The 46,701-nt window shown below is 65.8% G+C and carries 46 protein-coding genes (1 of these 46 only partly in view); 11 read left to right on the top strand and 35 right to left on the bottom strand.

The window, feature by feature from the left end; genetic code table 11:
• Positions 1-19 precede the first annotated feature (19 nt).
• The 10 genes from pdxJ to rpoE form a co-directional block, all read right to left on the bottom strand.
• Complete coding sequence (gene pdxJ, locus C722_RS0108790; RefSeq protein ID WP_017640154.1) at positions 20-760, bottom strand: pyridoxine 5'-phosphate synthase; 741 nt, start codon at positions 758-760, stop codon at positions 20-22.
• A gap of 3 nt (positions 761-763) precedes the next feature.
• A complete protein-coding gene (recO, locus tag C722_RS0108785) occupies positions 764-1,447 on the bottom strand; it encodes a DNA repair protein RecO (RefSeq protein ID WP_017640153.1) in 684 nt (227 codons plus the stop codon).
• A gap of 2 nt (positions 1,448-1,449) precedes the next feature.
• Complete coding sequence (era, locus tag C722_RS0108780; RefSeq protein ID WP_017640152.1) at positions 1,450-2,355, bottom strand: GTPase Era; 906 nt, start codon at positions 2,353-2,355, stop codon at positions 1,450-1,452.
• On the bottom strand, positions 2,348-3,037 hold the full coding sequence (gene rnc, locus C722_RS0108775) for a ribonuclease III (protein WP_026083739.1): 690 nt from the start codon (positions 3,035-3,037) through the stop codon (positions 2,348-2,350). Before rnc ends, era begins: the two co-directional genes overlap by 8 nt.
• Positions 3,034-3,429, bottom strand: a complete 396-nt coding sequence (locus C722_RS0108770) for a DUF4845 domain-containing protein (RefSeq protein ID WP_017640150.1) — start codon at positions 3,427-3,429, stop codon at positions 3,034-3,036. The genes rnc and C722_RS0108770 overlap by 4 nt, the downstream gene beginning before the upstream one ends.
• On the bottom strand, positions 3,426-4,280 hold the full coding sequence (lepB, locus tag C722_RS0108765) for a signal peptidase I (protein WP_017640149.1): 855 nt from the start codon (positions 4,278-4,280) through the stop codon (positions 3,426-3,428). The genes C722_RS0108770 and lepB overlap by 4 nt, the downstream gene beginning before the upstream one ends.
• Positions 4,281-4,285: 5 nt before the next feature.
• The gene (gene lepA / locus C722_RS0108760; protein ID WP_017640148.1) at positions 4,286-6,085 is read right to left on the bottom strand and encodes a translation elongation factor 4; all 1,800 of its coding nucleotides are present in this window, start codon (positions 6,083-6,085) and stop codon (positions 4,286-4,288) included.
• 147 nt (positions 6,086-6,232) lie between these two features.
• Positions 6,233-7,657: a DegQ family serine endoprotease gene (locus C722_RS0108755; protein WP_026083737.1), complete on the bottom strand. Its 1,425-nt coding sequence runs from the start codon at positions 7,655-7,657 to the stop codon at positions 6,233-6,235.
• Between the two features lie 222 nt (positions 7,658-7,879).
• Positions 7,880-8,407, bottom strand: coding sequence for a sigma-E factor negative regulatory protein (locus tag C722_RS0108750; RefSeq protein WP_017640146.1), 528 nt, complete (start codon positions 8,405-8,407; stop codon positions 7,880-7,882).
• A gap of 33 nt (positions 8,408-8,440) precedes the next feature.
• Positions 8,441-9,022 carry an RNA polymerase sigma factor RpoE gene (gene rpoE / locus C722_RS0108745; protein ID WP_026083736.1) on the bottom strand — a complete coding sequence of 194 codons (582 nt, stop codon included), beginning with the start codon at positions 9,020-9,022 and terminating at the stop codon, positions 8,441-8,443.
• 331 nt (positions 9,023-9,353) lie between these two features.
• On the opposite strand from rpoE, the gene nadB reads away from it, so the two are divergent.
• Positions 9,354-10,979, top strand: coding sequence for an L-aspartate oxidase (gene nadB, locus C722_RS0108740; RefSeq protein WP_017640143.1), 1,626 nt, complete (start codon positions 9,354-9,356; stop codon positions 10,977-10,979).
• Here the strand turns inward: nadB and C722_RS0108735 are convergent.
• Together C722_RS0108735 and C722_RS0108730 are read right to left on the bottom strand one after the other, a co-directional pair.
• Positions 10,936-11,388 carry a protein YgfX gene (locus C722_RS0108735; protein ID WP_017640142.1) on the bottom strand — a complete coding sequence of 151 codons (453 nt, stop codon included), beginning with the start codon at positions 11,386-11,388 and terminating at the stop codon, positions 10,936-10,938. The two genes, nadB and C722_RS0108735, sit on opposite strands and share 44 nt — an antisense overlap.
• Complete coding sequence (locus tag C722_RS0108730; protein ID WP_017640141.1) at positions 11,372-11,629, bottom strand: succinate dehydrogenase assembly factor 2; 258 nt, start codon at positions 11,627-11,629, stop codon at positions 11,372-11,374. Before C722_RS0108730 ends, C722_RS0108735 begins: the two co-directional genes overlap by 17 nt.
• 122 nt (positions 11,630-11,751) lie before the next feature.
• On the opposite strand from C722_RS0108730, the gene C722_RS0108725 reads away from it, so the two are divergent.
• Both C722_RS0108725 and C722_RS0108720 read left to right on the top strand, forming a co-directional pair.
• The gene (locus C722_RS0108725; RefSeq protein WP_017640140.1) at positions 11,752-12,669 is read left to right on the top strand and encodes a folate-binding protein YgfZ; all 918 of its coding nucleotides are present in this window, start codon (positions 11,752-11,754) and stop codon (positions 12,667-12,669) included.
• 40 nt (positions 12,670-12,709) lie between these two features.
• On the top strand, positions 12,710-13,546 hold the full coding sequence (locus C722_RS0108720) for an HDOD domain-containing protein (RefSeq protein WP_026083735.1): 837 nt from the start codon (positions 12,710-12,712) through the stop codon (positions 13,544-13,546).
• 175 nt (positions 13,547-13,721) lie between these two features.
• Here the strand turns inward: C722_RS0108720 and C722_RS0108715 are convergent, their stop codons facing one another.
• Positions 13,722-15,125, bottom strand: a complete 1,404-nt coding sequence (locus C722_RS0108715) for a sensor histidine kinase (RefSeq protein ID WP_017640138.1) — start codon at positions 15,123-15,125, stop codon at positions 13,722-13,724.
• Positions 15,118-15,789, bottom strand: a complete 672-nt coding sequence (locus tag C722_RS0108710) for a response regulator (RefSeq protein ID WP_017640137.1) — start codon at positions 15,787-15,789, stop codon at positions 15,118-15,120. Before C722_RS0108710 ends, C722_RS0108715 begins: the two co-directional genes overlap by 8 nt.
• 330 nt (positions 15,790-16,119) lie before the next feature.
• On the opposite strand from C722_RS0108710, the gene C722_RS0108705 reads away from it, so the two are divergent.
• From C722_RS0108705 to C722_RS0108695, 3 genes are read left to right on the top strand one after another with little or no spacing between them, the layout of a single operon-like run.
• The gene (locus C722_RS0108705) at positions 16,120-17,100 is read left to right on the top strand and encodes a tripartite tricarboxylate transporter substrate binding protein (protein WP_017640136.1); all 981 of its coding nucleotides are present in this window, start codon (positions 16,120-16,122) and stop codon (positions 17,098-17,100) included.
• Between the two features lie 49 nt (positions 17,101-17,149).
• Positions 17,150-17,608, top strand: a complete 459-nt coding sequence (locus tag C722_RS0108700) for a tripartite tricarboxylate transporter TctB family protein (RefSeq protein ID WP_017640135.1) — start codon at positions 17,150-17,152, stop codon at positions 17,606-17,608.
• 1 nt (position 17,609) lies between these two features.
• A complete protein-coding gene (locus tag C722_RS0108695) occupies positions 17,610-19,118 on the top strand; it encodes a tripartite tricarboxylate transporter permease (RefSeq protein ID WP_017640134.1) in 1,509 nt (502 codons plus the stop codon).
• Positions 19,119-19,173: 55 nt separating this feature from the next.
• Here C722_RS0108695 and C722_RS0108690 read toward each other — a convergent pair whose 3' ends face one another.
• From C722_RS0108690 to ppc, 7 genes are all read right to left on the bottom strand, one after another.
• A complete protein-coding gene (locus C722_RS0108690; RefSeq protein ID WP_017640133.1) occupies positions 19,174-19,956 on the bottom strand; it encodes a class I SAM-dependent methyltransferase in 783 nt (260 codons plus the stop codon).
• Positions 19,957-19,987: 31 nt separating this feature from the next.
• Positions 19,988-20,689 carry an extensin family protein gene (locus tag C722_RS0108685; RefSeq protein ID WP_017640132.1) on the bottom strand — a complete coding sequence of 234 codons (702 nt, stop codon included), beginning with the start codon at positions 20,687-20,689 and terminating at the stop codon, positions 19,988-19,990.
• A 107-nt stretch (positions 20,690-20,796) separates the two neighbouring features.
• A complete protein-coding gene (locus C722_RS0108680; RefSeq protein WP_017640131.1) occupies positions 20,797-21,654 on the bottom strand; it encodes a DUF72 domain-containing protein in 858 nt (285 codons plus the stop codon).
• Positions 21,654-22,013 carry a hypothetical protein gene (locus C722_RS0108675; protein ID WP_017640130.1) on the bottom strand — a complete coding sequence of 120 codons (360 nt, stop codon included), beginning with the start codon at positions 22,011-22,013 and terminating at the stop codon, positions 21,654-21,656. Before C722_RS0108675 ends, C722_RS0108680 begins: the two co-directional genes overlap by 1 nt.
• Before the next feature lie 137 nt (positions 22,014-22,150).
• Entirely contained in the window at positions 22,151-22,834 is a 684-nt protein-coding gene (tsaB, locus tag C722_RS0108670) for a tRNA (adenosine(37)-N6)-threonylcarbamoyltransferase complex dimerization subunit type 1 TsaB (RefSeq protein WP_017640129.1), read from the bottom strand.
• Positions 22,835-22,972: 138 nt separating this feature from the next.
• A complete protein-coding gene (gene adk / locus C722_RS0108665) occupies positions 22,973-23,620 on the bottom strand; it encodes an adenylate kinase (protein ID WP_017640128.1) in 648 nt (215 codons plus the stop codon).
• Between the two features lie 190 nt (positions 23,621-23,810).
• Positions 23,811-26,447 (bottom strand): phosphoenolpyruvate carboxylase, encoded by a 2,637-nt coding sequence (ppc, locus tag C722_RS0108660; RefSeq protein WP_017640127.1) that lies wholly within the window; start codon positions 26,445-26,447, stop codon positions 23,811-23,813.
• A gap of 163 nt (positions 26,448-26,610) precedes the next feature.
• Between ppc and C722_RS0108655 the strand changes: the two genes are divergently transcribed.
• The 3 genes from C722_RS0108655 (at position 26,611) to C722_RS0108645 (ending at position 28,464) form a co-directional block, all read left to right on the top strand.
• Positions 26,611-26,946: a hypothetical protein gene (locus C722_RS0108655; RefSeq protein WP_017640126.1), complete on the top strand. Its 336-nt coding sequence runs from the start codon at positions 26,611-26,613 to the stop codon at positions 26,944-26,946.
• Between the two features lie 267 nt (positions 26,947-27,213).
• Positions 27,214-27,645: a DUF4398 domain-containing protein gene (locus C722_RS0108650; protein WP_017640125.1), complete on the top strand. Its 432-nt coding sequence runs from the start codon at positions 27,214-27,216 to the stop codon at positions 27,643-27,645.
• A gap of 45 nt (positions 27,646-27,690) precedes the next feature.
• The gene (locus C722_RS0108645) at positions 27,691-28,464 is read left to right on the top strand and encodes an OmpA family protein (protein ID WP_017640124.1); all 774 of its coding nucleotides are present in this window, start codon (positions 27,691-27,693) and stop codon (positions 28,462-28,464) included.
• A gap of 58 nt (positions 28,465-28,522) precedes the next feature.
• Here C722_RS0108645 and C722_RS0108640 read toward each other — a convergent pair whose 3' ends face one another.
• The 5 genes from C722_RS0108640 to msbA all read right to left on the bottom strand — a co-directional run bounded on the left by C722_RS0108640 (position 28,523) and on the right by msbA (position 35,698).
• On the bottom strand, positions 28,523-30,013 hold the full coding sequence (locus C722_RS0108640) for a helicase HerA-like domain-containing protein (RefSeq protein ID WP_017640123.1): 1,491 nt from the start codon (positions 30,011-30,013) through the stop codon (positions 28,523-28,525).
• Between the two features lie 49 nt (positions 30,014-30,062).
• Positions 30,063-31,490 carry a bifunctional D-glycero-beta-D-manno-heptose-7-phosphate kinase/D-glycero-beta-D-manno-heptose 1-phosphate adenylyltransferase HldE gene (gene hldE / locus C722_RS0108635; protein ID WP_017640122.1) on the bottom strand — a complete coding sequence of 476 codons (1,428 nt, stop codon included), beginning with the start codon at positions 31,488-31,490 and terminating at the stop codon, positions 30,063-30,065.
• Positions 31,491-31,580: 90 nt separating this feature from the next.
• Positions 31,581-32,996 carry a PIG-L deacetylase family protein gene (locus C722_RS0108630; RefSeq protein ID WP_017640121.1) on the bottom strand — a complete coding sequence of 472 codons (1,416 nt, stop codon included), beginning with the start codon at positions 32,994-32,996 and terminating at the stop codon, positions 31,581-31,583.
• Between the two features lies 1 nt (position 32,997).
• The gene (locus C722_RS0108625; RefSeq protein ID WP_017640120.1) at positions 32,998-33,894 is read right to left on the bottom strand and encodes a GNAT family N-acetyltransferase; all 897 of its coding nucleotides are present in this window, start codon (positions 33,892-33,894) and stop codon (positions 32,998-33,000) included.
• A complete protein-coding gene (gene msbA, locus C722_RS0108620; protein WP_017640119.1) occupies positions 33,884-35,698 on the bottom strand; it encodes a lipid A export permease/ATP-binding protein MsbA in 1,815 nt (604 codons plus the stop codon). The genes C722_RS0108625 and msbA overlap by 11 nt, the downstream gene beginning before the upstream one ends.
• A gap of 104 nt (positions 35,699-35,802) precedes the next feature.
• Here msbA and C722_RS0108615 point away from each other — a divergent pair, with 104 nt between their 5' ends.
• On the top strand, positions 35,803-36,399 hold the full coding sequence (locus C722_RS0108615) for a serine acetyltransferase (protein WP_017640118.1): 597 nt from the start codon (positions 35,803-35,805) through the stop codon (positions 36,397-36,399).
• Here C722_RS0108615 and C722_RS0108610 read toward each other — a convergent pair.
• Both C722_RS0108610 and C722_RS0108605 read right to left on the bottom strand, forming a co-directional pair.
• Positions 36,374-37,213, bottom strand: a complete 840-nt coding sequence (locus tag C722_RS0108610; RefSeq protein ID WP_017640117.1) for a hypothetical protein — start codon at positions 37,211-37,213, stop codon at positions 36,374-36,376. The genes C722_RS0108615 and C722_RS0108610 overlap by 26 nt on opposite strands.
• A 22-nt stretch (positions 37,214-37,235) precedes the next feature.
• Entirely contained in the window at positions 37,236-38,285 is a 1,050-nt protein-coding gene (locus tag C722_RS0108605; RefSeq protein ID WP_017640116.1) for a hypothetical protein, read from the bottom strand.
• Between the two features lie 117 nt (positions 38,286-38,402).
• On the opposite strand from C722_RS0108605, the gene C722_RS0108600 reads away from it, so the two are divergent.
• The gene (locus tag C722_RS0108600; RefSeq protein WP_017640115.1) at positions 38,403-39,044 is read left to right on the top strand and encodes a lipopolysaccharide kinase InaA family protein; all 642 of its coding nucleotides are present in this window, start codon (positions 38,403-38,405) and stop codon (positions 39,042-39,044) included.
• A gap of 1 nt (position 39,045) precedes the next feature.
• Here C722_RS0108600 and C722_RS0108595 read toward each other — a convergent pair whose 3' ends face one another.
• From C722_RS0108595 to C722_RS0108565, 7 genes are all read right to left on the bottom strand, one after another.
• Positions 39,046-40,218 carry an O-antigen ligase gene (locus tag C722_RS0108595; RefSeq protein ID WP_017640114.1) on the bottom strand — a complete coding sequence of 391 codons (1,173 nt, stop codon included), beginning with the start codon at positions 40,216-40,218 and terminating at the stop codon, positions 39,046-39,048.
• Between the two features lie 5 nt (positions 40,219-40,223).
• Positions 40,224-40,985: a glycosyltransferase family 2 protein gene (locus C722_RS0108590; protein WP_017640113.1), complete on the bottom strand. Its 762-nt coding sequence runs from the start codon at positions 40,983-40,985 to the stop codon at positions 40,224-40,226.
• A gap of 50 nt (positions 40,986-41,035) precedes the next feature.
• Positions 41,036-41,995 carry a glycosyltransferase gene (locus C722_RS0108585; protein ID WP_017640112.1) on the bottom strand — a complete coding sequence of 320 codons (960 nt, stop codon included), beginning with the start codon at positions 41,993-41,995 and terminating at the stop codon, positions 41,036-41,038.
• Complete coding sequence (locus tag C722_RS0108580) at positions 41,992-43,125, bottom strand: glycosyltransferase (RefSeq protein ID WP_017640111.1); 1,134 nt, start codon at positions 43,123-43,125, stop codon at positions 41,992-41,994. Before C722_RS0108580 ends, C722_RS0108585 begins: the two co-directional genes overlap by 4 nt.
• Positions 43,122-44,864 carry a carbamoyltransferase gene (locus C722_RS0108575; RefSeq protein ID WP_017640110.1) on the bottom strand — a complete coding sequence of 581 codons (1,743 nt, stop codon included), beginning with the start codon at positions 44,862-44,864 and terminating at the stop codon, positions 43,122-43,124. Before C722_RS0108575 ends, C722_RS0108580 begins: the two co-directional genes overlap by 4 nt.
• A 187-nt stretch (positions 44,865-45,051) precedes the next feature.
• A complete protein-coding gene (locus C722_RS0108570; RefSeq protein ID WP_017640109.1) occupies positions 45,052-46,473 on the bottom strand; it encodes a lipopolysaccharide kinase InaA family protein in 1,422 nt (473 codons plus the stop codon).
• Positions 46,470-46,701, bottom strand: partial view of a lipopolysaccharide kinase InaA family protein gene (locus C722_RS0108565; RefSeq protein ID WP_017640108.1) — the 3' end only. 524 nt of this gene lie beyond the right edge of the window; 232 of the gene's 756 nt are visible here — the last part of the coding sequence; the start codon falls outside the window, past its right edge — the gene reads right to left on this strand; the stop codon is at positions 46,470-46,472. The genes C722_RS0108570 and C722_RS0108565 overlap by 4 nt, the downstream gene beginning before the upstream one ends.

Raw genomic sequence — 46,701 nt, 5'->3', positions numbered from 1 at the left:
TTTCAGAGCAGGTCAACAGTTATTTTACGACTGAGTTGCAGCGGATCAATTCGGCCATGTCCCTGACCGCCTGCTTGAAGCCGACGAAGACCGCCTGGGCGACGATGGCATGGCCAATGTTCAGCTCGTTGATACCTGGCAGCGCCGCGATGGGCTGGACATTGTGATAGTGCAGGCCATGACCGGCATTGACCACCAGCCCGAGGCCGGTGGCAAATTCCACCGCCCTGGTTAGGCGCTGCAGCTCATGGGCCTGCGCTTCCTGGGTCTCGGCTTCGGCATAGCGACCGGTGTGCAACTCGATCACCGGAGCACCGCTGTCCTTGGCCGCCTGGATCTGCTGCAGATCGGGATCTATAAAGAGGGATACTTCCGAAGCGGGCAGTGCAGCGATGGCGTCGCGGATACGCTGGACCTGCCCCACTACATCCAGGCCACCTTCGGTGGTCAGTTCTTCCCGGCGTTCAGGCACCAGGCAGACGTGCTCGGGACGGATCTCGCGAGCGAATGCCAGCATTTCAGCCGTCAGGGCCACTTCGAGATTCATGCGGGTCTGCAGGAGGTCACGCAGCAGGCGGACATCCCGCTCCTGGATATGGCGACGGTCCTCGCGCAGATGCAGGGTGATGCCATCCGCTCCCGCCTCCTCGGCGTCCAGCGCCGCCTTGACCGGATCGGGATAGCGGGTACCCCGCGCCTGACGCAGGGTGGCGACATGATCGATGTTGACGCCCAACAGAACACGACTGAAGTCTTTCATGGCTTATTCACTTGGCTTGGCGAACAATTCGCGACTCATGAGGGGTTTGCTGCCCAGGTGCGGCGCCAGGGCTTGGCGCATCAAGCGCTTGGCAGCGCGGACTACCGTGGGATCGTCCCATTCGCCACGCTCCAGTGCCAGGATTTCAGCACCGGCCAGACAACCCGGGCGCACCTCGTCGACGGGCTCGAAGCCCTGGTCCGGAATGAAGCGATAGAGGCGCTGGGCGTCAATGGCCTGGCCATCCAGGGTCAGGGACAGCGAGAAGCCATAGCCCAGCAGATCAAGCAGACGCCATTCGAAGGTGCGCAGCAGGGGTTCGACCGGACGACCCTGGACCAGGGCAGCGAGGGTCAGACCATAGAGCTCGAAGAGGGCGGGATAGGGATCTTCGGCGGGTAGCAGCCTGACCAGCAGCTCATTGAGATAGAAGCCACTGAATAGCGCCTGCCCCTGGAGTAGAAAAGGCGGCGCCAGGGCCGCCACCTTCTGCAGATTCTTCAGCTCCCCGCGCCCGCTGAGCTGGGCTTCGAGGGGAATGAAGGGCCTGGCCAGACTTCCGGAGCGGGAGCGGGCCGCGCGCAACACCGTGCGGACCCGGCCGAAGGCGCCGAACACATCCACCAGCGCACTACTTTCCCGATAGGGGCGCGCATGCAGGACGAACAGCGGCTCGGACGCCTGCATCGCTAGAGGTCGGAGTAACCTAGAGAGCGCAGGGCGCGCTCGTCATCGGACCAGCCGCCTTTGACCTTGACCCAGAGATTGAGCATGACCTTGGCGTCGAACAGGGTTTCCATGTCCTGGCGGGCTTCCTGGCCGATGCGCTTGATGCGCTCGCCAGCCTGACCGATGAGGATCTTCTTCTGGCCATCGCGCTCGACCAGGATCAGGCCATGGATGTGCAACACTCCGTTCTCGTACTTGAATTCCTCGATCTCGACGGCGACCTGATAGGGCAATTCCGCCCCCAACTGACGCATGATCTTTTCGCGAATCAACTCGGCCGCCAGGAAGCGACTGGATCTGTCGGTGATCTGGTCTTCGGGGAAGAAGTGGTCGCCTTCCGGCAGGCGCTCGGCCACTAGCTCTTCAAGGGCATCGAGATTATGGCCGTGCTGGGCGGAAACCGGAATGAGCGTCGCTTCCGGCAGTTGCTCCTGCAGCCATTGCAGGTGCGGCAGCATGTCAGCCTTGTCTTCCAAGCGATCCATCTTGTTGACGGCGAGCAGCACCGGGCACTTCACGAAGCGGACCCGCTCCAGCACCATCTGGTCTTCGTCGGTCCAGCGGGTACGGTCGACCACGAACACCACAACATCCACATCGCGCAGGGCGGTGACGGCCGTCTTGTTCATGAAGCGGTTGAGCGCCTTCTGATTTTCCTTGTGCAGACCAGGGGTATCCACATAGATGGTCTGCACCTCACCCTCGGTCTTGATGCCGAGCATGTTGTGCCGGGTCGTCTGCGGCTTGCGCGAGGTGATGGCCAGCTTCTGCCCGAGGATATGGTTGAGCAGCGTGGACTTGCCGACGTTGGGGCGACCCACGATGGCTACGTAGCCGCAGCGCGATGCCTTCAGCTCATCATTCATGACCATTCTCCACGCCCAAGGCGATCAAGGCCGCCGAGGCAGCTATCTGTTCGGCGATGCGGCGACTGACGCCCTGCCCCGTCGTTTTCTCATTGAGCATGGCGATCTCGCATTCGACGAAGAAGACCCGGCAATGGGGCTCTCCTTCGATGGCGACCACCTCGTAGCGCGGCAGGTCGCAGGCGCGTGCCTGGAGGAACTCCTGCAGCCGGGTCTTGGGATCCTTGTTGGTATCCACCGGCGTCAACTCGCGTAGTTGCGGCCCGAGCCAGGCCATGACCCGATCCTTAGCGGCGTCCATGCCGGCATCCAGATAGATGCCGCCAATCAGAGCTTCCATGGCATCGGCGAGGATGGATTCGCGGCGAAAGCCACCGCTCTTGAGTTCACCGGAGCCCAGGCGTAGGTAATCACCCAGTTCGAAACTGCGAGCCAGCAGCGCCAGGGTCTCGCCCTTCACCAGCTTGGCCCGCAGGCGGGACAGCTGACCTTCGCGGGCCTGGGGGAAGTGATCGTAGAGGGCTTCGCCGATGATGAAGTTGAGGATGGCGTCGCCGAGAAATTCCAGGCGTTCGTTGTTGCGACCGGCAAAGCTGCGGTGCGTGAGGGCGAGCAGCATCAGGTCCGGGTCCTTGAAGGTATAACCCAGCCGACGCTCGAGGTGATCTAGAGATAAAGTCACGGGAGATTTATACGGAAATCACGATTGAAACGAACGACCAGATCGATGTTGCGGATCAGGTGTTCACGTTTTTCATAGTCGAGGTGGATCTGCAGGTGATTGCCTTCGGCTTCGACGCGCATGGCCTTTTGCAGATCGAGATCACGGATGTCGTTTACCTGCATCCCCTTCCCCACATAGCTGTAGACGTCGGACACGCTACGAATCTGGTTATCGGGATTGTCGCCGATGGATTCGATGACCTTGGTCAGAGCATTGTAGTCCAGGTAATGGGGCGCGAGTTTCATGGCCGTACTGGCCAGGAAAGCGATGATGCAGAGTGCGAGCAGACCACCGAGAAACGACAGCCCCTGCTGACGCGACGGACGACCAGGCACTCTGCGTTCATTCATCTGATGATACCTACGCGAGACAGGGTGGGCATGCTCTGCAGCTTGGGCTCCGGCCAGCTCAGCCAGACGGCGAAGGCCTTGCCGACGATGTTGCGGTCGGGAACCATGCCGAGCAGGTCACGGGGAATACTGGGATCGTCCCAGTAGCGACTATCGTTGGAGTTGTCGCGGTTGTCACCCATCATGAAGTAGTGACCGGCAGGCACCTTCCACTCATGGTCGGGTTCCACGCGGTAGCGGGTCATCTCTTCGCGAATCAGGTGCTCGGCCTTGCCCAGTTGTTCCTTGAACAGCTTGACGCTGCCCAGCGAACCCGGCTCGTCGCCCACCAGCTCCTCGCTGACGCGCTGGCCGTTGACGTACAGCTGCTTGTCGCTGGTGTAGCGGATGGTATCCCCCGGCACACCGATGACGCGCTTGATGTAGTTGACGCTGGGATCGCTAGGATAGCGGAACACCATGACGTCACCACGCTGGGGATCGCCGATCGGGATGACCTTGAGATCGATCACCGGCAGGCGAATGCCATAGGCGAATTTGTTCACCAGGATGAAATCGCCCACTTCCAGGGTCGGCTTCATGGAGCCCGACGGAATCTGGAAGGGCTCAACCAGGAACGACCTCAGGATCAGCACGATGGCGAGGACGGGAAAGAAGGACTTTCCGTACTCGACCAGCGCCGGCTCCTTGTTCAACTGCTCCAGTACCGCCGGATCGGGCTCGCTGACCTGCTGCCCGTAGGTCTGGATCGCCTTGCGACGACGCGGTGCGAGCACCAGCAGGTCGATGAGGGCCAGGGCGCCGCAGACGGCGACCGCGAGAACCAGCAACAGAGGGAAGTTCAAAGACATGGGCTTCAGCTATCCACCTTGAGCACGGCCAGGAAGGCCTCCTGAGGAATCTCCACGCTACCGACTTGCTTCATGCGCTTCTTGCCCGCCTTCTGCTTTTCCAGCAGCTTGCGCTTACGGGAGACGTCACCGCCGTAGCACTTGGCCAGAACGTTCTTGCGCAGCGCCTTGACGGTGGTACGGGCGACGATCTGACCGCCAATCGCCGCCTGGATCGCCACGTCGAACATCTGCCTGGGAATCAATTCCTTCATCTTCTCGGTCAGGGCGCGACCCTTGTAGTGCGCCTTGTCACGATGGACGATCAGGGCCAGGGCGTCGACCTTCTCGCCGTTGATGAGGACATCGAGCTTGACCAGGCTGGCGGCTTCGAAGCGATCGAAGCTGTAGTCCAGCGAGGCATAGCCACGGCTCACCGACTTGAGGCGGTCGAAGAAGTCCAGCACCACCTCGTTCATCGGCAGGTCGTAGCTGACCTGCACCTGGCTGCTGAGGAACTGCATGTCGCGCTGGACGCCACGCTTCTCGATGCACAGGGTGATGACGTTGCCCAGGTGCTCCTGGGGCACCAGGATATTGGCGCGGACGATGGGCTCGCGCATCTCGGCGACGGAGGCCAGGTCCGGCAGCTTCGACGGGTTGTCGACATAGATGGTGCTGCCATCCTTGAGCACCACCTCGAAGACCACGGTCGGCGCGGTGGTGATGAGGTCGAGATCGTATTCGCGTTCCAGGCGCTCCTGGATGATCTCCATGTGCAGCATGCCGAGGAACCCGATGCGGAAGCCGAAGCCGAGGGCCTCGGAGCTTTCCGGCTCGTATTGCAGGGCCGCGTCGTTGAGGGTGAGCTTCTGCAGCGCTTCGCGGAAGTCCTCGAAGTCATCGGAGCTGACCGGGAACAGACCGGCGTAGACCTGCGGCTTGACCCGCTGGAAGCCCGGCAGCATGGCCACGTCGGGGGTGGCACTGAGGGTCAGGGTATCGCCGACCGGGGCACCGAGAATTTCCTTGATGCCGGCGATGATGAAGCCCACTTCACCGGCCTTCAGATCGGGCATTTCGGTGTGCTTGGGCGAGAAGACGCCGACGCTGTCGACCTGGTGCACCTTGCCGGTGGACTTGACCAGGATCTTGTCGCCCTTCTTGACCCGCCCGTGCTTGACGCGCACCAGCGAGACGACGCCCAGGTAGTTGTCGAACCAGGAATCGATGATCAGCGCCTGCAGGGGCGCGTCGATTTCCCCTTCGGGCGGCGGGATGACCTTGACCAGTTGCTCCAGCACCTCGGGTACGCCCATGCCGCTCTTGGCGCTGCAGGGCACGGCGTCGGTGGCGTCGATGCCGATGATGTGCTCGATCTCGGCCTTGACCTTGTCCGGCTCGGCCTGGGGCAGGTCCATCTTGTTCAGCACCGGCATGACCTCGAGGCCCTGCTCAATGGCGGTGTAGCAGTTGGCGACCGACTGGGCTTCCACGCCCTGGCCCGCATCCACCACCAGCAGCGCGCCTTCGCAGGCGGCCAGCGAACGGCTGACTTCGTAGGTGAAGTCGACGTGGCCGGGGGTATCGATGAAGTTGAGCTGGTAGGTCTTGCCGTCCTGAGCCTTGTAGTACAGCGTGACGCTGTGGGCCTTGATGGTGATGCCGCGCTCGCGCTCGAGATCCATGGAATCCAGGACCTGGGCCTCCATTTCTCGGTCGCTCAAACCACCACAGATCTGGATGAACCGATCCGCAAGCGTCGACTTGCCGTGATCGATGTGGGCGATGATGGAGAAATTGCGGATATGGCTCAGATCACTCACGAATCAGCACTCGAATAGCCAGCAGCGGAACATCCGCCGGGAAAATAGCGGGGGAGTTTACCTGAATGCGGCAAACAAGGGGACTCGCGCCGTTCGAGCGGACAAAAAGAAGGGGCAGTCACCTGCCCCCACTCCCCTACCCGGTCCTTACTTGCCTGGCAGCTTGAAGGTGATGAAGCTGGCGCGGCCCTCGCGCACCACGCGCATCGAGATGGAGCGACCCGCCGGCAGTGCCGAGGTGATCTTCTCGAAGGCCGTGGCGGATTCGATGGGCTGGTTGTTCAGATGGGTGATGACATCGCCCGGACGCAGACCGATGGCCGCGGCGGGACCGTCGCCACTGAGCTTGTTAATGACCACACCGCTCTGGATATCCATGGTCTTCTTCTGCTCGGCGGTCAGGTTGGCCACGGCGATCCCCAGGCGATTGCTGGCCCGATCGGAACCGCGTTCGCCACCGGACGTGGCCTGGTCGTCCTTGGGCATGTCGCCCACGGTGACGCTGAGGTTCTGCCGCTTGCCTTCGCGGATGACCTCCATGTCGGCCTTGGCGCCCGGCTTGAGGTTGCCGATCAGGTGCGGCAGGTCGGCGGATTCCTCGATCTTCTGGCCGTTGACCGAGAGGATGACGTCGCCGACCTTGATGCCGCTCTTGGCTGCCGGGCCGTCGTCCAGAATCTGGGCGACCAGGGCACCGGCCGGACGATCCAGGCCGAAGGACTCGGCGAGATCCTTGTCTACTTCCTGGATGACCACACCGAGCCAGCCACGGCTGACCTTGCCTTCGGTCTTCAGCTGATTGGCCACGTTCATGGCCACGTCGATCGGGATGGCGAAGGACAGCCCCATGAAGCCACCGGAGCGGGTGAAGATCTGCGAGTTGATCCCGACCACCTCACCCTTGAGGTTGAACAGCGGGCCACCGGAGTTGCCCGGATTGATGGCAACGTCGGTCTGGATGAAGGGCACGTAGCTTTCGTTGGGTAGGCTACGGCCCTTGGCGCTGACGATACCGGCGGTGACCGAATGATCGAAGCCGAAGGGCGAGCCGATGGCCAATACCCATTCGCCGACCTTCAATTGATCGGAGCTGCCCAGCTTGAGGGTGGGCAGATCTTTGGCATCGATCTTCAGCAGGGCCACGTCGGTACGGGGATCCGCGCCGATCAGCTTGGCCGTGTGATCGCTGCGATCGGAGAGACGCACCAGGATCTCGTCGGCATCGGCGACCACGTGGTTATTGGTCAGGATGTAGCCATCGGCAGAGATGATGAAGCCGGAACCCAGCGACTGGGCCTGCTCCTGCTTGCCACGGGGACTGCGCGGCATTTGCGGAATGCTGCGCTCGAAGAATTCACGGATGCCCGGCGGCAGACCTTCCAGGTCCGGCATGGTCATGGCGCCAGCGCCGCGACCTTCGGGAATTTTCTGTCGGGTGCTGATATTGACGACCGCGGGAGACGCTGCCTCGACCAGGCCGGTGAAATCCGGCAGATCGGCCCGAGCCATGGCCGTCAGTCCCATCAGCCAGAGCCCCATCAGGGCCGCCGTGTAATGCTTTAGATTGCGCATGCGCATGCAGCTCCACTCTATCCAATGACTTGAACACATCGCTGGCGACCAGCCCTTCCCGGATGGGAGGCATAGTCAGTGACGACTGGCAGCAGAAATAGCACGCCCTTGCTGAACGATAGCTTTCGAAGCTTTTTTGCGACCTGGTCGAAAATCCTTCAGGCAAAAAAAGGGCACCTGAAGCTTAACTCCAGGCGCCCTTTCTGCGGTGAGACCAGCGAATCAACGCTGGGCAGGAACATCCTGCTTTTCACCAACCGCCGGCTGATCAGCCTTGGCTTCGGCGTTGGCCTTGGTGCTTTCTTCGCTGAAGCTGGCCAGTACGGCCGGGCTACGCGCAGGTTGCGGCACGGTCAGCTGGCTCGGCGCCTGCTGGGCCAGACCCTGGGTAGAGACGTCAGACTGATTGTACATCCGCACACCCGCCAGTACGGCGAAGGTCACGGACGCGGCAACCGCGACACGACCCAGGCTCGACCAGCGACCCTTGCTGACCTGAGCAGCGACGGGCGCTGCCGGGGCTGCGGCGACCTCATCACGCTCCAGCGTGGTGGTAACGCCCTTGGCGATGTCCAGATTCGGCATCATGGGCTCGCCGCGAATCACGGCGCTGACCATGGCGTAGCGCGACCAGGTGGCGCGCAATTCCGGGTCCTTGCTGACCTCGGCGATGACACGCCGGGTTTCGAATTCGTCCGCTTCGTTATCCATAACAGCGGACAGGGATTCCAGCAGGGCTTCACGACTCATACGTATTACCTCTCTAAAAGCTGTCGCCGCTGTCTATGCATCACGCAGCAGGGGCTGCAATGCTTTGTCTATCGCTTCCCGAGCTCGGAAAATCCGAGACCGGACCGTTCCAACCGGACACTGCATGACATTAGCAATGTCTTCGTAGCTGAGGCCTTCGAACTCACGAAGGGTCAGCGCGGTACGCAGATCTTCCGGGAGTTGCTGGATGGTACGGTGCACGGTGGCCTCGATCTCATCCCGCAAGAGGGACCGCTCTGGGGACTCGATATCCTTTAGAGCATGGTCGCCTTCATAAAATTCCGCATCTTCGGCACTGACGTCGCTGTCCGGTGGACGACGACCCCGGGCAACCAGATGGTTTTTCGCCGTGTTGATGGCGATGCGATAAAGCCAGGTGTAGAAAGCGCTATCACCGCGGAAGTTCCCGAGCGCGCGATAGGCCTTGATAAAAGCCTCCTGAGCGACGTCCTGGGCTTCCTGGGTATCGTGGACGAAACGCACGATCAGACCGAGGATCTTGTGCTGATACTTGAGCACCAGCAGGTCGAAGGCACGCTTGTCACCACGCTGGACGCGCTCGACAAGTTGTTGATCCTGCTCCTGGGTGGGCAGGGCTTGCTTGCTGTCCTTGGCTTGCAGCTCTTTATCGTCCTTGCTTTCACTATCGACGCGCGCTGCTAGACTGGGCTGTTGCACGAAAGTTCTCCCCTCCACAGCAGTTGATGAGCGAGCACTAATATGGCTGCTGATCGCTCCTGGGTGTCACTGATTTAGCTTTGGCAGATGGCTCATTCTCGTCTGGGCATTCCCGCCGCACGGATGAGCAATTATCTGTACATAGACCCTGCTCCACGCCCGCGAGTTCCCTGCTCGATGCCGCGCGATGGCTATGCCGTCAGCCGCCTTGTTCCTATACTCGCCGTCTCGGTGAGAAGGAAACGTCATGGCGCGTCATCTGGAATTCGATGTCCTGGTAATCGGCAGCGGCGCCGCGGGCCTGACGCTCGCGCTCAATCTGCCGGCGACGCTGTCGATCGCGGTCTTGAGCAAAGGCGAATTGGCGCAAGGCTCGACCTATTGGGCCCAGGGTGGCGTCGCCGCCGTGCTGGACGAGGGCGATACCGTCGAGGCGCACGTGCAGGATACCCTAATCGCGGGCGCCGGACTGTGTGACGAAGGGGCCGTGCGCTTCACCGTCGAGCACAGTCGCGAGGCCATGCAGTGGCTGATCGACCAGGGCGTGCCCTTCACTCGCGAACAGGACACCGGCAAGGGCGGCCTGGGCTTTCACCTGACCCGTGAAGGCGGCCACAGCCACCGACGCATCATTCACGCCGCCGATGCCACCGGCATGGCCATCTTCGACACCCTGCTGCGCATCGCCGAAGGCCGCCCCAACATACAGCTGCTCAGCCAGCGCGTGGCGGTGGATCTGATCACCACGGAAAAGCTCGGCCGGCCGGGCGCCCGTTGCCTGGGCGCCTATGTGCTCGACCGGACCAGCGATCAGGTGGACACCCTGCACGCACGCTTCACGGTGCTGGCTACCGGCGGGGCCAGCAAGGCCTACCTCTATAGCACCAACCAGGACAGCGCCAGCGGCGACGGTATCGCCATGGCCTGGCGCGCCGGCTGCTCGGTGGCCAACCTGGAATTCAACCAGTTCCATCCCACCTGCCTCTATCACCCCCATGCGCGGAGCTTTCTGATCACCGAAGCCCTGCGTGGCGAGGGCGCGGTGTTGCGCCTGCCCGATGGCGAACGCTTCATGCCGCGCTTCGACCCCCGCGCCGATCTGGCACCGCGGGACGTGGTGGCCCGCGCCATCGACCATGAGATGAAGCGCCTGGGCGTCGACTGCGTCTTCCTCGATATCAGCCACAAGCCGGCGGACTTCGTGCAGGAGCACTTTCCCACGGTCCATCGGCGCTGCCTGGAGCTGGGTATCGACATTACCCGCGATCCGATCCCGGTGGTACCGGCGGCGCACTACACCTGTGGCGGCGTGCGGGTCGATGCGCATGGGCGCACGGATCTCGCCGGCCTCTACGCCATCGGCGAGACCAGCTGCACCGGTCTGCATGGGGCCAATCGCATGGCCAGCAATTCGTTGCTGGAGTGCTTCGTCTATGCCCGCTCGGCGGCGCTGGACATCCAGGCGCAGGAGGCCGAGATCGTCATGCCGCGCGACCTGCCCGACTGGGATGCCAGCCAGGTGACGGACTCGGACGAGGACGTGGTCATCGCCCACAACTGGGACGAACTGCGGCGCTTCATGTGGGACTACGTCGGCATCGTGCGCACCACCAAGCGCCTGGTACGCGCCCGCCATCGCATCCGGCTGCTGATGGACGAGATCGACGAGTTCTATAGCAACTATAGAGTCAGTCGCGACCTGATCGAGTTGCGCAACCTGGCGCAGGTGGCGGAGCTGATCATCGAGAGCGCCCTTGCCCGCCAGGAAAGTCGCGGCCTGCATTTCACCCTGGACTATCCGCAGCTCGCCAGCGACGCCGCCCGGGACACTATTCTGGTGCCGCGAACCGGCGCGGGGCGAAGCGAAGCCTGACCCGCAGGCGGCGATGGGCGTCCGCGGTCAGGCTGTCACGGGCGATGCAGAGACTGCGAGTGAGTCTTTCGCCAGGCAGGCGATAGCGCAGGACCACCAGCAGCGGCAATGCCAGGCTGTCCGGGCATAATTGCACAGCCTGCCAGCCACTGGCCGGCGACCAGAGCTGCCACCCCTCGGCGCCATGCCGCAGCCGCCGCGGAACCTCGGGATAGCGCTGCTGGAGCTGCCGCTGGCGCACACGCTGCCAGGACCAGAGCACCAGCAGCGTCAGGAGAGCTTTGAGCGTCCAGGGAATGGCCGTCAGCCAGGGGCTGATCCCTGCAGCGAACGCTGCTACGGCATGCAGCCGCAGGAGGCCCGCCGAGGCGCTCCAGCGGCATTCGAAGGGCTCAAGCCGGCTGGACACGGTCCAGGATCATGCGCACGATGATCTGCAGGTCGGCGTCTTCCGGTTCGCCGCGCTGCATGAACCAGTGGAACATGTCCTGATCCTCGCACTCGAGCAGCTTGCGATAGCGCGCCTGGTCTTCGCCAGTCAGGGAGGAATAGACCTCCTTGACGAAGGGCACCAACAACACATCCAGCTCCAGCATGCCGCGGCGGCTGTGCCAGTACAATCTATTGAGTTCGGTAGCTTCGGTACTCATGGGGACTCCTGCGACAATCGGCGCAGTATAAGCCTGAAGCGCCCCATCGCGCAGTGCGCCTGACATTCACCCTGGGCGCGCCTATGATGAGCGGCTTCACTCGACACGGAGCTGCAGCCGCAATGGCCAACTCGCCGTATTTCTGCCGCTTGACCCACGAAGGCGTCCTGGCCATCCGCGGGGTCGATGCGACCAAGTTTCTCCAGGGGCAGCTGACCTGCAACCTCAATTATCTCGCTGACGACCAGGCCGGTCTGGGCGGTCGCTGCACGCCCAAGGGCCGTCTGGTCTCCAGCTTCCGCATCGTCAAGCAGGCCGACGGCTATCTGTTGGCGATGGCCGCGGAACTGGTCGAGCCACTGCTGACCGATCTGAAGAAATATGCGGTCTTCTCCAAGTCGACGCTCGCGGATGAAAGCGCCCAATGGCAACGCCTCGGGCTCTCGGCTGCGGGCTTCGCCAGTGCCTATCCCGACATCGCGCTGGGTGACCAGGCCAATGCCGTGGCGCCGCTCGATGACGGCTTCGCCCTGCGGCTGGAGGATGGCCGGGTCGAGACCTGGCGCGCGGCGGACGCAGCGGTGCCGGCCTTGCCGGAGGTCGCGCTCGATGAGTGGCTGCTGGCCCAGGTGCGGGCCGGCGTGGGCCAGCTGTTCGGCGCGACCCGCGAGCTGTTCGTCCCACAGATGATCAACCTGCAGGCCCTGGATGGCGTGAGCTTTCGCAAGGGCTGCTATACCGGCCAGGAGATCGTCGCGCGCATGCAGTACCTGGGCAAGCTCAAGCGGCGTCTCTATCGCCTGGCCGGCAGCGACCAGCCCCCTGCCGTGGGTACCGAGCTGTTCTCGCCAGTCCATGGCAGCAGCGTGGGCGAGGTGGTACTGGCCGCGCCAAGCGCCGAGGGTTGCGAGTTCCTGGCCGTGCTGCAGGGCGATGCCGTGGCTGACGGGCGCATCGCGCTGGGCAGCTCGGACGGGCCAAACTGCCGTTTACTCGATTTGCCCTACTCTCTCGACAGCGATCGTGAAATAAAGCGCTGAAGGTTGGGATCGCCTTTTCCGCTCCTCACACAGGTATGTCATGACTCCTCTTGCTGAAAAAGTTGTTCAGGATCTTCTCCACGCGATAGACACGGACCGCGTGGTGCTGCCCACCCTTCCCGAGGTGGCCCTGAAGGTCAGAGAAGCGGCCGAAGACCCCAACGTGGGCGTCGCCGAGCTGAGTCGGGTGATCGCCATGGACGCAGCCCTGACGGCGCGCCTGATCAAGGTGGTCAACAGCCCGCTGCTGCGCACCAGCAAGGAGATCACCGACCTGCAGATGGCGGTCGGACGCCTGGGCATCAACTACACGGCGAATCTGGCCACGGGTCTGGCCATGCAGCAGATGTTCCAGGCCACCAGCGACGCCGTGGATCGCAAGATGCGCGAGGTCTGGAGCCAGGGCACCGAGATCGCCGCCATCAGCCATGCGCTGTGCAAGAGGTACACTCGCCTGATGGCCGACCGCGCCCTGCTCGCCGGTCTGGTGCACCAGATCGGCGTGCTGCCGATCCTGACCTATGCCGAAGAGCAGGAAGAATTGCTGGCCAACGCCATCACCCTCGATCAGGTGACCGCGCGCATCCATCCGCAGATCGGCGAACGCATCCTCAAGGTCTGGGATTTCCCGGCCGACATCGCCTGCGTACCTCGGGAGTACCTGGCGCTGGAGCGCCAGCCCGCCGCGGCCGACTATGCCGATATCGTGCAGGTCGCCTCGCAGCTGCACGCGCAGCGTCAGGGTCAGGGTCAGCAGGAGAGCTCGGTCCAGACGCTGCCCGCCGGCATCCGCCTGGGGCTGAACAATCAGCCGGACCCCGCTCAGGATCCGGCCTTCTGGGACGCGGTGGAACAGTCGCGCACCCTGCTCGGCTGAGTCTAGGCCTGTCTGAAAAGTCGCCGAGCGAAGGTCAGGGAAGGCAAAAATCCGTGAGGAAGCGGACCGGGCTCGCGAACGAGTTTACGAGTGGTAAATGAGCATTCCGGCCGGGCTGGCGATCCAGCGAATTTTTAACGCAGCATGGCCAAGCACAGGCACTCTTAGACAAGGCCTAGGCTTCCTCGGCGGGAAATTCGACCCTTACCCGTAGCCCGCCGAGCGCGCCGTCCAGCAACTGGATGCGGGCGCGATGGGCGGCGCAGATCTCACCGACGATGGCCAGCCCCAGGCCGGCACCACCGGACTGGGGATCCAGGCGCTGAAAGCGCTCGAAGACCTTGGCCCGCGCGCTGGCGGGAATGCCGGGACCGTCATCCTCGACCTCCAGCACCGCCGGGGCCAACACCCGCACCACGATGTTGCCACCTGACTGGCTGTGGGCCAGGGCGTTTTCCACCAGATTGCAGAGCAGCTCGTTGAGCAGCGTCGGCTCGCCGATCACCGGCGCCTTGGCGAACGGCTCGAAGGCCAGGGCGACGCCCCTGGCATGGGCCAGCGGGGCCAGCGCCATGGCCAGCTCCCTGGCCAGCTCGCTGAGTTCCAGGCGCTCGGCGCCCCCTTCGGCGATGGCTTGGGCACCACTCTCGATCCGTGCCAGCGACAGCAGCTGATTGGCCAGGCGCGCCAGGCGATCGGTGCTGGTGCGGGTTTCTTCCAGGGTGGCGTACCAGGCCTGGGGCTCGCGTTCGCGCAAGCCCAGTTCGACCCGCGCCTTGATCGCTGCCAGCGGGGTGCGCAATTCATGGGCGGCGTTGGCGATGAAGTCGGCCTGGCGCTCGAACAGTCGGCGCAGACGCAGGGTGAAGCCTTCCAGGGCATGCACCAGCGGCAGCAGTTCCTGGGGCGCGCGCACCTCGGGCAGCGGGCGCAGGTCGTCCACCCCACGCTCTTCCACGGCCTGGCGCAGGCGCTCCAGGGGACGCAGAGCGGCGCCCACCGCCATCCACACCAGCAGGATGGCACCCAGCCCCATCAGCCCCAGGCGGATCAGGGTGTCGGTGAGCAGGCTGCGGGCCACCTCTTCGCGGGCTTCGGCGGTCTCGGCGACACGAATCTCGGCCATGCCGGTGAGATCCGGCTGGCTGACCGGCTGGGCCAGGCTGACCACCCGCACGTCCTTGCCGCGATAGGTGCTGTTGTAGAAGCGCGCCAGGGCCGGATAGTCGCGGGTCAGGGCTGCGTCCGGTGGAGGTGGCGGGATCTCCTCGTAGCCGGAAATCAGTCGGCCACGGGTGTCCAGCACCTGGTAGAAGATGCGTCCGACGTTGTCGTAGGCGAAGTTGTCCAGGGCGATGTAGGGCACATCGGCACGCAGGGTGCCGTTGCTGGCGGACAGGCCCGCGGCGATGGTACGGGCCGAGGCCAGCAACGTCCGATCATAGGCCACGTCGGCCAGGCGCCGGCCATTGAGATAGGCGGCCAGGCTGCTGACCGCCAGGATCACCGCGAGCAGGATGACCATGCGCAGCAACAGGCGGCCACGCAGGCTGCCAGCGGCCTTCGCCACGTCAGCCATGCTGCTCTTCCAGCAGATAGCCCAGGCCGCGGAAGGTGACGATGCGCACCGCGCCGGCTTCCAGCTTCTTGCGCAGGCGATGCACATAGATCTCGATGGCTTCGGGACTGGCTTCCTCGTCCAGGCCGAAGACTTGCGAGGCGAGCTGCTCCTTGCTCATGACCCGGCCGGGGCGGGCGATGAGCGCAGCCAGTACGGCGTGCTCGCGGGAGGTGAGCGACAGTGCTTCCTCCGCCAAGGTGAAGCGCGAGGTATTGAGGTCATAGATCAGTGGACCGCAGCGTTGCTGGCGATCCCCGCCCAGCACGCTGCGGCGCAGCAGGGCCTTGACCCGGGCTTCCAGTTCGGTGAGCTCGAAGGGCTTGGCCAGGTAGTCGTCGGCACCGAGATTGAGGCCCTGCACCCGATCCTTGACCTCGCCGCGGGCGGTCAGCATCAGCACCGGCAGGCGATCACCGCGCTCGCGCAGGCGCGCCAGGACCTCGAAGCCGTCCATGCGCGGCAGGCCGACATCGAGGATAGCCAGGGCGTAGCTCTCACTCTGCAGGGCCAGATCCGCGGCTACGCCATCGTTGAGCAGATCGACGTTGAGCCCGGCATTCTTGAGCGCCTGGGCGACGCTTTCGGCCAGTGGCGGATGATCTTCGACCAATAGGATGCGCACGCTGACAGCTCCCGCTCAAAAGATTCGAGTTTACCGGATACCGGCCAGCTGGCCTGTAGCCGGAACCGCACTATTGCTGCCTTTCACGATTGAAAGGCTGTTGAAAGCTTGGCGGTCTAGAGTGAAAGGTAGCGGTCCCAGAACCGCATGATGCTTGCCCAAGCGCCACCCCTGGTTGGCCAACAACAATAACAAGCGGAACGACATCCATGCTCGCCCTCGCGCAGCTCCACGTGCTCACCCTTCTCTTCTGTGAACGATCGCCGCCCTGGCGAGCCTGAGCCGTGTCCGCCTGTCAGCTTCTGAAATAACAACAAAAGGAAGACGTCGATGAGCACCACCTTGCGCAACCTCACCCTGACCCTGGCCGCCTCCGTGCTGCTGTCCGCCCAGGCCGTGGCCGAACCCAAGCGTCCTGAATGCATCGCCCCGGCCTCCCCGGGTGGTGGCTTCGACCTGACCTGCAAGCTGGCCCAGAGTGGCCTAGTGGAAGCCAAGTTGCTGGACAAGCCCATGCGCGTGACCTACATGCCCGGCGGGGTAGGCGCGGTGGCCTACAACACCGTGGTGGCTCAGCGTCCGGCCGATGGCGACACCATCGTCGCCTTCTCCAGCGGTTCGCTGCTGAACCTGGCCCAGGGCAAGTTCGGTCGTTTCGACGAGAAGGCCGTACGCTGGCTGGCGGCGGTGGGGGCCAGCTATGGCGCCATCGCGGTCAAGGCCGATTCGCCCTACAAGACCCTGGGTGATCTGGTCGAGGCGCTGAAGAAGGACCCGAGCAAGGTGGTGATCGGCTCCGGTGGTACCGTGGGCAGCCAGGACTGGATGCAGACGGCCCTGATCGCCAAGGCCGCCGGTATCAATCCCAAGGAACTGCGCTACGTGGCCCTGGAAGGCGGCGGCGAGATCGCCACCGCGCTGCTGGGCGGCCACATCCAGGTCGGCAGCACCGACATCTCCGACTCCATGCCCCATGTCGAGGCCGGCAACATGCGCCTCCTGGCGGTCTTCGCCGAACAGCGTTTCGACGAACCGGCGATGAAGGACATCCCCACCGCGCGTGAGCAGGGCTACGACATCGTCTGGCCCGTGGTCCGCGGCTTCTATGTCGGCCCGAAGGTCACCGACGAGCAGTACAACTGGTGGAAAGCCAGCTTCGACAAGCTGCTGGCGTCCGACGACTTCGCCAAGCTGCGTGATCAGCGCGAACTCTTCCCCTTCGCCATGACCGGTGCCGAACTGGATGCCTATGTGCAGAAGGAAGTCGCGCGCTACCGCGGCATGGCCAAGGAATTCGGCCTGATCCAGTAACAGAGCCCCCGCCCCTGGCGCCCCTCCGGGCGCCTTCGAGGATGTCGACATGATCTTCCAACGCGCCTTCATGGCGGTCTGGCTGGTGGCCGGACTCGTCATGCTGTTCATCGCCCGGGATTACCAGGCGCCCTTCTCCTACGAGCCGGTCGGTCCGCGGGCCTATCCGATGCTGATGTTCGGGCTGATGAGCCTGGGCCTGGCCTATCTGATCATTCGTCCCACGCCGATCGGCGACGGTGAAGACCAGAAGCCGCTGGACGCTTCCTCGCTGCGCAAGGTGGTGGCCTGCTGCGTCATCCTGCTGGGCTATGCCCTGACCTTCCAGCCGCTGGGCTTCCCCTTGAGCGCCTTCCTGACCGCCACCCTGTGCGGCCTACTCTATGGCGGCCGCCTGATGCCTTGTGCCCTGGTCAGCCTGCTGCTCTCGGTAAGTCTCTATGTGCTGTTCGACCGGGTGATGGAAGTCCCCCTACCCCTTGGCGTGCTGGAATTCCTGGAAGGCTGACATGGAAACCTTGAATTTTCTGATGCAGGGCTTTGGCGTCGCCATGACGCCGACCAACCTGATCGTGGCGCTGATCGGCACCCTGATCGGTACCGTGGTGGGTTTGTTGCCGGGTCTCGGGCCGATCAACGGCATCGCCCTCTTGATCCCGGTGGCCTTCGCCCTGGGCCTGCCGCCGGAAACCTCGCTGATCCTGCTGGCGGCGGTCTATCTGGGCTGCGAATACGGCGGCCGGATCTCCTCGATCCTGCTGAACATCCCCGGTGAAGCCGCGACCATGATGACCTGTCTGGACGGCTATCCGCTGGCACGCCAGGGCATGGCGGGCGTAGCCCTGTCGCTGTCGGCCTGGAGCTCCTTCATTGGCGCCTTCATCGCCACCTGCGGCATGGTGCTGTTCTCGCCGCTGCTGGCCAAGTGGGCGATCGCCTTCGGTCCGGCGGAATACTTCGCGCTGATGGCCCTGGCCATCCTCAGCCTCTCCGGCATGGCCGCCGAAAAGCCGGTCAAGACCCTGGTCGCCGCACTGTTCGGCCTGGCCATCGCCTCTGTGGGCATCGACGCCAACAGCGGCGTCTATCGTTTCACCTTCGACAACGTGCACCTGGCCGACGGCATCGACTTCGTGATCCTGGTACTGGGCCTGTTCTCGGTGAGCGAACTGCTCCTGCTGCTGGAGCAGACCCACCACGGTCAGGTGGCGGTCAAGGCTACCGGGCGCATGCTGTTCAACGTGCGCGAAGCGCGCAGCGTGTTCATGGTCAACCTGCGCAGCTCGGTGAGCGGCTTCATCATCGGCGTGTTGCCGGGCGCCGGCGCGACCCTGGCCAGTGCCCTGGCCTACACCACCGAGAAGCGCATGGCCGGTGCCGATGGCAAGTTCGGCAAGGGTGACCTGCGTGGCCTGGCCGCACCGGAAACCGCCATCGGTGCGGCGGTGTGCGGCAACATGATTCCCATGCTGACCCTGGGCATCCCCGGTTCGGGCACCACCGCGGTGATGATCGGCGCCCTGACCCTGTACAACATCACCCCCGGCCCGCTGCTGTTCCAGAACGAGCCGAATCTGGTGTGGGGTCTGATCGCCTCGCTGTTCATCGCCAACGTAATGCTGCTGATCCTCAACGTGCCCATGGTGAAGATGTTCACCAAGATCCTCGAGGTGCCGAACTGGTCGCTGGCCCCAGCCATCGCCATCATCACCGGCATCGGCGTCTACGCGGTGCACGCCACCACCTTCGACCTGGTGTTGATGGTCTGCGTGGGCATCTTCGGCTACATCATGCGCAAGCTGGACTTCCCGCTCTCACCGCTGCTGCTGGGCTTCATCCTCGGCGAGCTGATGGAGACGAGTCTGAGACGCGCACTGTCGATCTCCAACGGCGAAGTGGGCATCCTCTGGCAGAGCGGCATCAGCCAGGCCATCTGGATCGTCTGCATCCTGATGGTGGCCCTGCCCTTCTACCGTGCCTGGCGCAAGCGTCGCGCGCCCAAGGCCGCGACCGTCTGAGGTCGGCGACACCCGCGCCCGCGGCCGGAGTCCTTCCGCCCGCGGGCTTTTTCATTCAGGAAGATTTGAAGCTCTTCTTCGGATAGATGTCGTAGCGGCTGGACTTGCCCTCCAGCACATAGCCCGGTTTCACCCCTTCGATGGCCGGCGCCTTGCGCGGGCGCTTGACCACCACCCGGTGACTGGCGCGGGCCAGGGCGGCGGCGAGCAAGGCCGGGGCGTCCAGGTCGTCGCCCACCAGCGGCCGGAACAGACGCATCTCCTTCTTCACCAAGGCGCTCTTGTCGCGGTGCGGGAACATGGGATCCAGATAGATCACCTCGGGCGTCTCGCCCTGCTCGCCCTGCAGGTAGGCGGTGGAGTCGGCCGGCACCAGGGTCATCAGGGCGGCAATGCCGGCCGCTTCAGGATCCCGCGCCGCGCGGGCCAGGCCGTCTTCGAGCAGGGCGGCGATCAGCGGCTGGCGCTCCAGCAGCGTCACCGGGCAACCCAGGGTGGCCAGCACGAAGGCGTCGCGGCCCAGACCCGCGGTGGCATCGAGGATACGCGGGCGCACACCCGGCCCGACCCCGACCGCCTTGGCGATCATCTGGCCGGCGCCGCCGCCGAACTTGCGTCTATGGGCCGCTGCGCCCTCGACGAAATCCACCCGCACCGGACCCGGCGCCTCCGGGGCGCGCTGGACCAGTTGCAGGCCTTGAGCGCCGAACTGCAGGGCGAACTCTTCGGTGGTGGCGGTACCCAGGGGCAGGCCCAGGCGCGCGGCCCAGGCAGCGGCAGCCTCCGTGTAAGCGGGTTCCAGGGCTTCGACGATAAGCGCGGGGCGGGCGGTGGACATGGGCGACTCGCTGGCGAAAAGACCGTGCATTCTACCGGCAGACGCGAAAGCCACCCATGTCGACATGGAAATGATCGCGGTGCGCCGCGTTGTAGTCCGGTCCCAGGGTGGTATTGAAGGAGCGGCAGGCCCCGTCGCGTACCAGCCGCAGAAAGCGCTGGGCCTGGGGATCGCCCTTCCAGTCCCGCGCCACGCTGATGCGCCGACCGTCGGCCAGGCGCAGCCCGGCGATGTCCAGCGCATTGGCGGTGGCGTGCTGACTGCGCCGGCCGCTGGCGCGACCGTAGATGTTGCGGCAGGCGAAGCTGCCATAGTGCTCAACCTCGGCGACCCGCTGGCCATAGACGGCTTCGGCGGCCGGTTGCAGGGCCTGGCGTTCGAACAGCGCGAAACTCACCGCCAGCGGACAGCTGGCGACGAAGCTGCCGTTGAGGCGCACCCCTTCCCCCCGCTGGATGCGTACCGCCCGCTCCAGCGGGCAGTCGGCCGAACCGGGATTGCCGCGCAATTCGCGAAAGCTGAGCGCCGAGGTGGCCAGGGACGCCGCGCAATAGTCGGCATCGGCCTGCAGACGCCAGAGCTTGAGCCGGGTGACGGCATTGGCGGGTGCCTGGATATTCAGTGGCGCCCAGGGGTTGTAGGCCGGCGGGATGCGCAGCCAGCCCTGGTCGAAGGCGGTGTGCAGACCGCTGTAGAGCAGGATGACGAGACCGAGCAGGTGTCTGGCTTTCATGCGGCGCGCCGAAGAGGATTCGCAAAGCGGAATCCTCATCAGACCGGAGCGGCCAGCGGGAATGCCGGCGAAAACGTCGCCAAACGTATCGCGGCGGACGCCAGGGGCTAGAGCAGGCCGAGTTGCTCGGTGTCGGCGGTGCTCAACTCGGGCAACGCCGGCAGGCCGGGCAGGCGTTCGCGCAGCTGGGCATGGAATCTCAGGGCCAGTTCGGGCGCCTGGCGATTGTCCGGGGTGTGCAGGAAGACATAGGGTACCTTGCCCCCTTCGATCCAATCGGCCACCCGGGTCACCCACTTGGCCAGGTAGTAGTCGTTCGCCGCCAGCTCCAGGCGACCGATGAAGCGCACCTGGGGATGCTCGCTGAAAGCCAGGGCACGGGCCGGTACCCGCGGCTTCTTGGCCTGGGCCAGGCGCACGGCCGGCTCACTCGGATCGGCGCTGAACAGGGCGGCGGAATCCAGGCCGACGCGTTCCACACCCAGCTCCATGAGCAGGCGATTGAGCGCGCGCTCGGTTTCGCCCTTGTCGAAAAAGGCCAGGTGCCTGACCTCCACGGCCAGGGCGCAACGCGGCGCCATGGCCGAAAGAAAGACCTTCAGCTCATTGAGCCGATCCGGACCGAAGCCCGCAGGCAGTTGCAGCCACAGCGGACTGGCCCGTTCGCCCAGGGGCGCCAGCAATTCCAGAAAGGTGCGGGCGCTGGAGAGTTGCACCCGCAGATCCTCGGCATGGCTGATGTCCCGGGGAAACTTGGCGCAGAAGCGAAAGCCGGCCGGCATCAGCTCGGCCCAACGGCGAATGGTGTCCGCCGAGGGCCAGGCATAGAAGGTGGTGTTGCCCTCCACGGCGTTGAACACCTGGGCATAACGCGACAGGAAGTCACCCGGGCGCAAGCCGTGGTAGAGGCTTTCGCGCCAGGCGTTGTCGTTCCAGGAGGGACAGCCGAGAAGGTACGGCAGCATCAGGCGTAGAGATCGAGGCCCACGACGCTGGAGGAGCCATCCGGCTCGGCGCCGAGGGCGGCGGTGCTGCCGTAGCTGGCCAGCGCCTGTTGCGCACGCGCGGTGAGCTGACTGGCGAAGCGCCCTTCGCGCTCGCTGAGCACCAGACCATTACCACCGCCATTGCCGGTATCGGTCGCCGCGGTCGCCTCGACACGGCGGACGGGCGCGACGTCATACCGGGGATTACCCGTGGCCTCACGGGCGATGGCGTTCTGACGGGCGGCCTCGTCCTGCGCCACCTCGCGTACGGGCGTGACCGCGCGCGAGGAACGATTCAGGGGATAAGCAGAGGAGGAATAGCCGCTGTCAATGCGCATGGCAGGTCCCGAACGGATGGCACTACTCTAAGTAGGGTCGAAAGCTATGACAATCAAGGGCCGGACGCCCGTCGCGACCGGCGGACGAGTGGCATATACAGGTTGGACGTCAGACTATTACGCCGGGTTTCCTGACGTCAGACCGACTGCTTGGGAGTGGCGACCCGATCACGCAGATAGACGGGTTGCGCCGCTTCGGATTCGGCCGACACGGCTTCGCCGCGCTGCCAGGCCGAGGCCGCCAGCACCGCCAGATCCTGCGCATGGGGCAACAGGCTGGCATCGCTCTCGACCAGCGGCACGGCCATGCGGCCGGCATAGCCCCAGCCGGTGCCGGCTCCGAACCAGTCACCGGTGGCAGCCTCCGGCAGGGCGATGGCCTCGGGTGCCAGCACGGCTTCCGCCCCCGCCAGCACCATGGCTGCGCCGTCCAGGCGATAGCAGCCCCAGTAGACCTCATCCATGCGCGCATCGATGGCGGCGGCCACCTGGGTCACACCCCGCTCGCGCCAGGCGCGCTGGGCGATGATGGCCAGATTCGATACCGGCAGCACCGGCCGGTCCAGCCCGAAGGCCAGGCCCTGCACCACGCCGATGGCGATGCGCACGCCGGTAAAGGCGCCAGGGCCACGACCGAAGGCGATGGCGTCCACCTGCGCCAGACTCAGATCGGTCTCGGCCAGCAGCTCCTGCACCATGGGCAGCACCCGCTGGGCATGCAGGCGCGGCGCGATCTCGTAGCGATGGATGATCTCGTCGCCCAGATGCAAGGCGACCGAGCAGGCTTCGGTGGCGGTGTCGAGGGCGAGCAGGATGGACATGGGGTAGATCCGCAACTAGGGAAAAGGGCTGCGCATTCTAGAGGAAGACGGGTCGCGAGGGGACCCGCCCATCGATCGTGACGCCAGGACGGCGCCGCGACCGGACCGCCTGCAGGCACAGGCGGTCGTTACCGGCTTTTAGCTCAGGGCCTGCAGCACCTTGGCGGTGATGGCGTCCACCGAACCCACGCCCTCGATGCGGCTGCACTTCGGCGTGCCCTGGGCGGCGCCCAGCTTCTGGTAGAAGTCCACCAGCGGCTTGGTCTGGGAATGATAGAGGTCCAGACGCTTGCGAATGGTGGCTTCGCGGTCGTCTTCGCGCTGTACCAGCGGCTCGCCGGTCAGGTCGTCGGTGTCGGCGACCTTCGGCGGATTGTGCTCGATGTGATAGACGCGCCCCGAACCCGGGTGCACGCGACGACCGGACAGGCGCTGGACGATTTCTTCGTCATCGACGGCGATTTCCAGCACGTGGTCGATCTTGACGCCGGCGGCTTCGAGGGCTTCGGCCTGGGGAATGGTGCGCGGGAAGCCGTCGAACAAGAAACCCTTGGCGCAGTCGGCGTCGAGGATACGCTCGCTGATCAGGGCGATGATGATCTCGTCGGAGACCAGGCCACCGTTGTCCATGATGTCCTTGACCTGCAGGCCCAGGGGCGTGCCAGCCTTGACCGCGGCCCGCAGCATGTCGCCGGTGGAAACCTGCGGAATGCCGAATTTCTCAGTGATGAACCGGGCCTGAGTACCTTTGCCGGCACCGGGCGCTCCCAGCAGGATTACGCGCATCTGTTGCTCCTTAGAATGGTCTCGGACTGGCAGCCCGCGCAGGGCGCTGTCGCGATGATTGTTGTCGACGACACGAGACGGCCAAAGGGACCAACCATACACAGCGCCCCCTGGCCGCACAAGTTACCAAGCGTCGCAGGTGCCGGGCCCGTCCAGACGACCCCGGGCCCCGGCAAAAGCGACAGTCTGCTCAACCGGTATTGCGCAGTCCCGCGGCGATACCGGCCACGCTCACCAGCAGGGCCTGATCGAGTGCGGCCGGCTGGCTTTCGCCCGCCGCCCGCGCCCGGGCCAGCAACTCGATCTGCAAGAGATGCAGCGGATCGAGATAGGTGTTGCGCACGGCAATGAACACCAGGGTTTCCGGATGGTGCTCGAGCAATTCGTCCTGCCCGGTCAGGCGCAGGACCGCCACGCCGGCCTGGCGCAGCCGCTCGCGCAGCTGGCTGCCCAGCACCTGCAGGTCGGCCTCCACCAGGCGCTGGTCATAGAGCCGCGCCAGTTCGGCTTCGGCCTTGGCCAGCACCATCTCCAGCATGTCGATGCGGGTCTGGAAGAACGGCCAGCCTTCGCGCATCTCGCGCAGCAACGGCGATTCGCCACGGCGTTCGGCCTCGTCCAGCGCCTTCTCCCAGCCGAGCCAGGCGGGCAGCATCAGCCGGGTCTGAGTCCAGGCGAAGATCCAGGGGATGGCCCTGAGGCTTTCCACGCCGCCTTCGCGGCGCTTGGCCGGGCGACTGCCCAAGGGCAGCCGGCCCAGCTCCTGCTCCGGAGTGGCCTGGCGGAAATAGCTGACGAAATGCGGATCCTCGCGCACCACGCCGCGATAGGCCTGCAGGCTGTCGCGGGCCAGGCGATCCATCTGCTCGCGCCAGGCCGGTTCCGGCGCCGGCGGCGGCAACAGGGTGGCCTCCAGCACGGCGCCCAGGTACAGCGCCAGATTCTGCTCGGCGATGGCCGGCTGGCCGAACTTGAAGCGGATCATCTCGCCCTGTTCGGTGGTACGGAAGCGCCCGGCCACCGAGCCCGGCGGTTGCGAGAGGATGGCCGCATGGGCCGGACCGCCGCCACGCCCCACGGTGCCACCGCGGCCATGGAACAGCAGCAACTCCACGCCACGGCTGGCGCAGATGTCCACCAGGGCTTCCTGGGCGCGGTACTGGGCCCAGGCCGCCGTCAGGGTGCCGGCATCCTTGGCCGAATCGGAATAGCCGATCATGACCTCCTGGGGACCGGCCAGACGCGCCCGGTAGTCGGGCAGATCGAGCAGACTGGCGATGGCGCTACCAGCCTGATCCAGGTCGTCGAGGGTCTCGAACAGCGGCACCACGCGCATCGGCTGGCGCACCCCGCATTCGCGCAGCAGCAGCTGCACGGCGAGGACGTCAGATGCGGCACCGGCCATGGAGATGACGTAGGAGCCCAGGGCATCGGGCGGCGAGGCGGCGATGACGCGGCAAGTGGCGAGCACCTCCTGGGTGTCGGCCTCCAGCTCGGCGTCCAGCGGCAGCAAGGGACGCCGGCTGCCGAGTTCGCCACGCAGGAATTCCAGACGCTGCGCCTCGCTCCAGGCGGCATAGTCGCCCAGGTCCAGGTAGCGGCAGATGTCGGCCAGGGCCGCGGCATGGCGCGCGGCGTCCTGGCGGATGTCCAGACGGACCAGATAGAGGCCGAAGGTACGGGCCCGGCGCAGGGTGTCGAGCAGGGAGCCGTCGGCGATGACGCCCAGGCCGCAGTGCTGCAGGGAGTCGTAGCACAGCTGCAGCGGGGCGATCAGCTCGGCGTTGTCGCTGAGAATATGCCGGGCGCCGGCGTGGGGATCGGTGATGGCATGGGCCGCCCAGCTGCGGGTGATCTGCAGCCGCTCGCGCAGCACCTTGAGCACCTTGCGATAGGGTTCGGGATGATCGCCGGCCTGCTCGCGCAGGGCCGGACTCGCCGCCTGCATGGACAGCTCGGCGGCCAGCCGATCGACATCGCGCAGGTAGAGATCGGCGGCCATCCAGCGGGCCAGCAGCAGCACCTCGCGGCTGATGGCGGCGGTGACATTGGGGTTGCCGTCGCGGTCGCCGCCCATCCAGGACGAGAAGCGTACCGGCGCTGCCGTCAACGGCAAGCGCTGGCCGGTACGCTCCTGCAGGCAGTCGTCCAGCTTGCGCAGCAGGCTGGGGATCGCCTGCCAGAGCGAATTCTCGATCACCGCGAAGCCCCACTTGGCTTCGTCCACCGGCGTCGGGCGCTGGCGGCGGATCTCCTCGGTATGCCAGGCCTCGGCGATCAGCCGGCGCAGCCGGGCCTCGATGGCAGCCACCTCGGCGGAAGTCAGGTCGCGATGATCGAGGGCCGCCAATTGAGCGCTGATCTCGTCGTATTTCTGGATCAGGGTGCGCCGCGAAACCTCGGTGGGATGGGCGGTCAGCACCAGATCGATGTCCAGCGCCGCGACCCGCTCGGCCAGCTCCTGGCCGGAGTGACCGGCCGCGGCCAGGCGCTCCAGCAACTCCGGCAGCACCTGCTGCTCGAAGGGTGGCAGCTCATCTTCGGTGCGCCGTCTGACCCGGTGATATTCCTCGGCGATATTGGCCAGGTTGAGAAAATGGCTGAAGGCCCGCGCCACCGGCAGCAGTTCGTCTTCGGCCAGGGTATCCAGGGTGTCGCCCAGCTGGCGGGCACCCTCCGCGGAGCCGCCACGGGCGGCCTTGGCGCCCTTGCGGATCCGCTCGATCTTGTCGAGAAAGGCCGCGCCATGCTGGTCGGCAATGGTCTGCCCCAGGAGCTCACCCAGCAACCGCACCTGCTCGCGCAGGCGAATATCGATTTCCACCATCTCGTGCTCCTCGAAAGTACCGGTTCGGACCTCACGGCAACCGCTGCGGTCTAGCGCAGAGGACAGCACCCTAGTGACGCGGTTGCAAGCTCCGGTCGTTGCAGGGTGCCCAGCCGCGTCCGACCTGAATATCCGACCTTTGCCTAAGCCACGGGAGATACCCATGAAGATTCGCGAACTCGCTCACCAATGGGAGCAGCAGGCCACCACCTCCGGCACCACCCGCAGCTACCGCCTCGACTTGGAAGTCGAGACCGCGGCCCGTCTTGAGGCCCTTTGCGAACTCTATCCCCAGCGTACGCCCGAAGCCTTGCTCAGCGAGTTGCTGGCGGCCGCCTTCGAAGAACTGGAAGCCAGCTTTCCCTATGTGCAGGGCGAGGAAGTAGTGGCCACCGATGAACTCGGCGACCCCCTCTATGCCGATGCCGGCACGACGCCGCGCTTCCTGGAACTGGCGCGCAAGCACCTGCATCGACTGCAGTCCGACACGGCGGATTAACCGCCGACCTGCAGCTTTACCTACGCCGCTACCGCTCTGCCAAGCACCTCCACGCCACGGCAAAATTCGATAGCCAGTGAACATTTTTGTCGGATGAGCGGTCACAGAGTCAGACCGCAGCGCTGGACGAGGGCTGGTTGTCAGCACCCGCCACGGACCTCTCGGGGTCGCGCCGGGCTTGTTTCCACATGCGGCTTTCCATGACCAGGCGCCCGCCCTGCCCGTGCCGGCGGCGCGCTTTTCGGATCAACAACGGAGCTTGAATCCATGAAGAGTGCCACTGCCCAAAAGTCCCTTTCCAAAGCCTGCACCCTGAAACTGGCAGCCCTTGCCCTGGGCAGCTCGCTGTTGCTGGCCGGTTGCGCCGGCAATCCGCCGACCGCGCAGATGGCCGTGACCCAGTCCGCCGTCAACGAGGCCGTGAGCTCCGGTGGCAACCAGTTCGCGCCCATCGAGACCAAGTCGGCCCAGGACAAGTGGACCCAGGCCCAGACCGCCCTCTCCAACGAGAAGTACGAAGAAGCCAAGCAACTGGCCGAGCAGGCCGAGTGGGATGCCCGTCTGGCCACCCGCAAGACCCAGGCCGCCAAGGCCGACGCCGCGCTCAAGGATGCCCAGAACAGCATCCAGCAGATCCGTGAGGAAGGTCAGATCAACCTGCAGCTCCAGCAGAACCTGCAGAAGAAGGTCCAGCAGTAAGCGACCGCCCCTTTCCTCCCTTCACGAACTCAAAGGACGACCATCATGCGTAAACACATTCTGATCCCTGCCGTGTCGCTGCTCAGCCTGGCCCTGGCCGCCTGCTCCACGCCGCCCAACCCCAACCTGGAACAGGCCAAATCCGACTATTCCGCACTGGAGTCCCAACCCCAGGCTGCCCAGCTGGCCGCCCTGGAGACCAAGGATGCCGGTGCCTGGCTGCAGAAGGCCGAAAAGGCCTACAAGGACGGTGAAAACGAGAAGACCGTCGACCAGCTGGCCTACCTGACCAACCAGCGCATCCAGACGGCCATGCAGACCATCAAGCTGCGCATGACCGAAGCCCAGATGCAGAACGTCGACGCCGAGCGCACCCAGGCCCGCCTGGACGCCCGTACCGCCCAGCTCAAGCAACTGCAGGACGCCCTGCAGGCCAAGCAGACCGAGCGTGGCACCGTGGTGACCTTTGGCAACGTGCTGTTCGACTTCAACAAGGCCGAGCTCAAGCCCCAGGGCTACGCCAATGCCCAGAAGCTGGCCGATTACCTGAAGCAGAATCCCGAGCGCAAGGTGATCGTCGAGGGTTACACCGACAGCGTCGGCAGCGACTCCTACAACCAGCAGCTGTCCGAGCGTCGCGCCCAGGCCATCCAGACCGCCCTGGTCAGTGCCGGTGTCGAGCCGAGCCGCATCCAGACCCGTGGCTATGGCAAGGCCTTCCCGGTGGCCAGCAACAGCAATGCCTCCGATCGCGCCCTGAACCGTCGCGTGGAAGTGACCATCTCCAACGACGCCAATCCCGTCGCCCCGCGCATGTAATGGCGGCGTGAAAGCAAAAGACCCCGCCAGGCGGGGTCTTTTTTTGCCTGCTAATCGGCTAGCGGCGCTTGCCGCCCAGCAAGGAGTCGAGCAGCCCACGCACCAGCTGCCGCCCCAGCTGATTGGCCGCCTGGCGCGCCGCGCTCCTGAGCGCGCTCCCCGCGAGCTCCCCCACCAGATCGCTGAGGGCACCGCCCTGCCCCGCCTTGGTCTTTTCCGCAGCCGGCGCCTCCGCCGGTCCCCGCTCGGCCCGACGCTCCCGCAGAATCTCGTAGGCCGACTCACGATCGACCGCCCGCTCATAGCGACCCGCCTGGGGCGACTGGCGGATCAGCGTCTGACGCTCGGCTTCGCTCAAGGGACCGACCCGGGATTGCGGCGGGGCGATGGCCACGCGCTGGACCATCGCCGGCGTCCCCTTGTCTTCCAGGCTGCCTACCAGGGCCTCGCCGATGCCCAGTTCGGTCAGCACCTCCAGGCTGTCGAACGCCGGATTGGGTCGGAAGCCGTCGGCCACCGCGCGCAAGGCCTTCTGCTCCCGCGCCGTGAAGGCGCGCAGGCCATGCTGGATGCGCAAGCCCAGCTGGGCGAGAACGGCATCCGGCAGGTCGCTGGGCGACTGGGTGACGAAATAGACGCCGACGCCCTTGGAACGGATCAGCCGTACCACCTGTTCCAGACGCTCGCGCAGGGCCTTGGGGGTATCGCCAAACAGCAGATGGGCCTCGTCGAAGAACAGCGCCAGCACCGGCTGGTCGGCATCGCCACGCTCGGGCAGTTGCTCGAACAATTCGGCCAACAGCCAGATCAGGAAGGTGGCATAGACCTTGGGCGCCTCATGCACCAGGCGGCTGGCGTCGAGCAGGTGGATGCGGCCACGGCCATCGGGCTCGGGGCGCAGCACCTCTTCCAGCTGCAACGCCGGCTCGCCGAAGAAGGCCTCGGCGCCCTGCTGCTCCAGGGTCGCCAGCCGACGCAGCAGCGCCTGGGCCGAGGCGCCGGTGAACAGGGCGCGGTCTTCGCCAAGGATCTCGGGCTGTTCGCGCAGGTGATTGAGAACCGCCTTGAGGTCCTTGAGGTCGAGCAGCAGCAGGCCTTCGCGATCGGCCACGGTGAAGGCAGCGTGCAAGGCGGCCTGCTGGCTGTCGGTCAGCTCCAGCAGATTGCCCAGCAGCAGCGGCCCCATCTCGCTCAGGGTGGTGCGCAGCGGATGACCGCGCTGGCCGTCGACGTCCCAGAGGGTGACCGGATAGGCGCGGGACAGATGCGGCAGGCCCTGGGTGGCGATACGCTCGGCCAGCTTGCCCCGGGGCGCGCCGGCCGCGCCGAGGCCGCAGAGATCGCCCTTGATGTCGGTGGCGAAGACGGCGACACCGGCATCGCTGAAGGCCTCGGCGAGACGCTGGAGGGTCACGGTCTTGCCAGTGCCCGTGGCGCCGGCGATCAGGCCGTGGCGGTTGGCCAGCTTGAGGGGGTGGCCAAGGGGGTGGCCAGCGTTCTGGTCAGCTGAAACGGCGGTACCCAGGATCAGCAGGGTCGTCGAGGACATGGCGCAGCTCCGTAGCGGTTCTGCGCCAGCTTAACCCGAGCGTCCGCGCTCAGGTACGGTTGCGGATGCGCTCGACGATGGCGGTGGTGGAGCTGTTTTCCACCAGGCCGAGGATGCGTACCTCGCCGCCATAGCCCTGCACGATCTGGGCGCCGACCACCTCTTCGACGCTCTTGTAGTCACCACCCTTGACCAGCACATCCGGACGCACCTGCTCCAGCAGGCGCTCCGGGGTGTTCTCGCTGAAGGGGATGACCCAGTCCACCGCGCCGAGGCCGGCCAGCACCGCCATGCGCCGGTCGACGCTGTTGATCGGTCGGCCCGGGCCCTTGAGGCGGGTCACGGAGGCGTCGTCATTGACCGCCACGATCAGGCGATCGCCCTGGGCCCGCGCCTGTTCCAGGTAGGTCACGTGACCGGCGTGGAGGATGTCGAAGCAGCCGTTGGTGAAGACGATCTTCTCGCCGTGGGCGCGGGCGTCCTCGATGGCCAGCTGCAACTGCTCCAGGGTCAGGACGCCGCGCTCGGAGCCTTCCGAACGCTGCACCGCGCGCCGCAGCTCGGGGGCGCTGATGGCGGCGGTACCCAGCTTGCCGACGACGATGCCGGCGGCCAGGTTGGCCAGCCCCACGGCCTGGGGCAGGTCTTCACCGGCGGCCAGGGCAGCGGCCAGGGTGGAGATCACGGTGTCGCCTGCGCCGGTGACATCGAACACCTCGCGTGCGCGCGCCGGCAGGTGCAGGGCCGGTTGAGCGGGACGCAGCAGGGTCATGCCATGCTCGCCGCGGGTCACCAGCAGGGCGCCCAGGTCCAGGCGCGACATCAGTTCGCTGCCCTTGGCCACCAGTTCGGCATCGTCGGCGCAGACGCCGACGATGGCTTCGAATTCGGACAGATTCGGCGTGATCAGACTGGCGCCGCGATAGATGGAGAAGTCCTTGCCCTTGGGATCGGCCAGCACCGGGATGTTGCGCGCCTTGGCCAACTGGATGAGGGCCTGGTGGTTCTTCAGCGCGCCCTTGCCGTAGTCGGACAGCACCAGCACCTTGACCCCGGCCAGCATGGCGGCGGTGTCCGAAGCCAGCGCCTGGGCATCGGTGTCGAAGGGCTCTTCGAAGTCGACGCGGATCAGCTGCTGATGGCGACTCATGATGCGCAGCTTGACGATGGTCGGCTGCTGGGCGATGCGCTGGAAGCGCACCTGCACATGGGCGGCTCTCAGGCTGTCGGTGAGGGCATCGGCGGCTTCGTCCTGGCCGGTGACGCCGACCAGATAGGCCGGTGCGCCCAGGGCGGCGATATTGAGGGCGACGTTGGCCGCGCCACCGGGACGATCCTCGTGCTGGTCGACCCGCACCACGGGCACCGGCGCCTCGGGGGATATCCGCGAGGTGGTGCCGTGCCAGTAGCGGTCGAGCATCACGTCGCCGACCACCAGGACCGGCGCGAGATCGAAGCGAGGCATGGTCAGCTTCATAGGGACAGGCTCCAAAGCGCGAAAATGGCGGCGATCATAGCATAGGGGCCAAGGCGCCCCGGAAGCGCCTGCCAGCGGGAGACGCTGGGGTCAGGGCTCGTCGCGGCGGCTTATCCAGAACAGCTCATGACGGCGCACGGCCTTGCGGAAGAACTCGTCTTCGCCGGTGCGCGGCCAGCGGCGTCCAGCCAGCAGCCACTGGATGGCCCGACGCAGGCGCTTCTTGGCCGGCAGCGGCACCAGCAGGTCGTGCTGCATACCCAGGGCCATGGCCTTGTCCAGCCGCCGCTCGGGCGTCAGCAACGGACTCCAGGGTACCAGGGGCGTGGGCGTTTCGATGGCCGGCGGCAGGGCGATGCCGCCCTCGGCCGGGCCCATGGGCCAGCGGTCGTTGTCGTGCAGGTGGTTGGCGTAGAGCAACTCGAGCTCGGGCTGCCACTGACTGAGGGTCAGGGCCTCGCGCAGGGCCTGGGTGCTGGCCACGTGATCGGCATGGGGATCGATCTGCGGATGCGGCAGCACCACCACCTCGGGGCGAAAGTGCTCCAGCAGCGCCACCAGGTCGGCGACCAGATTACGCCAGGTGGGGGCGCCGTCGACATCGCCGGGCAGCTGCAGGGGATTGTGACGGCGGGCACTGCGCACATCGCTGTCGCCGGACTCGCGTGAGCCGAAGGCCTCCGCCGGCGCCTGGCGCATGGCCAGCAGCTGCAGGCAGTAGTAGCCCAGCTGCACGCAACGCGCCGGCGGTACCCCGCCCCACAGCGGCGTGACCAGACTGTCCCAGGTACGCAGTCGGCCCTTGAGCCGGGCCGCGGCCTGGCGGTCGAGGCCCAGGCGCTGGTAGTGCTCGGCCTCGATCTCGCCCTGGGTCAGGGTGACGATGCTGGCTTCCCGTGCCTGGCTGTAGAGCCCGAAGGCGGCCAGCTCGGCATCGTCGGCATGGGGCGCGATGACCATGACCCTTTTTTCCCGGAAGTCCGGCTGGGCGAAGACGTGCAGGCGCAACTCGCCCTGCAGCCGACAGAAGCGCGTACAGAGGTGCAGCTCGCCACGGCGCAGGGCCTCGGCATAGCCGCTGAGATTGACATAGCGCCGCCCGGCGACGCCGCGCTCGAAGTCCTGGCGATCACTGTCGTCGCCCGCCCGCAGCCGCACCTGGGGATCCAACAGTCGGCCGAGCCAGCCGGCACGCAGGCGGCATTCCAGGAACAGCGTCAGCTCGCCCGGCGGTAATTCCACCGCGGCCAGGCGACCGTGCTGCAGATGCAGGCCCAGCACCAGGGTGTCGGTGGGGAACTGGTAGCTGTAGTTGTCACGCGGCGAATAGAAGAGATGGTCGGCGAACCAGGCCTCGTGGCCGAGCCAGACCAGCAGCGCCAGCAGCGGCGCGCTCCACCAGGGCCCCAGCGCCAGGCAGCCGAGCAGCACGACGGCGATGACCGCCAGGGCCAACCGCTTGTGCCGGCGGTGACGTTTGAGCAGGGCTTGTTTGCGGGCGGTCATCTCAGCTCTCGAAGACGGTGACGCGATGGCACCAGCGGTCCTTGTAGTCGCGATCGGCGCGGCCGAAGGAATAGCGCAAGGCCTTGCCCAGGGCGCGGGCATCCTGCCAGGCGGCCTGGGTATTCAAATAGGTGAGGACGCTGCCGGGACTCAGGTCGCTGGAAGCAGGGTCGACACCGCCGTTGACGTATTCGACGCTGATCCATTCGGGCGCTTCCACCCGATAGAGCACCTGGATGGCCACCGGGCGCTCGCCGAGCATGAGCAGCGACCCGGTCATGAACTCCCGCAGCAGGGCGAACACCTCGGCCAGGCGCTCCTTACCCGGGACCTCGAAGCCCCAGCGCGCCTCGAACAGCTCGGCATAGATCCGCGCCTGCTCGGTGCTGTCCAGCTCGGCCATGGGTACAGCACGACCGCCAGCATCTTCGAAGAGCCGCTGCTCGCGACGCTGGTTGTAGCGGAATTTCTTCGACCAGGCTTCCGGCTCGCGGAGCATAGCCAGTTCTTCGCTCTGCCGACGCAGACCAGCGAAACGCTCGTCGCACAGTGGCGACAGATAGCGGGCGCGCTGCCGCAGGGGCGCCGCGCTACCCGGCGCAGCGGGCAGGATGATCTCGGCATTGCCCAGGTCGAACAGGGCGCGCTGGCGGCGCTTCTTCAGCACGCTGCGCGAGAGCGCCAGTTCGCGCCCCCAGCAGGGCACCGCGGCCTGCAGGCCATCCACGCCGGGCCAGCCCAGGTAGCGCACCGGGATGCCGGCCAGTTCGGCCAGACGCGCGACGATCTCGGGGTGAGTCGCGACGCTGCCGCCATGGCGCTGCCAGGTGGCGGCGTAGTCGGCCGCGGAGATCGTCGTCCAGCCGCGTTCGCGCCAGAAACGGAAGCTATTCAGCATGGGACGTGGGCGTCGCGGGAGCGACTTCCTCGAATTGCTTGGCGTGCAGGCGCGCATAGTAGCCGTTCAGCGCCAGCAGCTCGCCATGGCTGCCACGCTCGACGATGCGGCCATGGTCCATCACCAGGATCAGGTCGGCCTTCTCGATGGTGGAGAGGCGATGGGCGATCACCAGGGTGGTGCGCCCCTGCATGACCCGGTCCAGTGCCGCCTGGATATGGCGCTCGGATTCGGTATCCAGCGCCGAGGTGGCCTCGTCGAGGATCAGCAGCGGTGCGTTCTTCAGCAGCGCCCGGGCGATGGCCAGGCGCTGGCGTTGACCGCCGGAGAGCAGCACGCCGTTCTCGCCGACCTGGGTGTCGTACTGCTGCGGTAGGCGCTGGATGAATTCGTCGGCATAGGCTGCCTCGGCCGCCGCCCTGACCTGTTCCATGGGCGCCCCGGCCAGATCGCCATAGGCGATGTTGTTGGTGACGCTGTCGTTGAACAGGGTGACGTGCTGGGTCACCAGGGCGATGTGCCGGCGCAGGTTGTTCAGGCGATAGTCCTGGATCTCCAGGCCGTCGAGGAGGATCTCGCCCTCTTCGTGCTGGTAGAAGCGCGGAATGAGATTGGCCAGGGTCGACTTGCCGCTGCCCGAGCGACCCACCAGGGCCACCATCTGGCCGGGCTCGGCGACGAAGTCGATGCCTTCCAGTACGGGCTTGTCGGTGCCCGGGTAACGGAAGGTCAGGTTGCGTACCTCCAGCCGACCCTGGACGCGCTCGCGTTCTTCACGGCCGTCGTCGCGCTCGGCGGGCTCGTCGAGTTGTTCGAAGATGCTTTCCGCACCGGCCACGCCGCGCTGGATGGTGGAGCTGACTTCGGAAAGCTGGCGGATCGGCTTGGGCAAGAGGCCGGCCATGGTGATGTAGGCCACCAGGTCGCCGGCGGAGGCTTCGCCGCGCAGCCAGAGCACCAGGAACATCAGCACCGCCATGGCCGAATAGATGACCAGCTGCAGCATGGGCGTATAGACCGCGCCGGTCTTGGTCATGGTCAGCTGCTTGTCGGTGTTGGCGGTGCTGGAATCGAGGAAGCGCTGCTGCTCGTAGGTTTCGCCGCCAAAGCTGCGCACCACCCGATAGCCCTGGATGGCCTCGGAGGTGATGTGGGTGACGTCGCCCATGGCCGACTGGATCTTGCTGCTCTGCTTGCGGAACTTGCGACTGGCGCTGGTCACCATCAGGGCGATCAGCGGCAGGATGGCCACCATCACCAGGGTCAGCTTCCAGTTCATCCACAGCAGCGAGGCGAACAGGAAGATCACGGTCATGCCCTCGCGGATCACCACCTTGATCGCCTCGGTGGCGGCGCCGGTCACCATGGTGACGTTGAAGGTGATACGCGAGATCAGGTGGCCCGAATTGTTGGCGTCGAAATAGCGATTGGGCAGGCGCAGCATGTGGTTGAACAGCGCCACGCGCAGGTCGTGCACCAGGCCGAGGGAGACCCGCGCCAGGAAGTAGTTGCCGAGAAAGGAACCGACGCCCTGCCAGGCGGCGATGAGGATGATCATCAGCGGCACCGCCTGCACCAGGTGCAGACCACCGACGATGGGCCAGCCCGGGAACATGGAGGCGTTGGGGTTGTTCAGGCCATCGACGAAGTACTTGAGGATGCCCGCCAGCATCGGCTGGGTGGAGGCGAAGATCAGAAAGCCGACGATACTCAGGGCGAACATGCCGATGTAGGGCCGCACGTAGCCGAGCAGGCGGAAATAGATCTTCAGACTGGAGGTCTGCGCAGGGGAGTCTTGGCTCATGGTCTCGTCGTGACGCAAAAGCGCCATGTTAACACGCACCCGCCGCTGACCCAGCCAGGGGATTTTCCGCTAGGCTGGCCCTCCCCCGCCACGGAACACCTAGCATGCCGCCGCTGATCGCCACCTTCGCCGAACTCAAGGATTACTGGCGCCTGGAGGTGCTGGACGCACCCGGCAAGCCCTTGCGACTCAAGCGTCTGCTCCGGCGCGTCACTGCGGGAGAGAGTCCGAGCTTTCTGTTCTGGTATCGCCTGGCGCAATTCCTCTACTGCCGCCCGCGTGGCCTGCTCAACTATCGCAAGCTGGCCGAGCGGATCAATCGCCGGCTGATCCGCCGGCACAACATCGAGATCCTGCTGGGCGCCCGTATCGGGCCCGGGCTGCGCCTGCCCCATCGCATGGGTATCTGCGTGTCCAATCTGGCGGTGATCGGGCGCAACGTGATGATCCGTCAGCACACCACCATCGGCATCAAGAGCGACGATCCGGCGCAACTCGTCGGCATCTTCATCGGCGACAACGTCAGCTTCGGCGCCCACGTCTGCATCGTCGGCGACCACCTGACCATCGGCGACAACGTGGTGATCGGGGCCGGCGCCCTGGTGATGCGCGACATCCCCGCCGACAGCCTCTACTACAGCCGCCACGAGGCGGTGATCCGGCCGCTGCCGGGCGCTACGCCCGGGGATGCCGCCCGCTGAGGATGGTCCGCAGCATCCGCGGCAGCACGCCATACAGATAGAGACGATTGCCTAGCAGCTGCCGCCCCAGGTAGCGCAGCACCTTGCCGCGGGAAGCGCCCTTGTAGTGCAGACGCAGCAGCAGGGCGACATAGAATTTCTCGATGTCGCGAAAGCGCCGCTGGGCCGGGGTCTCGGCTTCCAGTTCGGACAGCGAATGGTCGAGGATGCCCGCGCAGAGCAGCTCGACTGACTCTTCCCGGGCCAGCGCCTGGACGCGCAGGAAAAAGGAGACATCGACGCCATAGAGGGCGAAGCGCTCGTCGAAGACATCGCCGTGGCGGGCCGCGATACGCGCGGCCAGGCCCTGCGTCAGGCACAGGCCCGAACTGATGGTCACGGTGGCCTGGGGATCCAGAGGTCCTTCGGTGGTCACCACCGCCTTGTACTGGTGGGGATAGCGGATGGCGCCGGCCCCCAGCACCAGGGGGACCAGCAACTCGGCCTCCTGGCCGAGCGCCTGCAGATAGCGCCCGTCCACCACGGTGTCCTGGTCGAAGATCACCAGGCGCTCCGCGCCCAGTCGCAAGGCCTGGTTGTAGACCCGGCTCAGCGGCGGATTGCCGAGGTCCTCGCTGATGAGCACCTCCGTCCAGCCCGGCGCGGCGAGCAGCGCCTGGCGATCCGCCTGATCCAGGGGCTGAGGCCCGTTGTTCCAGACCAGCAGGACGCTGTCGGCCGGCAGGCTGCCCGCGGGCTGGGCCAGCAGGCTGGCGAGGGTGGCCGACTCCCCGGGACGCAAGCCATAGAGGACGACGAGAAAGAGCGTTCGCATGGGCTTTCCTGAGGATGGCGGCCTAGCCGCGCACCCGCTTGCGCAGGTAGTCGAGGGCCGCGCTGGCTTCGTCGGCCAGGTGCGGACGCGGCAGGTCGTTGGGCCAGATGCCTTCGGCGAAGGCCTGGCGGTCGCCGCCGCCCAGACGTTCGCTCAGGGCCCGCTCCCACCAGACGTGGCGACAGGCGCGGGCGTAGCTGTCCTGGGTCGCCAGGCAGCCATAGAGCAGCTTGCGTCCCAGGCTCGCGCGCTGTTTGTCCAGTCCGGCCAATTGCCACTTCACCCGCAGCCGCGTCCAGACATCGGGCAGCGGCTTGGTCAAGGGCACCTCTTGCCAGCTGCTCTGCAGCGTTGGGGAATAGTCTTCGCCATAGCGTTCGAAGAAGTGCGCCAGCATGAAGTGCAGAAAGCGCTTTTCCGCATAGTAGTGGCGAATGGATCCCCGGGCCTCGCTGATGGCCAAATCCGCCAGGCTGAATGACAGGGCGATCTGCTCCAGGGTGTGGACCTCCTCGTCGTGGCCATGCCAGTCATCGATCAGGGCAATGGCCCGCTCGATCCGCGGCAGATGCGTCCGGGCCAAACCGCAGACCCCGCTGTTGTAGAGTCGGGTGTCCTCCACTGGCTCTTGTCCGCGCGCGGCCAGGGCAGCAGCGAAACGGGCGAACTCTGGGCGGCTGCGAGCCTTGCGCCACGGCCACTCCTCGACATCCATGACTCCGCGCTGGTCATTGATTCCGTCGAACAGGGGAGCCAGGGGCGCCTGGACCACGGTGTCGCTGTCCAAAAACAGGGTCTTGCCGGCCCGCGGCAGCGCCCAGGCGATGGCGCAGGCCTTGCTGCGGTGCAGATAGCCGTGCTGCCCCTGCCAGGCCTTGAGTGTCGCCCCCTCGATGGCCAGCACTTCCACCGGCCAGCCGCGATAGTCCTGTGGCCGGTCGGTCAGGATACGGATGGCGATGTCCTGCTGCTGCCGCCAATGCAGCACGCTCAGCAGGCTGAACTTCAGCTCCTGCCGATAGGCCTGAGCACCGCCATAGACGAAGTACAGGAGTTGACGTGTTGGGCGCATGTAAGAGTGCCGGCAAAAAGTCGATTCTAACAACAAGCGGCAGGATAGGGCGTAAGGGTCACTTCACAGCCTGCCACCTTCGGGTAACATGCTCGCCCTGACGTTGACGGGTCCTGCATGAAGCCTCTCGAACATTCGCGCTATCTCGAACTGCGCGACGCCGCCCAGGTAGTGGAAGCCGACCACCACGGCGACAAGGTCCTGCGCCTCACCGATGGCAGCTACCTCAAGCTGTTCCGCCGCAAACGGCTGCTGACCTCGGCCGCTCTGTTTCCCTATGCCCAGCGCTTCGCCGACAACGCCCGCCAGCTGGCCGAACGCGGCATTCCCTGTCCGCGGGTGCTGGAGGTCTATCGCGCCGCCTCGCTGCAGCGCGATCTGGTGCACTACAGCCCGCTGCCGGGCGACACCCTGCGGCAACTGCGCAACTCGCCCCAGGCCGCGGCGCTGCGACCTGCCCTGGGTCGCTTCATCGCTGGACTGCATGACAGCGGCGTCTACTTCCGGTCGCTGCATCTGGGCAACGTAGTGCTGACGCCCGACGGCGAGCTGGGTCTGATCGACATCGCCGATCTGCGCTGCCATGCGCGGCGCCTGCCGCTGCGCCTGCGGGTGCGCAACTTCCATCACCTGCTGCGCTACAGCGAGGACCGCGACTGGCTGTTCGAGCCCGGTCGCGAACCCTTCCTCAGGGCCTATGCCGAAGCCTGCCGCCAGCCCCTGGACTGGCGCGAACTCGACCGGCAGCTGCAGGACTAGATCAGGACTGGACCGGCACCGCCTGTCCTAGTGCCAGCTTACGCCGGCGCTGCACCTCGGCCCCGGCGATCATCGCCGCGGGCAACAGCACCAGCGGCCACAACTCGTCCGGATTGCCGATCAGCTTGGCGCCGTCGAAATTGAGCATCAGCAGCGCCACGGCCAGATAGAGACCCCAGGGATCGCGCTGGCGCAGAGCCGCGCCCAGGCTGGCCAGCATCAGCACGCCGAAGATCAGCAGCGACACCAGGCCGGTGTAGATGCCGAAGGACACGAAGATGTTGTGCGGGTGCTGGATGGCCTCGGTGCCATGCAGCAGGTCGTGACTCTGGTAACCCAGGCCGCAGCCCAGCCACCAGCCGCAGGACTCCCAGTCCTTGATCATGAAGTGGAACAGCTCGATGCGTCCGGAATCCGCCCGGCCCCAGAAGGCAACAAACCAGGCTTCGGTATGCACCACCTGGACCACTCCGGCGATCAGGGCACTGACCAGGACGACCAGCGCCAGGGTGCGCAGCGGAAAGCGCGGAAAGGCGAAGAGCACGCCGAGGGCGGCGAGAAAGCCGATGCCCACCAGGCCGGTACGGGTCTGCAGGGCGAAGGAGATGCCGACGATGCTGACCACCACCGCCGCCAGCAACTCGATCCAGCGCCGCTCGCGGATCCAGGTGGGCGCGGCCAGGCCGCCCAGGCAGACCATCCAGATGCTCACATAGATGGGATTGGAGATGCGTCCCGGCAGGTGGATGACCCGCTGGCCGACGGCATAGTGGCCGGTGAGCCAGAACACCAGGCTGGAGCCGACGGCATAGGCGCAGACCACCCAGAAGGCCAGGCGTACGAGGCCGGGGCGACGAAAGAAGTCGCCATCCACCAGGCAGGCCACGGTCAGCACGAACAGCAGCACATAGAGGATGTGCTTGAAGAACTGCCCCTCTTCGGCCCGTGCCCCCGGCACGATGAACCAGGCGAGAAACACCAGCCAGAGCAGCAGCAGCGGCGAGCGCCAGTCGATCAGCCGCGGCCGCAGCACGAAGAGGATCAGCGCCGGCAGGGCGATCGCCGCATAGAAGTAGCTGTTGATCCACTTGGCCGTGGGGATGCACAGGTAGGCGGCCATGAACACCAGCACCGCCAGGGTGAAATAACGACTCTGCTGCACGCGATCGAGCAAGGGTGTCACCACAACAGGGCTCCCAGGAGTGCGCCGACCAGGAAGGCCAGTGCCAGTTTGATGCGTTCCATCCGCCGGCGCTTCTGCTTGTCGTTGCGGTCCTTGTCGCTGACCACGTGCTGGCCGAAGCCGGTATGCAGCACGGCATCGTTTTCCAGGATCAGCGCGTGGCGCTGGGCGTCGGCATAGCGCCGGGACAGCTCCTTCTCGCCGCTCAGGTCGCCATAGGGGGCGTGTAACAGATAGTCGGCACGCCGGCGCAGACCGGGATTGAAGGAAAAACCCTGCCATTCGGGCTTGTGCGAGCCGACTTCGTAAAAGGCGATACCGGCATGCACCTGCCGCGACTTGAGATAGACGTAGGGGCTGTGGATCGCCAGGTCATGGGCATGGCTGCGCAGCCAGACCTGCAGCGCCTGGGGATCGGCCTCCAGCAGCGCCTGGGAATCCTCGATGAAGCCGGGGCGATAGAAGGCCCAGTCATCCTCGCAGTGGAAGATCCAGCTGGTCTCGACCCGGGCATAGGCGGCGTCGACACTGCGCATCTGGCCAAGCTTGGGATTGTTGACGATGAACTCGGTGTGTTCGCGCCAATGGGCGGGGATGCAGTCCCGTACCGCCTCGTCACCGGAATCTTCGGTGATGAAGACGCGGCGGATGGGCGCGGTGTTGAATTCGTCGAAGGTCGCCAGCGTCTGCCGCAGCAGGTCGAAGCGCCCGCAACTGGTGACGACCACGGAGATGTCGCTGTCGGCGGAAAACTGCACGTTCTACCCTTTCTGCCAGTTGAGTCGAAAGCCGGACCTCGGGCAGCGCATCAGCGTCCCAGCCTGCCGAGCAGGCGGTGCAGGAACCCCGGAGCGACTGCCGGTCGCAGCGCTGGGGTTATAGCCGAAACGATGCGCTCACCCAAGTGGCCGAAAGCGAAAGAGTGACGCGCCAGGGCCTCTCCAGCCCTGGCGATGGCCGCGGCGTGCGCCGGATCGCCGCGCAGCCGGGCGAGTTTCTCGCGCAACTCGTCCAGCGAGCGATAGAGCACCACGTTGACGCCATCCTCGAACCCCAGCGCGCGATTCTCCTCTTCGCCCTGATCAAAGGTGAAGAGCACGCAGCCGCAGGCCATGGCCTCGAAGTTCTTGATCATGTATTCGCCCATGCCGACATCGGCGCCGACGAAGAAGCGGATGCGGTTGAGGGTATGCAGGTATTCGTCGCCCGAGCGGGTCTTGGTGATCAGCAGCGGCTCGACCTTGGCCAGGTCTTCCAGCAATTGCTTGCGCCCGCTGTAGGCCACGCTGCCGAGGCTGCCGACGAAGCCCAGTTCGATGTCGCGCTCGACACCCAGGTCGCGCAGGTGGCTGTCGTCATAGCCCTTGGGCACGAAGTGGGCGTCTACCCCCTCCTCCTGCAGCCGCCGCGCCACGCCGGCACCGGAGACCAGCACCCGGACGTGGGGCATGGCCTGGTAGTAGCGACTGAACTTGCCGGTGTACTTGCAGGGGATGAAATTCTGGTAGGCGTCGTGTTCCAGTTCCACCAGATTGGGCAGGCTGCGGATGAACGAGACCTGTTTGAGCTGCTTCTTGAATCTCAGGAACAGCAGGATGCGGTCGTATTGCTCGGGCTGGGGCACGGCGCGGCGGAAATAGCCGCGCAGGTCGGCCTGTTCCTCGTCACTCAGCCAGCGCAGGTCGCAATCGCAGTGGGCGGCGATGCTGGCATAGAAATGGTCCAGCAGGATGCGTTGCTCCTTCTGGACCAGGAACAGGACTTTCACGGCGCCGGGGCCTTGAAGGCGGCGACCATGGGCAAACGCCAGAAGTCGCGGCGCACGGCCGCGTCGGAGAAGCGTTCGGCCAGGCGCTCGCGCATGTGCTGCACGCAGGCGCGTCGCTGGCTCGGTGCCAGCCGACCCAGGTGCTGCAGCCCCTGGCCGAGGGCTTCGGCATCGCCCAGGGGAAAGAGGAAGCCGACGCCTTCGACGATCTCCCGGGCGCCGCCGCAGGAGGTGGCGATCAGCGGCACGCCGGCGGCCATGGCTTCCAGCAGGACCATGCCGAAGGGCTCGTGATCGGAACTCAGGGCAAAGACGTCGAAGGCCTTGAAGTAGCGCCGGGCGCCTTCCACCTGGCCGAGGAACAGTACCCGGTCGGCGATGGCCAGTTCGCGGGCCAGGTCCTTAAGGTCGTCTTCCAGGCGGCCCTTGCCGAGAATCGCCAGCAGGGCATTGGCCGGTAGATTCGGCAAGGCGGCGGCGAAGCCGCGCAACAGAGTGGCCTGGTCCTTGTCCGGATGCAGGCGGCCGACGTTGCCGACGATCCAGGCCTCCTGGGGCAGCTTGAGCTCGGCGCGGGCCTGATCGGCCGGCAGCAGCTCACGTTCCACCGCCTCGACATCCAGGCGGTTGTAGAGGGTCTCGATACGCTCAGCCGGCCAGTCCTTGAGGCGCTGGCGGATCTCGTCGCGTACCGCGTCGGAGACTGCCAGGAGCGTCAGGCGCTTGCTCATCAGCTTGGCGAACAGCCGCCGACCGAGCCGGTCGTAGTCGCCAAAGGCGTGGTGTACGCCGATCACCGGCAAATTGGTGGCCAGGCAGGCGATCCAGATCGGCTTGAATCTATGGGCGATGACGAAGCGGATGCCCCGCGAGCGGACGATCTCGCGCAGCGCCTGGATGGCGCCGAGCTTGAGGCCGCGCACGTCGCGCGAGGAATACTCCAGGAACAGCACCTCGTCGCTGCCGCAGCCGGCCGCTACCTCGGCATCGGCGGTGCCGGTGAGAAAGACCGTGGTGACGCGATAGCCGCTGCCCGCGAAGAGGCTGGCGGTCTGGCGGGCGCAGTCGAGGAAGGGACCGTCGTAGCCGTGACAGAACTGCAGCACCCGCGGTTCGGCGGAACGCGTCATAGGCCTGCCCCCTCCTTGACCACCAGGATGTCTTCCATGATCAGGTACTGCAGATCCGAGCCGAAGAACATGTTCAGGGCATCGGTGGGCGAGCAGACCATGGGTTCACCGCGGCGGTTGAGCGAGGTGTTGAGGGAGACGCCGTTGCCGGTGAGCTTTTCCAGCTCGACCATGAGGTCGTACCAGCGCGGATTGTGCCGGCGCTCCAGCACCTGGGCGCGGGAGGTACCGTCCTCGTGGACCACCTCGGGCACCCGGTTCTTCCACTCCTCGTTGACCTCGAAGGTAAAGGTCATGAAGGGCGAAGGATGATCGACCTTGAGCATCTGCGGCGCCACGGTATCGAGCATGGACGGGCAGAACGGCCGCCAGCGCTCGCGGAACTTGATCTGGGCGTTGATGCGGTCGGCCACGCCCGGCACGCTGGGGCAGCCGATAATGGAGCGACCGCCCAGGGCGCGCGGACCGAATTCCAGGCGACCCTGGAACCAGGCCACCGGATTGCCGGCCACCATGATCTCGGCGATGCGCTGGGGCATGTTGTCGATCCGCTCCCACTTGGGTGCGTTGGGATGGCGGGCGCAGGCGGCGATGACGTCTTCGTTGCTGTAGCCGGGGCCGAGATAGACGTGCTCCATCTTCTCCACCGGCACGCCACGGGCGTGGGAGACATAGGCGGCAGCACCGACGGCGGTGCCGGCATCGCCCGAGGCGGGCTGGACGAACAGTTCCTTGACCTCGGGTCGAGCGATGATCTTCTGGTTGAGCTTGACGTTGAGCGCGCAGCCGCCGGCAAAGGCGAGCTTGCCGGTCTGGCGGATGATGTCGCCCAGGTAGTAGTCCATCATCTCCAGCGCCAGGCGTTCGAACAGTGCCTGCATGCTGGCGGCGTAGTGGATGTAGGGATCGTCGGCGATGTCGCCTTCCCGCTTGGGTCCCAGCCACTCGATGAGCTTGGGCGAGAAGTAGTAGCCCTTGCCCTTTTCCTTGTAGCGGCGGAAGCCGATGACGTTGGCGTAGTCGGTGTTGATGATCAGCTCGCCGTTCTCGAATTTCGCCAGGCGCGAGAAATCGTACTTGCTGGCATCGCCATAGGGCGCCATGCCCATGACCTTGAATTCGCCATCGAGCATCTCGAAACCGAGGAATTCGGTGAGGGCGCCATAGAGGCCACCCAGGGAATCCGGGTCGTAGAACTCCTTGATCTTGTGGATCTTGCCGTTCTCGCCGTAGCCGAAGAAGGTAGTGGCGTACTCGCCCTTGCCATCGATGCCGAGGATCGCGGTCTTCTCGCTGAAACCCGAGCAGTGATAGGCACTGGAGGCGTGGGCCAGGTGGTGCTCGACGGCTTCGAGCTTGACCTTCTTCAGGTCGAAGCCGAGCTGTACCAGGCACCACTCGATGCGCTTCTGGTAGCGGTGGTAGCGGCGATTGCCGAACAGGATGGCGTCCAGGGCGCGATCCGGGGCGTAGGCGTAGCGCTTGGCGTAGTGCCAGCGGGCTTCGCCGAAGAGACTGATGGGCGCATAGGGGATGGCCACCACGTCGACATCGGCGGGGGTGATCCCGGCCTGCTCCAGGCAGAACTTGGCCGACTCGTAGGGCATGCGATTCTTGGCATGCTTGTCGCGTACGAAGCGTTCTTCTTCCACCGCGGCGATCAGCTTGCCGTCGATATAGAGCGCGGCGGAGGGATCGTGGCTGAGGGCGCCGGACAGGCCAAGGACGGTCAGGGACACAGGTAAAGCCTCTGTACAGGGCGAAGCCAAGAGGAGTTCGCCGGGGTTTCGCGAGGCCGCTGCAGGCCCGCCTCGCCTCAAAAACGGCGAATTATAGCCGTTCAGGCAGGCCACGGGTAATGGCCGCACGCCGGAGCGGGGCCTAGCGCACGGCGATTCAGCCCCGGTACAGATGGCGGGTCGGCGCTCAGGCTGGCGGCAGGTGCTCGTCGAGCAGGCGATGCAGGGCGCTGTCGGCCGGCCAGTTGCGCAGCAGCCGGGCGCGGTCGCGGGCATAGGCGGCGGCGTAGGCACGGTCGCTCTCATGGGCCTGGAGGGCGTCGAGGTCGATCACCAGCCAGTGACCTTCATGCCAGATCAGGTTGGTGCCCTTGAAGTCGCCATGGCCGAGGCGCTCGCGACGCAGGGCTTCCACCAGCGCCAGCAGGGCCTCCAGCTCGGCCGCCGGCGGCGCGGCATCCACATAGGGCGCGAAGCGCTCCAGCAGATTGGGCCCGTCGACGAAGGGCGTCACCAGATAGGCCCGCCCGCGCAGGCCGAGAAAGCGGCGCTCACGCACGGCCAGGGGCTCGGGGGTGGGAATACCAAGGAAGCGCAGCCGGTGCCCTTCGCGCCAGCTGTGCCAGGCCCGGCTCGGCCGCCAGAAACGCGTCAGCCAGTGGCCGAAGCCCTTGATGTTGTATCGCTTGAGCACCAGGTCCTGACCCTGCCACTGCAGCCGGGCCACGGTGGCGGCGCCGCCGTCCTTGAAGGTCGGCAGACCGGCCAGGGCCGCATCGGGATCGGCCAGCAGGCCTTCCAGGCGATTCAGCCAGGTGCGCCGCACGGCGATCAGGCCAAAGGCGCTGCGGGTGACGGCGAACAGGGTGCACTCTCGGCCGCTCTTCTTGAGGTAGTCGGCCAGGCGCCAGCGACGAATCTCGGCGGTGCGCGCCAGCAGGGCCTCCAGGCGCAGGGCGTGTTCGGCATTGACCAGCAGGTAGTGGATCAGCAGCTCTTCCAGCTGGGCATCCAGGGTGGCGGGCAGCTGGGCGAAGAACACCGCCAGATTCTCCTGCACCCGGGCCTGGGACAGCGGCTGGCCGACGGTCTCGGCCTGGATGTCCGCCGCGTCTATGACCAGGGCGGCGCCGTCCTTGACCAGCAGGTTGTCCAGGTGCAGATCGGCCTGCCAGAGGCCCTGGGCGTGCAACCGCGCCAGGGTGGCGAGGGCCGCGCCGAGCAGGTCGTTCTGCGCGGGAGACAGGGGCGGCTCGCCAGCGATCCGCTGCCAGAGGTGCTCGACGCTAGGCGCCGCCTCGATGAAGTCGAACAGCAACCAGGCGCCCTGCCCGCTCGCCTCGCCGCTGTCCAGCAGCGCGGGGGTCGCCGCCGCGGCTGCCGCCAGCAGGCGACAGCCCTCACGCTCGCGGGCGAATTGCCGACTCGCGCGCTCGCCGACTAGTAGCTTGGCCAGCACTCGCCGGCCCTGCCAGCGGGCCTCGCCGACATAGCGCTGACCGGGCAGCACCCTGAGCAGCGACAGCAGTTCCAACTCGCCACTGGGCAGTTCGATACGCAACGGCAGGGTCAGCGCACGACCGGCCTTGGTCAGTTGCTCCAGGGTCATGCCTTGCGCTCCTTGTGGCGGCGACGCCCGGCCAGACGCTGGCTCCAGTCACGCACGGCGGCGCTGTCCAGCGGCTGGTCCAGATAGCTCGCCAGCAGGCGGGCGATGTCCTGCTCGCGCCATTGCGGCGCGCGGCGCAGCAGGGGTTCGAGATCGCGCAGGCGATCACGCCGGCCGAACAGCAGCGGCCGGGTCTTTTCCAGATCGATCAGCCGCGCGATCAGGCCT

It is taken from the genome of Pseudomonas sp. 313, from assembly GCF_000316965.1.
In the GTDB taxonomy this organism is placed as follows: domain Bacteria; phylum Pseudomonadota; class Gammaproteobacteria; order Pseudomonadales; family Pseudomonadaceae; genus Chryseomonas; species Chryseomonas benzopyrenica.
This window is presented reverse-complemented; position numbering and strand designations above follow the sequence as displayed.

Coding starts and splice junctions, on each gene's coding strand:
- pdxJ (WP_017640154.1), bottom strand. CDS start 760: ATGAAAGACTTCAGTCGTGTTCTGTTGGGCGTCAACATCGATCATGTC.
- recO (WP_017640153.1), bottom strand. CDS start 1,447: ATGCAGGCGTCCGAGCCGCTGTTCGTCCTGCATGCGCGCCCCTATCGG.
- era (WP_017640152.1), bottom strand. CDS start 2,355: ATGAATGATGAGCTGAAGGCATCGCGCTGCGGCTACGTAGCCATCGTG.
- C722_RS0108770 (WP_017640150.1), bottom strand. CDS start 3,429: ATGAATGAACGCAGAGTGCCTGGTCGTCCGTCGCGTCAGCAGGGGCTG.
- lepB (WP_017640149.1), bottom strand. CDS start 4,280: ATGTCTTTGAACTTCCCTCTGTTGCTGGTTCTCGCGGTCGCCGTCTGC.
- C722_RS0108755 (WP_026083737.1), bottom strand. CDS start 7,657: ATGCGCAATCTAAAGCATTACACGGCGGCCCTGATGGGGCTCTGGCTG.
- C722_RS0108750 (WP_017640146.1), bottom strand. CDS start 8,407: ATGAGTCGTGAAGCCCTGCTGGAATCCCTGTCCGCTGTTATGGATAAC.
- nadB (WP_017640143.1), top strand. CDS start 9,354: ATGGCGCGTCATCTGGAATTCGATGTCCTGGTAATCGGCAGCGGCGCC.
- C722_RS0108730 (WP_017640141.1), bottom strand. CDS start 11,629: ATGAGTACCGAAGCTACCGAACTCAATAGATTGTACTGGCACAGCCGC.
- C722_RS0108725 (WP_017640140.1), top strand. CDS start 11,752: ATGGCCAACTCGCCGTATTTCTGCCGCTTGACCCACGAAGGCGTCCTG.
- C722_RS0108720 (WP_026083735.1), top strand. CDS start 12,710: ATGACTCCTCTTGCTGAAAAAGTTGTTCAGGATCTTCTCCACGCGATA.
- C722_RS0108715 (WP_017640138.1), bottom strand. CDS start 15,125: ATGGCTGACGTGGCGAAGGCCGCTGGCAGCCTGCGTGGCCGCCTGTTG.
- C722_RS0108705 (WP_017640136.1), top strand. CDS start 16,120: ATGAGCACCACCTTGCGCAACCTCACCCTGACCCTGGCCGCCTCCGTG.
- C722_RS0108700 (WP_017640135.1), top strand. CDS start 17,150: ATGATCTTCCAACGCGCCTTCATGGCGGTCTGGCTGGTGGCCGGACTC.
- C722_RS0108695 (WP_017640134.1), top strand. CDS start 17,610: ATGGAAACCTTGAATTTTCTGATGCAGGGCTTTGGCGTCGCCATGACG.
- C722_RS0108690 (WP_017640133.1), bottom strand. CDS start 19,956: ATGTCCACCGCCCGCCCCGCGCTTATCGTCGAAGCCCTGGAACCCGCT.
- C722_RS0108685 (WP_017640132.1), bottom strand. CDS start 20,689: ATGAAAGCCAGACACCTGCTCGGTCTCGTCATCCTGCTCTACAGCGGT.
- C722_RS0108680 (WP_017640131.1), bottom strand. CDS start 21,654: ATGCTGCCGTACCTTCTCGGCTGTCCCTCCTGGAACGACAACGCCTGG.
- C722_RS0108675 (WP_017640130.1), bottom strand. CDS start 22,013: ATGCGCATTGACAGCGGCTATTCCTCCTCTGCTTATCCCCTGAATCGT.
- tsaB (WP_017640129.1), bottom strand. CDS start 22,834: ATGTCCATCCTGCTCGCCCTCGACACCGCCACCGAAGCCTGCTCGGTC.
- adk (WP_017640128.1), bottom strand. CDS start 23,620: ATGCGCGTAATCCTGCTGGGAGCGCCCGGTGCCGGCAAAGGTACTCAG.
- ppc (WP_017640127.1), bottom strand. CDS start 26,447: ATGGTGGAAATCGATATTCGCCTGCGCGAGCAGGTGCGGTTGCTGGGT.
- C722_RS0108655 (WP_017640126.1), top strand. CDS start 26,611: ATGAAGATTCGCGAACTCGCTCACCAATGGGAGCAGCAGGCCACCACC.
- C722_RS0108650 (WP_017640125.1), top strand. CDS start 27,214: ATGAAGAGTGCCACTGCCCAAAAGTCCCTTTCCAAAGCCTGCACCCTG.
- C722_RS0108645 (WP_017640124.1), top strand. CDS start 27,691: ATGCGTAAACACATTCTGATCCCTGCCGTGTCGCTGCTCAGCCTGGCC.
- C722_RS0108640 (WP_017640123.1), bottom strand. CDS start 30,013: ATGTCCTCGACGACCCTGCTGATCCTGGGTACCGCCGTTTCAGCTGAC.
- hldE (WP_017640122.1), bottom strand. CDS start 31,490: ATGAAGCTGACCATGCCTCGCTTCGATCTCGCGCCGGTCCTGGTGGTC.
- C722_RS0108630 (WP_017640121.1), bottom strand. CDS start 32,996: ATGACCGCCCGCAAACAAGCCCTGCTCAAACGTCACCGCCGGCACAAG.
- C722_RS0108625 (WP_017640120.1), bottom strand. CDS start 33,894: ATGCTGAATAGCTTCCGTTTCTGGCGCGAACGCGGCTGGACGACGATC.
- msbA (WP_017640119.1), bottom strand. CDS start 35,698: ATGAGCCAAGACTCCCCTGCGCAGACCTCCAGTCTGAAGATCTATTTC.
- C722_RS0108615 (WP_017640118.1), top strand. CDS start 35,803: ATGCCGCCGCTGATCGCCACCTTCGCCGAACTCAAGGATTACTGGCGC.
- C722_RS0108610 (WP_017640117.1), bottom strand. CDS start 37,213: ATGCGAACGCTCTTTCTCGTCGTCCTCTATGGCTTGCGTCCCGGGGAG.
- C722_RS0108605 (WP_017640116.1), bottom strand. CDS start 38,285: ATGCGCCCAACACGTCAACTCCTGTACTTCGTCTATGGCGGTGCTCAG.
- C722_RS0108600 (WP_017640115.1), top strand. CDS start 38,403: ATGAAGCCTCTCGAACATTCGCGCTATCTCGAACTGCGCGACGCCGCC.
- C722_RS0108580 (WP_017640111.1), bottom strand. CDS start 43,125: ATGACGCGTTCCGCCGAACCGCGGGTGCTGCAGTTCTGTCACGGCTAC.
- C722_RS0108570 (WP_017640109.1), bottom strand. CDS start 46,473: ATGACCCTGGAGCAACTGACCAAGGCCGGTCGTGCGCTGACCCTGCCG.